The organism is Aeromonas fluvialis, assembly GCF_000819885.1.
Classification (GTDB): Bacteria; Pseudomonadota; Gammaproteobacteria; order Enterobacterales; family Aeromonadaceae; genus Aeromonas; species Aeromonas fluvialis.
Genome location: NZ_CDBO01000055.1, coordinates 1 through 55,297 on the forward strand (window position 1 = coordinate 1; position 55,297 = coordinate 55,297).

A 55,297-nucleotide genomic window follows, 5' to 3' on the forward strand; every position below is an offset into this window, starting at 1 on the left:
GGCGGGGCCACTATTGAAACGCTCAAGGCGTATGTGGCCTCGCAGAACACACCAGATTAGCACCCCTTATCTCCCCGCCCGATTGGGCGAGCGTTTACGGGGCATCTGCTAAAGGGTTGCCAGTCGCCCCAACCAACGACTCCGGTGCTGCGGCCTGGCAGCATAAACACCATAACAACAAGAGTCTGTGCACGACCCATCCCCGCGAAGCGGCTCATATGGTCGAGTATTGGACAGGAATGGCTGCGTCACCAGTGAGATAGTAAAGAGAGGATGCACCGGTTGGTGCATCTTTCAGAGCTCGTGAGCGTGAAATCCCTTTCGATAGCGTGCTTCACAGCGTGGGCAGCGTTGCTGGGTCGGGTCTTGCTCCAGCAAATCGATGGTGAGTGGCTCTTCGCAGTCGGAGCAGAGGCCGTAGATGCCGAGATCCATCTGGCAGAGTGCCGCATCGATCCGCTTGAGGCGCATTACGCTCTGTTCAACTTTCGGCAGATCCAATCGGCTGGTGAGCTCCACCAGTTGATCCTGCTCGCAGTGATCTACCTTCTCGGCACATTCGTCACGGCGGCAGGCCTTGAGCTGACCGATCAGATCTTCTCGTACTTGGGCCCAGTCGGACAGCAGGCGATTACGCCATACGGTCAACTGTGCCTGCGTCATTTCACACACATTATCCCCCATAGGACAGACGACAGATGGGGGCAGTATAAGCAACCGATAACACTATCAAGATGATATGCGTCAAGTTAAACGTGGTTAGCCGTGACTTTTGGCCGCTTGCAACAATGCCTCGCGAATAGGCGCAGTCTCTTTCAGCACCCGGATATCACGAAACAACAGATCAGCTTCGGGGTATTCTCGCTTGAGATAGCTGAACCACTGCTTGATGCGACTGGGATAATAGTCGGCCTTCTCGCTCGCCAGATCCTGCTCGGTGTAGCTCACCATCAGTTGCAGCACCTCGGCCCAGCTCATGTGCGGGCAGCCGTTCTTCATCACGTTGGCCAGATTGGGCAGGGAGATGGCGCCGCGCCCCACCATCAGGGCATCACAACCGGAGACCCTGGTGCAGGCAAGGGCATCCTGGTGATCCCAGATTTCGCCGTTGGCGGTGACGGGAATGGGCAGGGCACGGCGGATGGCATCCACATACTCCCAGTGGGCAGGGGCCTTGTAACCTTCGCGTTTGGTGCGGGCATGGACGGCCAGCTCGTTGGCCCCGCCTTGATAGACCGCCTGGGCGTTTTCCAGATAGAGTACCTTGTCTTCGTAACCGAGGCGGATCTTGGCGCTCACCGGCAGATGGGCGGGCACCGCCTCGCGCACCGCCTTGACGATGCGGTAGATGGTCTCGGGCTCTTTGAGCAGCACCGCGCCCCCCTTGCTCTTGTTGACCGTGGGGGCTGGGCAGCCGAAGTTGAGATCGACCCCGGGGGAGCCGAGCTCGATGGCCCGCAGCGCGTTCTCGGCCAACCATTCAGGATGTTGCCCCAGCAGTTGTACCCGCACCGGGGTGCCGGCCCGGGTCTTGCCGCCCTGCAGCAGTTCAGGACAGAGGCGGTAGAACACCTTGGCGGGTAGCAGTTGGTCGACCACCCGGATAAATTCGCTCACACAGAGGTCGTACTGATTGACGGAGGTCAGCACCTCCCGCATCAGGTGATCCAGCACCCCCTGCATGGGGGCCAAAATAACGCGCATAACCGGTTCCGAAGGGCATACAGAGAAAAAGAGCGCAGATTGTAGTGGGGTTGCGGCCCGCTGTCAGCACCCGCTCAAACTCTGTTAGGCTAGAGGGAGATAAATCACCCAAGGAGAAGGAATGCAGCGTTGGTGTCTGATGGCGCTCGGGTGGCTGGCATTTGCCACCGGTATTGTGGGCATTGTGCTGCCGCTCTTGCCGACTACCCCCTTCATGTTGCTGGCGGCGGCGCTGTTTGCCCGCTCATCGCCCCGTTTTCATCGCTGGTTGCTGACCCATCCCTGGTTTGGCCCGCCGATTGTCGATTGGCAGCAGTGTCGCGGCATTCGTCGCCAGGCCAGACGGCGCGCCATTATCTTCATTTTGCTCACCTTTTCGGTGTCGCTGGTGGTGGTGCCACTGCTGTGGGTCAAGGGGCTGCTGGTTGTCATAATGGTGATCCTGCTCACCTGGTTAATGCGTCTGCCAGTGCTGGAGCCGGTTGCAATGGAGAAGTGAAGTCCATAAGCTATTGCAGCAATAATGCTATGGAGTCGGCCTGTCACTTTTGCGTGACGGGCTTTTTATTTCCCGCAGAAGGGAATTGAGAAAAATGGCCACCCCTGGGTCAAAAAAATAAGCGGTCAACACATGAATCCGGAAACCCTGAAATTTATCGAAGCGAGCATCAAGACCATTCCCGACTATCCGAAGCCGGGCATTCTGTTTCGTGACATCACCAGCCTGATCGAGAATGCAGAGGCCTTCAAGGCCACCATCGATTTGCTGGCAGCGCATTATCGTGATCAAGGGATCACCAAAATTGTTGGCACCGAGGCCCGTGGCTTCATTTTCGGTGCGCCGGTCGCCTTTGCCATGGGCCTGGGCTTTGTGCCGGTACGCAAGCCGGGCAAGCTGCCGCGCGAAGTGATCGAGGAGTCCTATGCCCTCGAATACGGCACCGATACCCTGCAACTCCACACCGATGCCATCGTGCCCGGTGACAAGGTGCTGGTAGTGGACGATCTGCTGGCGACCGGCGGTACCGTCGATGCCACTGTCAAGCTGATCCGCCGTGCTGGCGGCACTGTGGCCGATGCCGCCTTCATCATCTCCCTGCCGTCTCTGGGTGGTGATGCCCGCCTGACCGCTGCTGGCGTCAAGGTGGTCTCTCTGGTCGAGCTGGCTGGTGAGTAATGCCTCTTCGGCCCGATCCTCAGCATCGGGCCTGCGTTGAACCGGTGCCCTTGCGGGCATCGGTTTGAAAATCAAGCGATCCCTCCCGCTCCAACCGATCGCCGATACAGCCGCTCCGCCATTTGTGTTAGCATCCGGCCTCAATGCCCTGTCTTCCCTGCATGATGGATTTATGAGCTATCAGGTTCTGGCGCGTAAATGGCGCCCCCATACGTTTGAACAAGTGGTAGGCCAGCAACATGTGCTGACCGCCCTGACCAACGCCCTGGATCAGGGACGGCTGCATCACGCCTATCTGCTGAGCGGTACCCGCGGGGTCGGCAAGACCACCATCGCCCGTATTCTGGCCAAGAGCCTCAACTGCGAGCAGGGGATCAGCAGCCACCCGTGTGGCGTCTGCGACACCTGCCGCGAGATCGATCAGGGCAACTTTGTCGACCTGCTGGAGATTGACGCGGCATCCCGTACCAAGGTGGAAGATACCCGCGAGCTGCTCGACAACGTGCAGTACCGCCCGGCCCGTGGCCGCTTCAAGGTCTACCTCATCGATGAAGTGCACATGTTGTCGCGCCACAGCTTCAACGCGTTGCTGAAAACCCTGGAAGAGCCCCCTCCCTATGTGAAGTTTCTGCTGGCAACCACGGATCCGCAGAAGCTGCCCATTACTATTCTTTCGCGCTGCCTGCAGTTTCATCTGAAGAGTCTGGATCAGACCCAGATCGCCAAGCAGCTCGAATGGGTGCTGGATCAGGAGGGGCAGCCCTTCGAGCCACGCGCCCTGCTGGCCCTGGCCAAAGCCGCCGACGGCAGTATGCGCGATGCCTTGAGCCTGACCGATCAGGCACTGGCCCACGGTAACGGCAGCGTGCGCCTCGACAGCGTTCTGGCGATGCTGGGCACGCTCGATCACCGCCATCTGCACCAGCTGCTGGAAGCCATTTTGCGGCAAGATGCCCCCGCGACCATGGCCAAGATCACCGAGATCGCCACCCTGGGCCCCGATTTTGATCAGCTCCACGCAGAGCTGGAAGGCTTGCTCCATCGCATCGCTATGGCGCAGCTGCTGCCTGCCAGCGTGCAGGAGCAGGGGGCAGATGCCGATTCCTTGCTGCAACTGGCCAAGGCGATGAGCCCGGAAGAGGTGCAGCTCTGCTACCAGATCGTGCTGGGTGGTCGGAAAGATCTGCCCTGGGCCCCCGATGGCCGCACCGCGCTGGAGATGACCTGCCTGCGGATGCTCGCCTTCTCCCCAAGGCGCGATGCCCTGCATCCGGCCAGTCTCACCGCGCTGCCCCCGTTAATGACGAGCAGTGTGGCGAGCAGCGCCACGCCGGTTGGCACCTTGCCGGGAAAGCGCCCGGCCGCTGAATCGGCCGCAGTGGCACCGATCAGCGGCGCCGTGCCTGCACCGCTAGCCAGCCCTGTTGCCAGCACGCCTGTTGCTACCAGTGCAGTGCCCGCGGTTGATGTCTCCCTGCCTGCGATGGTGGATGACATCGGCAACCCCGCAGATAGCGAGGAGGAGGCGCAAGCCGCCGAGCTGTTCAGCCAGCAGGATGAGCTGTTGCGCGAAGCTGTGGGCATGGGGTATCAACCCGAGCCTGCGTTGCTACATGCGCAGCCCGATGTGCCAGCGCACTCAGCCGTACAACCCGCTGATGCTGATCGAGCGCCTGCCGCAGCCGATGCTGACTATTCCCGTGGCGAGTCGCTGACCGCCACCTTTGAGCCTGCAGCTGGGCCCGCGCTCGAAGCGACAGCAACGTCTGTCGCCGCTGCTGAACCGGTATCAGCGGTATCGAGCATGCAGAGCCTGCTTGGCAAGCGAAATATGCTGCGCAGCCGCCAGCGGGGTCAGGATGCTCCGGCGGCGCCCGCGCCTCGCGCAGTGCCGGTTGCACCCGCTCGCCCTGTCGCGCCCGCTGCTGCTCCTGTCGTCACCCAACAGCCAGCTCCGGTCGGCCAACCGGCCGGGCAGGGGATGGCGACGATGGGTCACTATGATGATCTGCCGCCAGTGGATCTCTATGGCGACGGTTACGAGCCGCAGGGTGACAATGGGGAATACGAAGAGTACCTCAATCAGGGCTTTGCCGAGCAAACTCCGGTGATGAGCCAGGCCCCCGTCACGGCACCGGCCCAGCCAACCGATCTGCCACCCTGGGATCTCGACGGGCAGCCGAGCTATCGACCCGGCGAGCGCAGCGCTACGGTGCCTGCGGTGACGCCAGCCCCAGCGATCCAGCCAGTCGCGCCCGTTGCGACTACGGCGGTGGCTGTGGCCCCTGTGGTGCAGAGCGAACCCCCTCAGCCGGTGATGGAGACCATCGACTGGGATGAACTCGAGAGCGACAGCGAGCCGCAAGAGGGAGAGGCGACCCGCCTTATCCCCTCGTCACTGCTCAATGGTTGCGGCGACCCTTGGGCCGAGTTGATCGCCCACACTCAGGTGGGTGGGCGGCTGCGCCAGCTGGCCATCAACTCGGTGATGACGCGGGAAGGGGACAAGGTACTGCTAACCCTCAAGCCCGAGCAGCGCCATCTGGTCAGCGACAAGGCGCGCGCCGATCTGGCCGAGATCATTGGGCCAGCGCTGGGGCAACCGGTGCAGGTCGAGGTGACGCTTGGTGTGGTGCCTGACAAGGAGACCCCCCTCGAGATCGAGCACCGCCTCTATCTCGGGGTGCGCGAGCAGGTGACCCGGGATCTGGATCAGGATCCTAACGTACAGTTTTTAGTTCAGCGGTTTGGTGCCGTGCTTCATCACGAGAGCATCGAGCCCCTCAACCGCTAAATTCCGTGGCCGGGAGTTCGCTTCCGGTTGAAAAGCAGTTTGGCTGTCCCCATCTAGGACAGACAAGCCCACAGCCCGGCGCTGGGTGCCGGATTTCAAGACGAGAGACGACATATGTTTGGTAAAGGTGGAATGGGGAACCTGATGAAACAGGCCCAACAGATGCAAGAGCGTATGCAGAAGGCGCAAGAGCAGCTGGCTCAGATGGAAGTGACCGGTGAGGCCGGTGCTGGCATGGTCAAGGTCACCATGACAGGTAGCCACAGCGTCCGTCGCATCGAGATCGACCCCTCCCTGATGGAAGATGACAAGGAGCTGCTGGAAGATCTGGTCGCCGCCGCTTGCAACGATGCCGTGCGCCGTGTGGAAGAGCAGAACAAGGCCAAGATGGGCGAACTGACCGGTGGCATGCAACTGCCGCCAGGCTTCAAGATGCCCTTCTAAGTCGACTCTCCCCGCGCATTCTTGCTCCCTTGTCGCTGGCCATTTGGGCCACGGCAAGGGGGGCGGCCGAGAGACCCAAAGACGCAGCCGTTATCGCCTAGGCGATACGCTGCGTTTTTTTGTGGGCGCCATGCTGGCGCGGACGGGATGGATCTGCACGCTTGCGGGTCGCAGTCGCGACAGGGCGGGCAAATAGCGCCATGAATCTCTGTACCTCGGGGAAGCTCGCCCCTATTTGTCGATACCCGCTATCGGATATCCCGGTTTGGCGTGGCCGGGCGGGACCGGCATAATGGCGGCTTGCCGTATTGAGGAGATTGTATGAAATATATCGGAGCCCACGTCAGTGCGGCCGGCGGGGTAGAGAATACCATCGCCCGCGCCCAGGCCATCGGGGCCAACGCGTTTGCCCTCTTTACCAAGAATCAGCGTCAGTGGCAGGCAGCCCCTTTGTCGGATGCCACCATCCGCGCCTTCAAGGCGGCCTGTGCCAAGGCTGGTTTTCTGCCAGAGCAGATCCTGCCCCACGACAGCTATCTCATCAATCTGGGCCACCCTGACCCTGATGGTCTGGCCAAATCCCGTGACGCGTTTCTCGACGAGATGAAGCGCTGCGAGCAGTTGGGGCTTTGCTATCTCAATTTCCACCCCGGCAGCCATCTCAAGCAAATTCCTGAAGCGGCCAGCCTCAAGCGGGTGAGTGAGTCCATCAACTGGGCGCTGGAGCGCTGTGAAGGGGTGACGGCGGTGATCGAGAACACCGCCGGGCAGGGGTCCAACCTCGGCTGGTCCTTCGAGCACCTCGCCACCATCATCGAGGGGGTGGAGGACAAGAGCCGGGTCGGAGTCTGTTTCGATACCTGCCACGCCTTTGCCGCTGGCTACGATCTGCGTACCGCAGAGAGTTGCGCCGCCGTCTTTGCCGAGTTCGACCGCACGGTGGGTTTTCACTATCTCAAGGGGATGCATATCAACGGCGCCAAGTGCACCTTTGGTAGCCGGGTCGATCGCCACCACAGCCTGCGGGAGGGCAATCTGGGGGAGGCGGTGTTCCATCACATCATGAATGATGATCGCTTCGATCGCATTCCGCTGATCCTGGAAACCATCGACGAATCCATCTGGGGCGAGGAGATCAACTGGTTGCGCAGTCTGACGCAGTGATCCTCAGCGAGCAAATAACAGAGAGGGAGCCGCGGCTCCCTCTCTGCTTTTCCGTCATTGGTGTGCTGGTTTGCCAGCGGTGCTCTGCGCGGGCGTTACTCTGCGCTGACCACCTCGGCATCGTTCACCTGAGCCCGGCAGAAGTGGATAAAGTGGCGCAGAGAGGCGGAGTGGTACTTCTGCTTGTGCCAGATCAGGGATAGCTGGCGCGGGAAGCGACGGGCGAGGGGCAGGGCGACCAGTCGACCATCTTTGAGTCGATCGGAGACGGCCAGTCGGGAGATAAAGGAGATGCCCAGCCCCTTCTCCACCGCCAGCATCACCGCCTCCAGGGTGTTGAGTTCAAGCCCGGCCTGCCAGTGGGGCAACTCGGGCTGGATCTGTTGGATAAACTGCTCGTGGCTGCCCGATTGTGCTTCACGCAGTACCCAGATCTCGCCTCCCAGTCGGGGGAGGGAGAGATCCACCTTATCGGCAAGCGGGTGGCCGGGTGGGGCCACCACCAGCATCTCGTCCTGCAGCCAGGGTTCGGCGAGCAGGTCGGGGTGGTGATTCTCCCCCTCGATCAGTGCCAGATCCAGCTCGAAATTGGCCAACGCGTGGCAGAGCAGGTGGGTGTTGTTGATGGTGACCTTGGGGGGCAGCCCCAGCTCCTGCTTGCTGCTGGCGAGCAGGGTCGGGAGCAGGTAGTTGCCGATGGTCTGGCTGGCGCCAAGGCGCAGTTGGCCGCTCGGCTCGGCATCGGGGCTGAACAGGTTCTCGATATCCTGCATCCGGGTCAGCAGCTCCTCGGCGGCCGGTTGCAGCAGGCGCCCCTCGTTGTTGAGCTGCAATCTGGGGTGAATGCGGTCAAACAGCGGGGTGGAGAGCTGGCGCTCCAGCTCCTGCAGTGACTGGGAGACGGCCCCCTTGCTCAGGCAGAGCTCGTTGGCGGCGAGCCCCAGGTTGCCGTAACGGGCAATGGTGGCGAAGACCTTGAGTTGTTGCAGGGTCAGCTTCATGGTGTTTGGTTTTCCTGAACATATAATTCAATTCATTTGGATATCCTAAACGACATGCGGCCATTATCCTATCGCCATAGTCTGATAGAGAAAGGTGTCATCATGTTCGCAAGAACCCGTAAATCCTTAGGCAAAGCGCCGACTCCCATGGCGGGTTTGGCGTTGGGCATTGCCAGCCTTGGTTGGTGTTGGGAAAATGCCGGTCCCTTCGATGGCCGGATGCAACTGCTGGGGGCCGCCGTTGCGGCCGTGCTGCTGGTGATCCTGACCTTCAAGTTTCTGCTTCACCCCCGCCTGTTGTTACAGGATCTCGCTCACCCTGTGGTGGGTAGCGTGGTACCGACCTATGCCATGGGTACCATGGTGGTCTCCAAGGCGCTCGGCATGCTGGTTCCACAAGCCGGGGAAGCCCTCTGGCTGTTTGCCGTGGCGGTTCACCTGCTGTTCCTCGCTACCTTTGTCTGGCACCGCGCCAAAGAGTTTGAAATCCACCACATGGTGCCGAGCTGGTTCGTGCCGCCGGTGGGGATCATCGTGGCTGACGTGGCCTTCCCGGGCGGTCAGTTTGCACCGCTGGCCAACGGTCTGCTCTGGTTCGGGATCATCTGCTACGGCCTGATGCTGCCGCTGATGCTCTATCGTCTCATCTTCAGCCATGAAGTGCCGGATGCCGCCAAACCGACCATCGCCATTCTGGCGGCCCCTGCCAGCCTCTCTCTGGCCGGTTACCTGACCGTCAGCCAGGCGCCGTCGCTGCTGCTGGTGGCCGTGCTGCTGGGGATCGCCATCCTGATGACCGGCATCATCTATCTGGCCTTCATCAAACTGCTGCGTCTGCCTTTCTCGCCGGGTTACGCCGCCTTCACCTTCCCGCTGGTGATCGGTGCTACCGCCCTGTTCAAATTGGCCCATCTGGTTGAAGGTTTTGCGCAAGGGAGTCACTATGTCGAGCAGCTCCGCGTGCTGGCCCATTTCGAGCTGGGGGTTGCAACCGTGATCGTCGGGTATGTGGCACTGCGTTACCTGATGTTCTTTCTGCCGCTGCGGATGCCCGCTGTCGAGGGGCACCCCTCGCATCGTTAACACCGTTTGATGCTCTTGTGCCCCTGATGAACACGTCGTCAAAATGACCCCGCCAAGCGGGGCATTTTGTTATTTTTTCGCAGATTAATGAATTGACCGTACTTTTATTGGTTTGTCTGGAAATTCACTGGTATTACCTGTCAGGCCAACTACAATGCCTCACCATTTTTCGCTTGACTCTAATCGATGACCATCCAAGAAGACCCCATATTTCACGCCACTTTCAAACCGCGTTTGTTGCATCCCCGTTACTGGTTGAGCTGGCTGGCGCTGGCGGTCTTGATGGTGCTGGCCTTTGTGCCGGTGCGATTGCGCGATCGTTTGGCCGACCTATTGGCACCGCTGGTGTTTCGTATCTCTAAAAAACAGATCTATATCGCCAGAACCAATCTGGCGATCTGCTTCCCGCAAAAGAGCCCGGCAGAGCGCGATGCCATTGCACTCACCTCGATCCGGGTTGGCCTCAAGAGCATGCTGGGATTCGGCGAGTTCACCATGCGCAGCCAGCGTTATCTGATGAACAGGATGCAGGTGAGTGGTTGGGAGCATATCGAGGCGGAGCGGGCTGCCGGTCGTCCGGTGATCCTGGTGGTGCCTCACACCTGGCCGGTGGATGCCGCCGGTTACTGCTTCACCCAGCGCGGGGTGCCCATGTGCACCATGATGAAACGGGCGCGCAATCCGGTGTTTGACTGGCACCTCAACCGTGCACGGGCCAAGAACGGTTGCCGCGTCTATGAGCGCAGCGCCGGGATCAAAGCGGTGATCAGAACCATCAGGAGCGGTCGCAGCTTCTTCTACCTGCCGGATCAGGATCATGGTCGCAAGAAGAGCCTCTTTGTTCCCTTCTTTGGCTATCCCAAAGCGACCCTGCCTGCCTTGCCCCGTCTGGTACAGGTCAGCGGTGTCAAGGCGGTGCCGCTGCTGGCCTGCTATGACGAAGCGAACCACTGCTACCGACTGGAGATTGAGGCACCGTTCGACAATTATCCCACCGAGGATGGGATGGCCGATACCTGTCGGATGAACGACATGGTGCAGCAGCAGTTGACCCGTCACCCTGGTCAGTACATGTGGTTCCTCAAGATCTTCGATACCCGTCAGGATCAGGAGGGGAGGAACGGCCTCTATGAAGAGGGGATCCGCCGGATCCGCAAGGGGTTGCCGCCCCACGGCTGACCCTGAGTTTGCATCTATTGAAATGGCCCCAGGTGGGCCATTTTTTATGATTACGGGTCTGATCTGCGGCTTGCCGATCGGCGGCCACGCTTCCCAGGGTAGAAAAAAATGTCAGGATAACTACAATAACCGTTTGTTTTTGATGACTTGATAGCCGCTATGTCCCCGTTAGATCCGGTATTTGATACCTCATTTCATGTTCGCCTGCTGCATCCCAAATGGTGGGGCAGCTGGTGCGCGCTGGGCCTGCTCTCACTGCTGGCATTTACCCCCGCGAGGCTGCGGGATCGCTTTGCCGATCTGATCTCACCGACCCTGCTGCGCGTCTCGAAAAAGCAGGCCTATATTGCCGATACCAACCTCAAAATCTGCTTTCCCGAGCTGGATGCCGCCGGGCGCCGGGCTTTGCTGCTCAAGTCGATTAGAGTCGGTCTCAAGACCTTCATGGGCTTTGGCGAGCTGACCTGGCGCAGCCGTACCAGGTTGACCCGCCGCATCAAGGTCACCGGCTGGGAGCATGTGCAAGCGGAGCAGGCCGCGGGCCGCCCGGTGATCCTGGTGGTGCCTCACACTTGGGCGGTCGACATGATTGGCCGCTACTTTTCCCTGATGGGCATCGAGATGTGCACCATGATGAAGAGCCCGAAAGATCAGGTATTCGACTGGTACATCAACCGCGAGCGGGCCAAAGGGGGCAAGGTGTATGAGCGCAGTGCCGGTATCAAACCGGCGATCAAATCGATCCGCGCTGGCGCCAGCTTTTTCTATCTGCCGGATCAGGATCACGGCCGCGAGGCGAGCGTGTTCGTTCCCTTCTTCGGTCACGCCAAGGCGACCCTGCCGGCCCTGCCCAAACTGGTGAAACTGACTGGCGCCAAAGCGGTGCCCATCTTCGCCAGTTATGACGAGGATGAGGGGTGCTATCTGCTGGAGATCGAGCCGCCTTTTGACCCTTATCCCACCGCCGATCTGCTGGCAGACGTCAATGCGATGAACCGGGTGGTGGAGCGGCAGGTAGCCCGCCATCCCGAGCAGTACATGTGGTTTCTCAAGATCTTCGAAACCCAAGAACACCAAGAAGGGCGCAACGGGCTTTACCAGGCAGGGATCCGGCGTATTCGCCAGGGTTTGCCGCCCGAACCTTGAAAATGGGCCAGCTTGCGGGCCATTTTTGCTGACACAGGCACCTCGCGTCTGGCCTGTTACAGGTGGCTTTTAAGGCGGACAGGTGGACAAAAACAGCGCAAACAGGGGATAACAGGGTTTCATATGAAAGGGAGAGGCGGGTGAGCGTGCACGGAGCTATCTTCGAGGGCGTAAATAGGGTAAAAGGGCGACCATGAAAATTCCAAATCGAATCCAACCTCTGGTTGATGACGGCCTGGTCGATGAGGTCGTCAGCCGGTTGATGAGCGGCAAAGAGGCCGACGTCTATGTGGTGCGCTGCGGCGACGAGATCCGCTGCGCCAAGGTCTATAAAGAGGCGTCCAAGCGCAGCTTCAAGCAGGCTGTGGTCTATCAGGAGGGGCGCAAGGTGCGTAACAGCCGCAGCGCCCGCGCCATGGAGAAGGGCTCCAAGTACGGCCGCAAGCAGCATGAAGAGGTGTGGCAGAACACCGAGGTCGACGCCCTGTTCAAGCTGGCGGCGGCCGGGGTGCGGGTACCACAGCCCTATGTCTGCCTTGATGGCGTTCTCTTGATGGAACTTATCACCGACGAGGATGGCCATGTCGCGCCGCGCCTCAATGACGTGGCCCTCACCCCCGAGCAGGCGGTGATCGATCACCACAAGGTGATCCGTTATGTGGTGCGGATGCTCTGCGCCGGCCTTATTCACGGCGATCTGTCGGAGTTCAACGTGCTGGTGGATGAACATGGCCCCGTTATCATCGATCTGCCCCAGGTGGTGGATGCCGCAGCCAACAACCAGGCCAAGGCGATGCTGGCGCGCGACGTCAACAACATGCGCAACTACTACGGCATGTATGCCCCCGAGCTGCTCAAGACCCGCTATGCCCAAGAGATGTGGGCGCTGTTTGAAGATGGCAAGCTCACTCCCGAAAGCGAGTTGACCGGCCACTTTGAAGAGTGCCGCGCCGCCATCGATCTCGATGCGGTACTGCACGAGATCGAGAGCGCTGAAGAGGAGGCCTATGCCCGTCAGGCCTGGCTGAAGGCAGAGCAGGAAGACAGCTACTAATGGTGTCGTCACTGTCTCAACAAGAGTGCCTGCGGGGCTAATGCAAGTCAGTTGAGGGATGTTGAGTCCCAACCTGTGGGGGATCAGTGCGACAGAGTGAGGGAGGCATGATGCTTCCCTCTTTTTATTGCATGCCTGTCAGACCAAGGGTTACAGCCAAGTTGACTCTTTCATCATGGTGTCGCGAGCAATGCCGCCGTTTTGGCGGTAGAGTGCCCCCCTGCCAGGATTTGTGTTAATCGCCGGTGACAGTGGGCAAGCGCATTACGGTGGCTTCCCGCCCAAGATGGGTTAGCAGACGGCGTACATCGTCGAGACGGATGATCAGGGTGGCGGTGTTGATCAGCGGGTGACACTGCACCTGCTCGGCCTGCCAGATGGCCTCGTCCACCACCAGCTCTACCGCGTTTTCCCTATCGCGCACCATGGCCAGCAGGGTCACCGAGCCCGGGGTGAGGCCGAGTACCGCATCGAGCCGTTCGGGGGAGCCAAAGCTCAGCCGTTTGACGCCAAGGGTGCTCGCCAGCGTCTTGAGATCGACTCGGCTCTCTTCAGGTGTTACCACCAGAAACAGCCGCTCACTTTTCGGGTCACGCAGAAAGAGATTCTTGGTCTTGGCGGCGGGCAGGTCTGGTAGCAGCCTGCTCGCCTCCACACAGGTGAAAACGGGGGGGTGATCGAAACGCTGGTAGGGGATGGTTAGCTGATCCAGCAGGGAATAGATTGCCACAGAGACTCCTTTTGTCGGCGAAGAGTGGTCATAACGGGATGGGCGGGAATAACGACCGGATCGAGCTTACCAGTTTGACTCCAGCCTCGCAGCCAGTGTGACGATTGCGAGCAGGCACTGTATGAACGTACAATGGTCCCATTCTCTGACAGCCCCTTTACGCTTCATGACTGCAACCCAGCCCACCGTACCCGCCACCCCGCCGCGCGACGGTTTTATCCTGACCCGTTATGGTCGGGACGTGCGCGGCCGCAACGGGCAGGCTGCCACCACCGAAATCGTGATGTGGCTCTGGAGCGCCCAGGGGCCGGTGCGGGTGGTGGTGCCGGGGCAGGAGCCGGTGTTCTTTTTGCCACAGAGCCATATGGCAGAAGCCGCCGAGCTGTTCAAGGGGGCCGGGGTGAGCGGGCGATTTCGTCGCCTGCCGATGCACACCTTCGATGGTCGCCCTGTGGTGGGCTGCTATTTTGCTACCCTGAGCGCCTTTCATCGTGCCATCGAGCTGTTGCTGATCCGCGGGCTGGAGCACTTCGAGGCGGATATCCGGCTGCCAGAGCGGTTTCTGATGGAGCGCTTTATCACCGCCGGTGTGCGCTTCGATGGCCGGACGGTAAAAAAGGGGGGCAAGCCGGGCTACTGGGAGGTCAACGAGGCACGCTGCGCGCCGCAGGCGGTGACGCCCACCCTCTCCTGGGTGTCGCTGGACGTGGAGTGCGCCATGGACGGGGCCCTCTTCTCGGTTGGTCTTTACAGCGAACAGGACGCGCGGGTCATCATGATTGGCACCCCGGAAGCGGATGCCGAGAGCTGGGGCACCCAGGTCCAGTGGGTGGCGGACGAGAGCGCCCTGCTGAGTGCGCTGGAGAGCTGGTTCAGTCTGCATGACCCCGACTTGGTGATTGGCTGGAACGTGGTCAACTTCGACTTTCGCCTGCTGCTGCGCCGCGCCGAGCTTAACAAGCGGCGGCTGCGGCTGGGGCGCGGGCGCGAGCTCTGCTTCTGGCGCTCGTCCCGAAGCGATCCCCAGACCGGCAACGTCATCATCCCGGGGCGCATGGTGCTCGATGGGATTGACACCCTGAAAAGCGCCACCTGGCAGTTTGCCAGTTACAGCCTGGATGCGGTGGCGAGCGAACTGCTCGGCCGTGGCAAGGATATCGAGGATGTGGCCAATCGGGGGGAGAAGATCACCGAACTGTTCCACTCCGACAAGGAGGCGCTCGCCCGCTACAACCTGGAAGATTGCAAGCTGGTGTGGGAGATCTTCGACTACTGCCACCTCATCCCCTTTGCTATCGAGCGTGCCTCCCTTACCGGCCTGGAGCTGGACAGGGTAGGGGGCTCGGTGGCGGCCTTTACCAACCTTTATCTGCCGCGGCTGCATCGCGGCGGCTATGTGGCCCCCAATCTGCCTGCCGATGGGGGGCTCGCGAGCCCCGGCGGCTATGTGATGGACTCCAAACCCGGTCTCTATCGCCATGTGCTGGTGCTCGATTTCAAGAGCCTCTATCCCAGCATCATCCGCACCTTCTGCATCGACCCCATGGGGTTGGTGGAGGGGCTGCAACACCCAGACCACGCCATACCGGGCTTTCGCGGCGCCCTCTTCTCCCGCGAGCGGCACTTCTTGCCGGATCTCATCGCCATCCTGTGGGCGGCGCGGGATCGGGCCAAGGCGGCCAGCAACAAGGCACTCTCCCAGGCCATCAAGATCATCATGAACTCCTTCTACGGCGTGCTGGGTTCGGGGGGCTGCCGCTTCTACGACCCCAGGCTCGCGTCATCGATCACCCTGCGCGGCCACAGCATCATGCAGCAGACCCGCGAGTGGATTGAGGCGAAGGGGTTCGAGGTGATTTATGGCGACACCGACTCCACCTTTGTCCATCTGGGGCGCGAGACCAGCCCCGATGAGGCGGACGAGATCGGCCAGCGACTGGCCCAAATGATCAACGATAACTGGGCTGCACTGATCAAGCGCGAATTCGATCTGCCGAGTTATCTCGAAATCCAGTACGAGACCCACTACCGCCGCTTTTTGATGCCCACCATCCGCGGCTTGGAGAAGGGGAGCAAGAAGCGCTATGCGGGGCTGGTTGGCAAGGCCAGTGAGGGGAGTGAACAGCTGGTGTTCAAGGGGCTCGAATCGGTGCGCACCGACTGGACCATGCTGGCCAAGCAATTCCAGACCCGCCTCTATGAGCTGGTGTTTCACGATGAAGATCCCAGCGGCTATGTGCGCACCATGGTGGATGAGACCCGCGCCGGCCGCCACGACGATCTGCTCATCTATCGCAAACGGCTGCGTCAGAAGCTCGAAGAGTATCAGAAGAATGTGCCGCCCCATGTGCGGGCGGCGCGGCTGGCCGATGAGGAGAACCTGCGCCGCGGTCTGCCCCAGCGCTATCAGCATCGGGGCGCCATCGCCTATCTGATGACCCTCAATGGCCCAGAGCCGCTGGAGTACCGGCGCAGCGCCATCGATTACGAGCACTATATCGACAAGCAGTTGCGGCCCATCGCCGATGCCATCCTGCCCTTTATCGGCGAGTCGTTCGACCGGATCTGTGGTCAGCAGCTGGATCTTTTCTGATTGGTGCAAGTTGGCACTTTACTTCCCATGGATACTGGATAAAAATACAGTTATAAATCATGGAGAAGTTTCCTATGCGTCTTGAAATCATCATCGACAGAAAACATCAGATCCCGACCTCGACCATGGAGGCGCTGCGTCAGGAGCTGCTCAAGCAGCTTGGCGAAAAATTCCCAGACATCCATGTGCGGGTCGCGCCGGGCAGTGCCATGGCCCTGACCGTCAGCCGTGCCAGCAAGGAAGACAAAGAGCTGGCCGAAGCCATGGTGCAGGAGGTATGGGAGAACGCCGACAGCTGGATGCCGGAAGATAACGTCGCCTCCTGAGCCCTCACGGTCAGCGGATAACTCGGGGCGTTGGATACATGGGCGGTGGATAAACGGGCATGCCTGCTAACGCACCGCTGATACCCGGACAACAAAAAACGCAGCCAAGTGGCTGCGTTTTTTGTGGGTGGTGAGAGGCTCGCGTTGGCTTGTCTGGCTCTGGGTTGAGCCATGTCCGTTACAACCCCGCCCAGCTTTTCAGGCTCTGTTGCTGCACCCGGCGATTGGCTTCGCGGATCTCCCCTTTGGCGCGCAGATCGGCCAGTGCGATAGGCAGTGCGGCGCGGATCTCGTCACTGCTCATCCCGGCTTTGAGGGCCGGGTGATAGGCCATCTTGAGCAGCACATAGTCCAGCCCGGTCAAAAAGCTGTCGATGCTGTTGTCATTGAAGATGGAGGGAAACACCTTGTCCGAATCGTTGGGCAGCCCCATCACCTGGGTGAACTCCTCCACCACGCAGCCGAGAAAGCGCCCCTTGGCCCGGCTGTAGTCTACCGGAATGATGATGGTGGCACGGCTGATCTCGTGTTTCGGATTGGTTGCGAAGTTGGCAAGGCAGAGCCCCTCCTTGAGCGCCATCTTGACCGATGGATCGCCCCCCATGGTGCGGTTGGCCCAGCTCTTCATCTTGCTGTAGTCGGTCATGATCAGGGTCAGGTTGGGCTTTGCGGTCACCATGCTGATGGGGTGGCCGGTGATGCGGGCCAGATGGGCCGCCTGTACCTTCACCACGTCGGCCTGCAGCGGCTTGTCACCCGACTCGTTGATAAGTTGCAGCCGGATCGGCTGCTGCCAGCGGGCAAAACGGGTCTGCCTGACTTCGCCATACTCCCGCTCCATGGCGATGGCCATAAAGCTCTTGGTGAGATAGCTGTCGCTCTGCCAGCGCTGATCGGCACGGGCGCTGTGGCCCGCGAGCAGAAGCAGCAGCGCCAGCAGCCCGCGTGAAGTGAAGCGGGGATAGTCAGCGCGGCCCAAGTCGGCCATTACCAAAGTGGCAATAAAGCGGGTGGCGGCAAATGGCATGTTTCCTCCCTGAAACGGTTATCAGCCTAGCGGTTGGCCTTGTCGATATCGCGCCAGGTGAGCCAGAGCCTGAGATCAAACTCCAGTTGATGATAGTCCGGCTCCATGTGTTGGCAGAGCTGATAGAAGCTCTTGTTGTGATCCTTCTCTTTGATATGGGCCAGCTCGTGCACCACGATCATTTTCAGGAACGGGGGCGGTGCCTCCTTGAACAGGGCGGCGATACGGATCTCGTTCTTGGCCTTGAGCTTGCTGCCCTGCACCCGGCTGACGTAGGTGTGCAGGCCGAGGGCATCTTTGATCACGTTGATTTTGCCATCGAACACCACCTTTGACAGGGGCGCCGAGCTCTTGAGGTAGCGGTTCTTCAGCTCCATGGTGTAGGCGAGCAGCGCCTTGTCGCTCTGGACCTGGTGGCTATCCGGGTAGCGTTTGGCCAGCATCTCCCCCAGCTTGCCCGCTGCAATCAGCTGCTGTACCTGTGCCTTGAGGGGGTCGGGATAGCCGCCCAGATAAGTCAGTTCCGCCATGGTGTCACTCGTCACATCAAAAAGAGCGTCATTGTAGTTATCTCGGACGGGCTTGCCTACTGTGGGCCGCCGCTGCAAGGGGCTCTGGCGCAAGAAAAAGGGCGGCCATTGCAACAATGGCCGCCCTGCGGGGCGTATTGACGATCAGCGTCGGCGATAGAGACCCGGATCCACCTCTTCATAGTGGCTGGTCAGGTATTGATAGAAGGCAAGATGGAAAGGAGAGCTGGGTTTTTTCAGCTCCTCGCTCACCCGATCCGGCTTGGCGATGATGAACTTCGGATTCTGGCGCTGGATATCGGCCAGCACTCGCTCGCGCACGTCATAGGGCGGATTGACGTTGGCAAAGAAGAGGTAGGCGGAGGCTGGCTGGCGATCGGTCCAGAGATAATATTGCGGCTGGATGCCATCGACCCAGATCTTGTCGCTCGGGACTGTCTCGGCCTTGATGCGATCAACCCGTACCTGCGCGGCCGGATTGAAAGGGCGACCCTTGAGGGTGCCTTCCCAGGCGTTGTTGATCATCAGCAGGAGCATGGCCAGCGTCGCCAGCCAAGGGGTGGCACTGCGCACATCCCAGGCGCGCCAGAGGGGGATGAGGATCAGCACCGGCAGCGCCCACAGCAGGCTGGTGCCGAGCACTTCGTTAACCCGTTCGAGGGACCACTCCTTGGTGCTCCAGCCAAAGACCAACTGCTGGGCCAGCAGCCAGCTGGCGGTGAGCACCACTAGCGAGATGCAGAGCAGGCCGACACCGTCTGCCTGCTGTTCGCTGCGATCCAGCAATACCGCCAGCGGCAGCAGCGCCAGTTGCAGATAGAGCACGTCGTAGTGATCGAACACATGGCCGGAGACCGAGTTGGCGATCAGGGTAAAGAGCACGCCAAACAGGGTCGCCAGCAGGGCGGGCAGATACCACTCCTGACGGCGGCTCAGCATCAGAATGATGAAGGCGGGCAGCAGCATGATAAGGCCGGTGCGCAGCAGGCCGACGGCGCCCACCATGGGGGAGAAGCCATTGCCATAGCTCCCCTCGAAGAAGATGTCGAAGGCGTAGTATTTGAAGGCCGCCAGCAGATCATGCTGCTGGAAGTAGGCGTAAAGGGGGCCGCCAATCAGCGCCAGCCCCAGCAGGCTGGAGATAAGTAGCAAGATGGCATCGCGCCACTTCTCATGTAGACACCAGTGGCAGAACAGCACCAGATACCAGGCGCCCCAGAAGGCACCGTTGTTGGTACGCATCCAGGCAACGATGGCGAAGGTGAGGGCCGCCACCAGTGCGGGCCACCAGCGAAATCCCTTGTCCAGCAGCAGGGTAATGAAGGCCCACTGGGCGATAAGGGCGAGATGGAAGGTCCAGTCCTCGGTCATGTTGCCGTAGTAGTAACGGGTGCCGTAGAGAGCCAGCACCGCCAGCATGGCGCCGAGGCGCGCCTTGAACGAGAGTCCGAGCTGGGCAAAGGCCTGCCAGCTGGCCAGCAGTCCGAGCCAGCAGAACCCCCACTCCAGCGCCCAGATCCCGACAAATCCCCCCAGACCGTAGCCCAGCGCATCGAGGGCGAAGATCATCGGCCCCTTGATGTCGATCATGTCGCGATAGAGCACGCCCCCTTCGCTCCACATCTTGCCCATCACAGCGAACAGCGAGGCATCAAATCCCGGCGCCATGGCATGGAAGAGCGGATTGCGCAGACAGAAGAGCAGCGCCAGCAGGGCGGTCAGCAACACGATGGCTGGCTTGATGCCCGGGTTGACGCGAGGAGGGGTGAAACGGATGGAGTGATTCATGAAGTCGCCTGTTCCTGCAGCTGGTCTTGAAAGCGGGCCTATCTTGCCGAGCTAGTGAGTGCGATGCAATGGGGCTGGCCCGTGTGGGGCAAATATTGTCGCAAAAGCCCGGTTCCTGGAGGGAACCGGGCGATGGTTGCGGCCATATTGGCCGTCAGGCAGCATGGGGCAACAGCCATCACCCCGACATCAACGGATGTACTCAAGCAGGGGGGGCTGCGCTTCCAGCGAGGGCAGATGGCGGGCCCAGCGGATAAAGGCGTCGGCCAGGGTGATGCCGAGCTCCTGATTGTGCTGGGTCAGGGTGCGCGCCAGTGCGGTGTAGCCCTCCTTGCCGGAGGCGGTATAGGCGCTGGATACCCCGCGATAGATCTCATTGGCATTGACCGCTTGCCACTGGCCGGGGGCGGCTTCCCACTCCAGTCGGGTGATGCGCTGGCCCTTGGGTAGATTGGCCTGATAGGTGAATCGCACCCCGGCAGTGTAGGGGAAGCTGCCGTTGCCATTGCCGACCACGCCGTTGTTGGTGGCGTTGTCGATGGCATTTTCCAGTGCTTCCGCCAACTCGTGACCGTGCACCCGATAGAGGGTGAGGGGAATGGCAAACGGCAGCAGGCGCCCGGCAATATCCGCCTCACTCAGCGGGCCCGGCTCCAGCGAGCAGCGCACGCCACCGGCGTTGTGCAGGGCAAAGTCCACTTCACCCACCTGCTCTCGCGCCGCGGTCAGCATGGCGCTGGCCACCAGCGGTGCCAGCATGCTGCCATGGGGCATCTTGCTGTCGGGCAGCCGTTGATGGGGCAGGGGAGTGTCGAGCCGGGTGACGATGCGCTGGCTCATGGTCTCGATCTCCGGCCGATAGCGTTTGGCCAGATGTTGTTCAAGCTGTGGATCCGGCTCGCAGAAGGTGAGCCCGGCGGGCGGGGTGGAGGCAAACGGCCAGGGCTGCCAGGGGAGCCACTCCAGCTGTCCCTCACTTTGTACGACACGGCCCGCCTCATCGAAGGTGAGTTCGCATACGCCGAGGCAGAGGGCGCTGTGACCGGCGTGCAGAATGGCCACCCCGTTGTTCATCAGCGGATAGGTGCCTTCGCTTGGCAGGCCGAGGGGGGCGAGATCCCCCAGCAGGCTGTGGGTGTGGCCGCCGATGATGAGGCTGAGCTCAGGGAAGCGCTCGGCCAGCAGCTTGTCTTGATCCAGCCCGAGGTGGCTCAGCAGCACGATATGCTGGATCCCTTCGCGCTTTATCTCCCGCAGCACTTTAGTGAGGGTGTCGGTGACGGCGTGGAAACGGGTATGAGGATCCGGGTTGGCGATGGCAGCCATCTGGGGCAGGGTGATCCCCAGCAAGGCAAAGGAAACCCCGTCGATCACTCGGCGATGCCAGGGCTGATGGGCGTCGTAGAGGTGGGGGATATCCCACAGCCCCAGCGGCGTGTCGGCAGGCTCCTGACTGTTGTCCAGATTGGCGGCCAGCACCGGAACATCGAGCTGACGCAAGAACTCCACCAGCGGGCCGTTACCCAGATCGAATTCGTGGTTGCCGAGCACCATGGCGTCGGGGGCCAGCATGGCGAGCAGGTCGGCGTTGGCGCGCCCTTTGAAGCGGTTGAAATAGAGCGAGCCCTGAAAGGTATCGCCACCATGCAAGAAGAGACAGGCATGGCCTTGGCTGGCGGCCTTGACACGCAATTGGGTGAGTCGGGTCAGGATCCGGGCATAACCGCCGCATTGGGTGCGCCACTGGTCTTCAGAGACGGGAGAGAAGCTCATCGGTGCGCCATCGAAATGGGAGTGGCAATCACTGAAATGGGCAAGTTGAACCGTAATACTCATCTCGGTCCTCCTTAGGGGGGAAATGAGCGCCGAGTCTACTGCAAAGGGGGGGGAGGATACCAGCCCGGCAGGGTGCCGGGCTGGTCAGCGATCAGGCGGGCACCATGATCTGGGTGGCGACGATCACCACCAGCAGGCCGACGGCGACCGGCATACTGGTGCGCTTGACCACCTCGAACGGCGAGAGCTTGCCCATCCCCGCACAGGCGACCACCACGCCAGAGACCGGCGAGATGGTGCGGCCCAGGTTGGATGCCTGCAGCATGGGGATCACCAGATACGCCGGATTGATACCCAGGCTGCTGGCCAGGTTGGGGATCAGCTCCACGAAGGCGTAGAAGGGGGCATTGCCCGAGCCGGTGGTGAAAGCAGCTAGGGTGGTGATCACCACCAGTGACAGCATCATGATCATGCCGCCGGAGCCGAGATCCTGAGCGTGGGTCAGCAGGGTGTCGATAAAGCCGATGGTCATCAAACCCTGGGCGAAGACACCGGCGCCGACCAGCAGCATGACCACGCCAGCAAAGGCGTCAGCCATGTTGCGCCAGCACACCTGCAGGCCGTCCAGCAGTTCCTTGCCATTGCGGATACGGACGAGTTCCAGCAGGCTGGCCAGCACCATGCACATGACGATGATGGTGACGATATCCAGCTGCGGGCCCCATTTGCCGTCAAATATCAGCACCCCGATGATGGGGGTGAACGGCAGGATGGCGTAGAAAGCGGGGGCGGTCGTCACCAGATCACCCGGTGCGACCGGCTCGTTGTGTTCACCGGATTTCTGGTCAAGATAACGCTGCCAGAAGAAGTGGGTCACCGCCATACAGGCGATCGCCACCAGCGAGATGGGCAGGGTCAGCTTGAAGGCAAAGTCCAGCAGCGGCATGTTGGCGGCCTGGGCGGCCATCACCACGTCCCCTGAGGTCGGTGACAGAATGATGGCGGCTGGTGAGGCGCACACGGCTGCTGCCGCGCCACGGGAGATCCCCATGTTGACCATCAGCGGGAACAGGGTAGCCATCAGCAGCACACCGAGGCCGGTGGCAGAGCTCACCGCCAGCGACATGGCGCAGGCCACCAGATAGGCAGCCACCAGCAGGATATAGGGGGACTTGATGATGCCGAGTGGTTTGCTGGCCAGCTTGACCAGAATGGTGTTGGCGCCGATATGGCTCATGTAGCCTGCGAAGCCGCACAGCACCATGATCAGCATCCCCAGTCCACCGCCCCGCTCATTGAGCAGGAAGCGGACGTATTCGAAGATATCGGTCGCGATATAACCGGTGCTGACCACCTTGCTCGGCAACACCGGCTTGCCCATCATGGCGGTGATGACCAGCAGCAGCAAGCCGCCGCTCAGCAGCACTCCGGTCGCGGAGTATCCTTTGAAAATGGCACGGCCCACCACCAGGGTGACCAGGGTGCCAACGATGAGTTCCAGCATATGTTGCCTTCTGATTGGATGAGAGTGGCGTGAGTCTATTCCGATAGAGGTAGGCTGGCGACTGGAAACCGGATGTTGTGTGAGCTAAATCAACGTTTACCCCCGTGAACAGAATTAAAGAAAGGTAAAGGTACTTTACCCAGCGGGTTTGGCTACCTACACTTGCCAGCCTTGGTTGTCTTTTGAGGCTTTTATATGGCGATTGGTGATTTTTCAGGCATTAAACGCTCTATTTTCCTGCTCGCGATGCTATTTTCACCTACTTGCGTGTTTGCGGTAACCAATGACGGTTTTCATCAAACCGGTCCTCATCAGGCGGTCGCCATGCGGCGTCTCATGGCTCCTCACTCTTACGGCGTACTGGTGGTCGCCGAGGGGAACAGACCCCGTTTTGCCGCGCTGGCATCCAAAACCACGGAAGCAAACTGCCTGGCCCGTCATGCCATCCGGGTAGATGGGGTCGCGCTGCTGATCACCCCGAGATTCTATGCCAGAGAGGGAAAACGGGGACTGTGCGAGCTGTGGCTCAATGAGGGGGCAGATCAGGACTTTTTTGCCAATCGTCTTAAAAATGATCATTTTATTCAGATAGATGGTCATGATATCAATGTGAAAAACTATCACCTCGACTGGCAGCGCATCAGCCGTCATGCTCAATAAAAATACAGTTTTAGCCTTGTGCCATACTCTGCTCACGTAACCTGTGAGCCTGCTCTGATTTCTGGGCTCATCATGGTATTGCGCCGCCTCGTCGTCACACATAGGCTATAGCCGTCATCTGTGTGGCGGTGGGGTTCACCAAGGTTGGTACTCCGCCCGTGCAATCAAGGAAGGTAGTCTGGCATGGTCAGCAAGGTTTATGGAGTAGTGGGGGTCGGGTTGTTGCTGTTGCCCCTGATGAGTCAGGCTCAGCCGAGCCGGCCGCCAGTGGTGCCAGAGTCCCGCATCAATGTCCGTTTTTATGAGGTCAATGCAACCAGTCCGGAGCAGCTTGCCCGGGCGATTGCCCAGAGTGCTCCCAAAGTGAATGGCAAGCCCGTGCTCGGCAAGGCGAGTTATCAGGTGGACTGGCAGCTGGATACCGAGCAGTTGCCGGGTCGCTGCCAGCTCAACCGGGTGACGGTGACCACCAACGCCACCGTGTTGCTGCCCCGCTGGCGTCAGAGTGCGAATAGTAACGATCCTGCCCGCCAGCGCTGGGGGCAGCTGCTCTCCAGCATGTTTGACTACGAATCCCGCTTCAAGGAGATGGTGCTGCAAGGGGCTAATCAGATTGGGGGCGTGATCGCATCCCTGCCCGAACATGCCGATTGTCAGGCGCTGCGCTATGCCGCCTGGGCGGCAGGCAGCGGCGAGTTGAACAAGATCAAGGGACGGCTCGACGGATTCCAGCGTCAGACGGGTTACGGCGAACAGCTCGGGGTGCTCTGGCCCAAGTGAGCGCTATCTCAAGACGCAATATCCAGCATCGCACGATTGACAAATAGAATGGCCGCCCGATGGGCGGCCATTCTATTTGCTTGCAGAGTCCGGTTCAGACCAGCGCTTTGCCCTTGAGCAGCTTGCGTACCCAGTAACGGGCTGGGTGGAGCGCTTCCAGCAGATCGGCGGCCAGCGGCAGGGGATCGCCGCAGATCTCGCTGGCGAGCAGCTCGCCACAGAGCGGCGCCGAGCAGAGACCCCGCGAACCGAGCGCTCCCAGCACATAAAGGCCGGGGTGAAGGGGGAGCGGCTGGGCGTTGTGCTGATCATGCTGCAGCTGCGCATAGTGATCCGCCAGACCTTGCAGTCTGGCCACCGGCCCCACCACCGGCAGGTGATCCCGGCTGGCACAGCGCACCCCTACACGCGCGTCGTTACCACTTACATCCACCTCAACGGGCCAACACTGATCCGGCAGACAGGTTTGCAATCGCTGCTGATTCTGGGCCTGCTCCTCGGCGCGAAATTCGAGGCTGCTCTGGTTGCGGCCATAACTGGCGCCGATGCAGTGCTGCTCGTTGTGCATTGGTGTGAAGTAGCCATCGTAGCAGAGCACGGTCTTGAGCTGACGCAAGGTCGCTGTGGTCGGTACATGGCTCACCTGACCGCGCACCGGGTAGAGCGGCAGCTCGGCGAAGGGGATAAGTGCAGGCAATTGATGACCGGCGGCAACCACCAGGTTGGGGATCTGCCACTGGCGGCCATCCTGACTCTTCACTCGCCAGCCATCAGCCAGCTCGGCAATGGTGTGCACCCGGGTGTGGTACTCCACCTGCAGCAGGCCGCTGGCCTGCGCCTCTGCAATGGCGGCGCGGGTGAGGTCTGCCGGACAGAGCCAGCCCCCCAGCGGATAGCTGACCCCCTCGTGTCCACCGGGCAGGCCTGCGATCGTGGCGGCTTCTGCCGCGGTCAGGGGCTGCATCAATGCGGGCGGGAAGGCGCCCTGAGCCATCTTGGTCAGTTTGGCGCGGGATTTGTCGTCAAAACCGAGTTGCACCACACCGCATAAATCAAAGGCTACGGGATGACGTGCAGCCAGCGCCAACAGCCGTTGCCGGGCATAGCCAAAGGCCTGCGAATAGAAGCGCGATAGCGCATCGTGTTCGCCATTGAGCAGGGGATAGAGCGCGCCCTGGCGATTGCCGGAGGCGCCGGTGGCCGCTTCGCCTGCGTCGCACAACAGCGTCACCTTGCGGCCTCGCTCGGTCAGTGAGAGGGCGGTCATGGCCGAGGCGATGCCACCGCCGATGATCACCACCTCGCCATCCCGGCCAGCCGGGCGTGCATAGTGGTTGGTGATGGTCTGCGCCGGGGCCTTGGCACTGCGCTCACCGATCAACATGGCCCACTTGGTGCCGTGGCCCTTGGTCTTCTTTGTGGCAAAACCGGCATCAATCAGACCACGGCGGACAAAACCGGCGCTGGTAAAGGTGGAGATGGTCGCATTCCCGCGCGCGAGACGGGCCAGACTGTCAAACAGTTCAGGTGTCCACATCTCGGGGTTCTTGGCCGGCGCAAAACCATCCAGGTACCATACGTCGACCAGACCCTCTGTCCCGTGGGGGACCTGCGGCAACATATCCTGGATGTCGCCAAACCAGAGATCGAGACGAATGCGGCCACCGGCAAAGTGCAGACGATGGCAGCCGGAGAGCGGGAGCGGCCACTGTGCGATGAGATCCTGGCTCAAGGAGGCCAGCTCGGGCCAGGCGGCCAGTGCTTTGTGCAGATCCGTTTGGGTTAGTGGGTATTTCTCGAAACTGATGAAGTGCAGACGGGAGCCGTTGCCGGATTGGGGCGCCTGTGCCAGGAAGGCTTGCATTGTCGCCAGAAAGTTAAGGCCTGTGCCGAAACCTGTTTCACCGATCACGAAACTGTCTCTATCGTGGTGCGAAAATCGCGCAGGCAATCGGTTTTGCTGCAAAAAGACGTAGCGGGTTTCACTTAGACCGTTATCATTGGAAAAGTACACATCCCCGAAGTCACTGGAGACCGGAGTTCCCGCTTCACTCCAGTCCAATCGGGCATGTTGTAAGGATGTTTGACTCACGTTTTCCTCGGCTCGCGTCACAAAATCGCGGGCATTCTACGTGAAAGCAGACCAGTTTGGCAGCCGAAAGCGGGTAGACTTGGCGCCAGTTTTTCCAGACGAGATGAATTAATGAGAAGAGCAGTGATCACCGGTATCGGCGTCATCTCCAGTATCGGCAACAACAAGGAAGAAGTGCTGGCCTCCCTGAAAGCAGGTAAATCCGGCATCACCTATTCCGAGCAGTTCGAACAGCACAACCTGCGTAGCCGTGTCTGGGGTAACATCAAACTCGATCCGTCTGAACTAATCGACCGTAAAGTCATGCGTTTCATGGGTGACGCCGCGGCTTACGCCTATCTCTCCATGCAGCAGGCCATTGAAGATGCCGGTCTGCCTGAAGATCAGGTCTCCAACGAGCGTACCGGCCTGGTGGTCGGTTCGGGTGGTGCCTCCGGCAAGAATACCTCGGAGTCTGTGGACATCGCCCGTGAGAAAGGGGTCAAGCGTGTGGGCCCTTACATGGTGCCGCGTACCATGTCCTCCACCACCTCTGCCTGCCTCGCGACCCCGTTCCAGATCAAGGGGGTCAACTACTCCATCAGCTCCGCCTGCGCCACCTCTGCCCACTGCATCGGTCACGCGCTTGAGCTGATCCAGCTTGGCAAACAGGATGTGGTCTTCGCCGGCGGCGGTGAAGAGCTGGACTGGTCCTCTACCATCCAGTTTGACGCCATGGGTGCCCTCTCCACCAAGTACAACGACACGCCGGAAAAAGCGTCCCGTACCTATGATGCGAACCGCGACGGTTTCGTTATCTCCGGTGGCGGCGGCATTCTGGTGATCGAAGAGCTGGAACATGCGCTGGCCCGTGGTGCTCACATCTATGCTGAGCTGACCGGTTATGGTGCCACCTCCGATGGCTATGACATGGTCGCCCCGAGCGGTGAAGGCGCGGTGCGTTGCATGAAGATGGCGATGCAGGGTGTGGGCAAGGTTGATTACATCAACACTCACGGCACCTCCACCCCGGTGGGTGATACCAAAGAGCTGGAAGCTATCCAGACTCTGTTTGGCGCCAACGGTCCCAAGATCTCTGCCACCAAGGCGATGACCGGCCATGCGCTGGGTGCTGCGGGCGTGCACGAGGCTGTCTACTCCCTGTTGATGATGGAACACGGTTTTATCGCCCCCAGTATCAACATCGAGACCCTGGACGAGAAGGCTGAAGGTCTGCCCATCGTGCGCGAGTACGAAGCGGCCGAGCTCAATACCGTCATGTCCAACAGCTTCGGTTTTGGTGGCACCAACGCCTCACTGGTATTCAGCAAATTCAAAGGCTAAATCCGGTTGATAGGGAAAAAAGCGCCTCAGGGCGCTTTTTTTGTGTCCGGGATTTGCCAAATCCTTGCAGAGCAGAGCATCCGCCATCGTGGGGTAGGGTGTATAGTTGTGGTAGTTTTCAGCGCAGATGGCGGGTGTCAGGTGACGTCACATCAATGAGCCAACTCCGCATCCCGTTAGCAAGTTAGCAAGGCAGATAGCACGAAGGGAGCCCGAGGCTCCCTTCTTTGTTAGTGGTAATTTGATGGCCGTTGGCTAGAACCAGAAACCGATGATAAAGGAGCCCGCCAGCGTCAGCATCACGTTGGCCACCGCATAGGTACCGGCGTAACCGAGCGCCGGAATGGAGCTGTTGGCGGCCTCGTTGACCACATCCATCGCCGGGGCACAGGTACGGGCACCGGTGATGGCCCCGAGTAGCAGGGCCGGGTTCATCTTCAGTACCCAGACCCCGAACAGATAACCCACCAGCACTGGCAAGGTGGTCACTAGCATGCCGGAGAAGAGCACCACGGCGCCCACTTCACTGAGGTGATCGAGGATGCCGCCACCCGCCTTGAGGCCGGTGCTCACCATAAAGACCGCGAGACCGAGATCCTTGGCCAGCCGCAGGGCGCCGGGGGGCACATAGCCCACGGTAGGGTGGTTGGCCCGCAGATACCCCATCAGAATGCCCGCCAGCAGTAGGCCGACGGCGTTGCCGAGGCCAAATTCGATCTGGCCGAACACCAGTGAGACGGAGCCGATCAGCAGGCCCAGCACGAAGAAGGTGGTGAAGGCCACCAGATCCGTGGTCTGGCTGTGGATGCTGATAAAGCCGATCTTGTTGGCCAGCAGTTTGACCCGCTGTTTCTCGCCGCTGATCTGCAGTACGTCGCCTTTTTGCAGCATGATGTTGCGATCGAACGGCATCTCGATCTGGGAGCGTACCACCCGGTTGAGGAAGCACCCTTTCTCGGTGAGGTTGAGCTCCACCAGATGGCGGCCTACCACGGCGTCATTCTTTACCACTATCTCTTCGGTGACGATCTGCAGGTCGAGCAGGTTGCGATCAAATACCTCTTTACCGTTGCGGTAGTTTACATCCAGCTTCTCGTGGCTCTCGGGATAGCCCACCAGGGCGATCTCATCCCCTTCCTGAATGACGGCATCGCCATCGGGACTGGCCAGAATGCCGTTGCGGCGGATCCGCTCCACATAGCAACCGGTATGGGGATAGATGCCGGTCTCTCGCAGGGTACGACCACCTATCCATGCCGCCAGCTCGGGGCCGACCCGATAGGCGCGGATGATGGGCAGATAGGTCTTGCGACTCTCGCTGTCGGAGAGACCCCGCTCACGGGCGATTTTTTGTGCCTCGGTATTGAGGTCGAGGCGAGCCAGCGAGGGGAGGTAGCGCACTACCAGCATCAGGCCCACCAGACCCACCAGATAGGTCAGGGCGTAGCCGATGCCCATACTGTCTAGCACCGCCTGCATATCGGTTTGATGGGGCAGGTTGAGCAGACCGCTGCGCAAGGCATCCTGGGCACCCACCAGCGCCGGGGTCGAGGTGAGGGAACCCGCCAGGATCCCCGCCGCCATGCCCGGTCCCAAATTGAAGAACTTGGCCAGCCCCACCGTCAGCAGCAGGGCGGTCAGCAAGATCACCAGGGTCAGGGTGATGTAGTGGATGCCGTCGCGCAGGAAGACGCTGAAGAAGTGAGGGCCCGCCTCGATCCCCACACAGAAGATGAACAGCATAAAGCCGACGTTTTCAGTGGTGGCGGCAAATTCGAAGCCCATCTGGCCGAACAGCAGGGCGGTAAACAGCACACCTATGGTGTTGCCAATCTGAAAGTTGCCAATTCGCACCTTGCCAAGCAGCAGGCCGAAGGCCAATACCACGAACAGCAGCAGGGAGTCGCTTTGATGTAGCAGTGTCACAAAATCTATGGTCATGCCCGGAAAAACCGAGGAAAAAAGGTGGGGCCGATATTGTGCCGGATCTATCCCCAATAAAGAAGCGCAAGGGAGCGATTAATCGGACGTTATCGGACGCTATTTAATTAGTAGGTGGCAGGATAAGAAGGCTTCAGGAGGAAAGCAGGTGATTATGGCTCTTCTTCCCGCTGTCAATTAGTGAAACATGCTGCTGACTGCCGGGCTGGCGTCGTTATGGAAGCGAATTTAGATTCTGCTGCATAGCCCCTCGCCACAGATCGGTTTCAGCAGATTCAACCGGAGGTTCTCTTGGCGGAGAAAGAGTCAAATGACGAGAGAGGCTTTCCATTTGCCCATGGTGAAAAGGGCTGGCAAAAAGATGTCTCTGAAAGGTGTCAATAGAACCTGTCACTCAGCTGTTACGGAGGGCGGGGCAAAACAGCATAAAATCAGGTTAGCCTGCAAAAAGGTCCCCCGTCGCTGGGGATAACAGGCAATCCCGCGTCCTGACAGGGCTTGCTGCACTTACCCACAGAATCTGTGGATAACCCTGTTTATGAAACTTGTTCATCGCCCTGAAAGCCGCGCCAGCACTGGGATGCAAGGGCTGTTCAAAAAATACCGGAAGAAAAATGTTTGTATAAAAATCAGATAGTTAGATGCGACAGGAGAAAACTCTGTCGGGCCGGAACGGGTAACAAAAGGGAGCGTCAGCAGCAAGAAGGATCTTGTGCATTAAAATTTGCAGGAGAGGGCACTAAAGTGGATAACTTGCACCGAGATGGTGAGGAATTGGCTCCCCCGACTGGACTTGAACCAGTGACATACGGATTAACAGTCCGCCGTTCTACCGACTGAACTACGGGGGAACATCAGGCAAGGAGGAGCATCATACAGAAGGTGTCCGAGGTGGTCAAGCCATTCGCGGGATGATGGCGCGGGTGTACCGCTGCCAAACCCTCGGTTACACTGCGCACCTGCTGTTTTGTGTCGGGAGTGTTCATGAGCAAATTGTTCAAGTTAGCCAGCCAGTTTCAACCCGCCGGGGATCAGCCTGCGGCGATTGCCCAACTGCTGGATGGCATCGAGTCGGGCCTTGCCCACCAGACCCTGCTCGGGGTGACGGGTTCAGGCAAGACCTTCACCATGGCCAACGTGATTGCAACCCTGAACCGCCCGACCATGATCTTGGCGCCCAACAAAACCCTGGCGGCCCAGCTCTATGGCGAGATGAAGGAGTTCTTTCCCGACAATGCGGTGGAGTATTTCGTCTCCTACTACGACTACTACCAGCCGGAAGCCTATGTGCCGACCACCGACACCTTTATCGAGAAGGATGCCTCCATCAACGATCACATCGAACAGATGCGATTGTCAGCCACCAAGGCGCTGCTGGAGCGGCGTGATGTCGTGATTGTTGCCTCGGTATCGGCCATCTATGGTCTGGGGGATCCCCAGGCCTACCTCAGCATGATGTTGCACCTGAAGGTTGGCGATGTGATCAACCAGCGGGATATCCTGCGCCGCCTCGCCGAGTTGCAGTACACCCGCAACGACATGGCGTTTCAGCGTGGCACCTTTCGGGTGCGCGGCGAAGTGATCGACATCTATCCTGCCGAATCGGACAAGCTGGCACTGCGGGTGGAGCTGTTTGACGAGGAGGTGGAGCGGCTCTCCCAATTCGATCCCCTTACCGGTGCCATCGAGCAGACGGTGGTGCGTTACACCATCTACCCCAAGACCCATTACGCCACCCCGCGCGAGACCATCCTCGGTGCCATCGAGCATATCAAAGAGGAGCTGCGAGGCCGCCGCGAGCAGCTGTTGTCACTGAACAAGCTGGTGGAGGAGCAGCGCATCAGCCAGCGCACCCAGTTCGACATGGAGATGATGCAGGAGCTGGGCTACTGCTCCGGCATCGAGAACTACAGCCGCTATCTCTCCGGCCGGGCGCCGGGGGAGCCGCCACCCACCCTGTTTGACTACCTGCCGGGGGATGGCCTGCTGATCATCGACGAGTCCCACGTCACGGTGCCGCAGATCGGCGCCATGTTCAAAGGGGACAGATCCCGCAAGGAGACCTTGGTGGAGTACGGTTTCCGGCTCCCCTCGGCGCTTGACAACCGGCCGCTCAAGTTTGACGAATTCGAGGCGCTGATGCCGCAGACGGTGTTTGTTTCGGCGACCCCGGGTCCTTACGAGCTGGAGAAATCTGGCGGCGATGTGGTGCAGCAGGTGGTGCGTCCCACCGGCCTGCTGGATCCCCGGATCGAGGTGCGTCCGGTCACCACCCAGGTGGACGATCTGCTCTCCGAGATCCGCAAGCGGGTCGTCGTGGCGGAGCGGGTGCTGGTGACCACGCTGACCAAACGGATGGCGGAAGACTTGACCGAATATCTGGCGGAGCACGACGTCAAGGTCCGCTACCTCCACTCCGATATCGATACCGTGGAGCGGGTGGAGATCATCCGCGACCTGCGCCTCGGCAAATTCGATGTGCTGGTGGGGATCAACCTGCTGCGGGAAGGGCTCGACATGCCGGAGGTGTCGCAGGTGGCCATTCTGGATGCGGATAAGGAGGGTTTCCTGCGCTCTACCCGTTCGCTGATCCAGACCATAGGCCGCGCTGCACGCAACCTCAACGGCCAGGTCATTCTCTACGGCGATACCATCACCAACTCGATGAAGGTGGCAATCGAGGAGACCGAACGGCGCCGCGCCTTGCAGCATGCCCACAACCTCAAGCACGGCATCACCCCCACAGGGCTCAACAAGTCGGTGGGGGATATGATGGACATGGGGGGCAGCCGCAGCGCAGGCAAAGCGGGTAAGGGGAGTCGCAAGGCCGCCGAGCCGCAAGGGGAGTACCATGCCCGATCTGCCAGCGAGATCACCAAAGAGATCAAACGGATGGAGGAGCAGATGTTCCAGCATGCCCGGGATCTGGAGTTCGAACAGGCGGCGGCGCTGCGGGATCAGATCCAGCAGCTGCGCGGCGAGTTGATCGCGTCATGAGCCCCAAGCGCTGGTTGATCTGGCAGCGACTGCGCCGCCTTTATCAGGGCTTTCGCCACCCCGCCACCCCCTGGTGGGCGAGGGGGCTGGTGATCCTCATTCTGCTCTATGGCATCAGTCCGGTGGATCTCATCCCCGATGTGGTGCCGCTGCTGGGCTGGTTCGATGACGTGACTCTGCTGCTGGCCCTGATATGGGGCTGGGAGCGCTGCCTGCCCCCCTCAGTGCGCAGCGACCTGGAGGGGGCTCCCTAATCAGCCAGGGCTGACCCACTTTTTCCCTGCGCACAGAGGTCGCGTGTGACGGAGAGGTAAGAAAAACGGCTTCATTTGAGGGCTGCCTCGGTGAGGTGAATAAGAGAGAAATCCGGTGATTGTGGCCCGGAGATCATTGGCGTAGACTCCACGCCGTTCACTTCACTGGTATAGAAAAATGGATCTGCTCCTCTTTGCAATCGACTTTATCTTGCACGTTGACGTGCATTTGAAAGAGCTGTTCGAGCACTACGGCGTGTGGGTATATGCCATCCTGTTTCTGATCATCTTCTGTGAAACAGGGCTGGTGGTGACGCCCTTCCTGCCGGGTGACTCCCTGCTGTTTGCCGCCGGTGCGCTTACCGTGGGCAGCGTGCTGGATGTGCACACCCTGGCGGTCGTGCTGATCATTGCCGCCGTGCTGGGCAACGTGGTCAACTACACCATAGGCCACTTCTTTGGCGAGCAGCTGTTTCGCAATCCCGATTCCAGAATATTTCGTCGCGACTATCTGGAGAAGACCCACGCTTTCTATGCCAGACATGGTGGCAAGACCATTATCATTACCCGTTTCCTGCCTATCGTGCGCACCTTCGCCCCCTTTGTCGCCGGCATGGGGGCCATGACCTATCCACGTTTTCTGGTGTTCAATCTGGTCGGCGGTCTGTTCTGGGTCTTGTCGTTCGTCTATGCGGGCCACTTTTTCGGCAACCTGCCGGTGGTGCGACACAACTTTACCCTGCTGATTTTCGGCATCATCGCTATGTCGCTGTTGCCCATGGTGATTGGTGCGGCCAGAGCCCGGATGAGCACCGCCAAGGCGGCTTGAGCATGGCGCTTCTGCGGCGATAGCCTGTTGACGACGAACAGGGTAGTCACAGCTAGACAAAGTAAAGGGGAGCCTTGATGGCTCCCCTTCTGCTTATCCGCTTCACTCACATCAGCCATGTGGCTTAGTTGCAGCAGCGTCCTTTTACCAGATTGCCGATGGCCACCACTGCAAATACCAGCAAGTAGGCCGCAAAGATGATCACCAGCCATTGCGGCATGGAGAGGGTCATGAATTGCCAAGTCACTTCGGCACAATCCCCTTGTGGCATAAACAACCAGGGGATCCACTGATCGAGCGGGGCCCAGGCTGGAAAATCCGCATACGGGCTGCACACATTAAAGGGGGAGGGATTGACCTGATAGTCCACGTGCTGCAGCGCCAGTTGCAGGCCACGAAACGCGCTATAACCCCATAGCAGCAGGGCACTCCAGCGAACATACCACTTCTGCGGTGCCACCATGCCGAGCAGACCTGCCATCAGTACACCCAGGGTGGCAAGACGCTCGTAAACGCACATTACGCAGGGGGAGAGTCCCAATACATGCTGGAAGAAGAGGGCGCAGAGCTCAAGAAACAGGGCTGATGCGGCCAGCAGACCCCATGCCAGCCGATGGGCGGCTACACGGCGGAGAAATTCGATCATCTCATTGATCTCTCAGAACAAACAGTGGCTGAATTAGAGCAGAGCGGGACAGAAAAGAAAAGGGCCCATATGGGCCCTTTGGCTGTGACGGATCAATGGAGGGCGGGCTGTACCGCGGGCAGTGCACTCTCCATCACCAGCCATCCGTGCTGATAGAACCAGTCGGTGGCCGGGCCGAGCAGCAGCTCAACCGCGAAGAAACCGACCACTCCGAGCACTAGCGTATAAGGGAGTGCCATCCAGACCATGCGGCCATAGGAGAGGCGCAGCAGCGGCGCCAGTGCCGAGGTGAGCATGAACAGGAAGGCGGCCTGACCGTTGGGGGTGGCGACCGACGGCAGGTTGGTGCCGGTGTTGATGGCGACCGCCAGCAGGTCAAATTGCTGGCGATTGATCGCGCCATTGAGGAGGGCGGTTTTGACCTCGTTGATATAGACGGTACCGACGAAGACGTTGTCACTGACCATGGAGAGGACGCCGTTGGCAAAATAGAAGAGGGCCAGCTGATCGTCCGGATCGGCATCGAGTACCAACTGGATCACCGGCTTGAACAGATGCTGATCGATAATCACAGCCACCACGCAGAAGAAGACCGCCAGCAGAGCGGTAAAGGGTAGTGCCTCCTGGAAGGCTTTGCCCAGCGAGTGCTCCTCGGTGATCCCGGTCAGGGAGGTCGCCAGCACGATGACGGAGAGGCCGATCAGGCCAACGGCCGCCAGGTGCATGGCCAGCCCGACGATCAGCCAGACCGCAATCAATGCCTGAACGATCAGCTTGGCTTTGTCCTGCTGGGAGCGTTTGGCATTTTCATGCAGGTTGTACTCCTCCATGATGGCGCGCACCGACTCCGGCAATTTGGCACCATAACCGAACCATCCCATCTTCTCGACCAGTACACAGGTAAGCAAACCGCAGATAAAGACGGGGAGCGAGACGGGGGCCATGCGAATGGCAAACTCGCCAAAGTGCCAGCCAGCCTGCTCGCCGATGATGAGGTTTTGCGGCTCGCCCACCAGGGTGCAGACACCGCCCAGAGCGGTACCAATTGCGGCATGCATCATCAGGCTACGGAGAAAAGCACGAAATTGCTCAAGAGCCTGACGATGATCTTCTTTCACCTCCTGATCATGGGTGTGATCATGTTCGTGACCAAATCCCTTTCCTGATGACACCTTGTGATATATGGCATAGAAGCCGGTGGCGACGCTGATCACCACGGCAATCACGGTCAGGGCATCGAGAAAGGCCGACAGGAAGGCGGAGACCAGACAGAACGAGAGGGAGAGCAGGATCTTGGAACGTACCCCGATCAGCAGCTTGGTAAAGACATAAAGCAGCAGCTGCTTCATGAAATAGATGCCTGCCACCATGAAGACCAGCAGCAGCACCTCGATATTGGCCACCAGTTCATGTTTGACCTGCTCGGCTGAGGTCATGCCGATGAGCACGGCTTCGATCGCGAGCAGACCACCTGGTTGCAGGGGGTAGCACTTGAGGGCCATGGCCAGCGTGAAGATAAACTCAACGACCAGTAACCAGCCCGCAATGAAAGGATCAAGGTGGAAGGCGATCGGATTTATCACCAGAAATAGCAAGATAGCGTTCTTGTACCATTGTGGTGCATTGCCCAAGAAGTTCTTGGCGAATGCCTGCCCTAGGCTTATTGGCATGATGATGGGTCTCAACTTTGTTGTTAGGGTCTGCTTCTATGCAGTTAGGGATAGCTCGACCTGTGCGTCTGGATGGTGACCTTTATCTATCTGATTCCTCGTGATTTTAATCAAAAATTATGTCGATGATAAACACTAGCCGATGATTATCTGCCCATTTGCTTGTTTTGTAACCACCCGTTTGGGGTTGGCTGACTCCCTTATGGCGATTCAATACATAATGCCAACACTATATTTGCCATATGTGAGCGGAGGACAGACCTTATGCTTGCCAGCCATCATCGCTTTGATATCATTCGTCAGCCTTTTTACGCATTACAACAGAGTCAATTCATGGTTATAAAAGCGCAGAGCCCAGCAGGGTTTGCCGAGGAATACATTATCGAGTCCATCTGGAACAATCGCTTTCCTCCCGGATCTATTCTGCCCGCCGAGCGTGAATTATCCGAGTTGATCGGGGTGACGCGGACGACCTTGCGCGAAGTGTTGCAGCGACTGGCCCGTGATGGCTGGTTGACAATACAGCATGGCAAGCCGACCAAGGTGAACAATTTTTGGGAAACCTCCGGCCTCAACATTCTGGAGACCCTTGCCCGTCTGGATCAGGACAAGGTACCGGATCTGGTCGCCCAACTGCTCTCCGCCCGTACCCATATCTGCACCATCTTTATCCGGGGGGCGATCCGTCATAATCCGGAGCAGGCCGCCGAGATCCTGCGGGGAGCCGATGCAGTCGAGAACAATGCACAAGCCTATGCCGAGTTCGATTATCGCCTGCACCATCAGCTGGCGTTTGCTTCCGGCAATCCGATCTACGCCCTGATCCTGAACGGTTTTAAAGGGTTATACAGCCGGGTTGGCAGCTACTACTTCTCCGATAAGCAGGCCCGCGAGACCGCAGATGCCTACTACAAGACTCTGCTCAATCTGGCCGAGACCAAGAATCACGAAGCTGTGTTCATAACCGTTCGTCAATACGGTATCGAGTCCGGTAAGTTGTGGACTCGCCTGCGTCAGGACATGCCAAGCGACCTGTGCGACAACTGATCCCTTGTCTGTTTCGAACAAAAAACGCGCCAATCGGCGCGTTTTTTGTTCGTGGCAGGTTGTTAATGGCCCTGGTCGCTGGTGGTAATTGCTTGAACTACATGGGTATTTAACCAAAAAATTGATCTGGCGCAAACAAGTCCTGCATTTATCACTTTGGTGGCATAGGACCCAGCCGTCGATTAAGGTCAAATGGTGGCATCAAGCGCGGAAGCAATATCCGCCAGAAGGAACACACCTTTCACCGGATGAAGGATACAACAATGAGTCTGCTTGAACACACTATCTGGACTGTATTGGGGTATGGGGTTATGCCTTTTATCTTCCTGAGTGGGTTTGTAGCCGTGGCAGTCACCTGCTGTGTGCTGCTCAACGCGTTCGGGGTACAGTCCGCCGAGAAGTGAGTCGCTTCTCCATGCCGCCAAATGCCAGTCTTCGGACTGGCATTTGTTTTTTGTGTCTTATAAAGCACTTATCCCGGCAGGGAAGGGGAATCTTTGGCCTGGATGGTCGAACCTGGCGCTGATTTTGATTACACTGGCGCCCGTATTTCCCACTCCCCCCTCTCTTATCAAGGTGTTCAAGGTTTTCTATGGCTCTCAAGGCAACCGTATTCAAGGCCCAGATCAGTTTGTCTGATATGGATCGCAATCTCTATCAGGACTTCTCCCTCACGCTGGCCCGCCACCCTTCCGAAACCGATGAACGGATGATGATCCGGCTGGCGGCTTTTGCCTGGCATGCCGCCGAGCGACTGGAGTTCACCAAGGGGCTGAGCGCCGATGACGAGCCCGAGCTCTGGTGCAAGAACTACTCGGACGAGATCGAACTCTGGATCGAGCTGGGCCAGCCCGATGAAAAGCGGCTGAAAAAGGCCTCTAACCGTGCCCGTCAGGTGGTGCTCTATCTTTACGGTGGGCGTGGCACCAGCGTCTGGTGGAAGCAGAACCAGGGCAAACTGAGCCAGCACGACAACCTCAGCATCATCGAGCTTTCCGACAGCCAGACCCTGCCGCTTACCGCCATGGTCGAGCGCACCATGCAGCTGACCTGCACCATCTCCGATGGCCAGCTCTGGATCAGCAATGGCTCGCAGGAGGTGACGCTGGATCCTGTGGTGCTGATGGGCAAATCGGCCCGCGAACTGTAACGGATAACGCCCATGTTCAGCGCCATGCTCAATATCGTCATGCCGGTGTTCGGGGTTATCGGGCTCGGCGCTCTCTATGGGCGGTTGAGACCGGGGGCGGCGCTCGGTTATGTCAATCGGGCCAATATTGAACTGTTTACCCCGGCGCTGGTCTTCTCCGCGCTGGTCAAGTATCCGCTGGCGCTAGCTGAGCATCTGCCGCTGATTGCGGCCGGGGCGCTGGTTATTTTGCTACCCGGTCTGCTGCTTGCCCTGCTTCGGCTTAAAGGGATTGAGCGGGCTGCGCTGATCTTGCCCGCTATGTTCAGAAATACCGGCAATCTTGGTATCCCCTTGATGGTGCTGGCGTTTGGCGAGCAGCAACTGGGGGCCATCGTGATCCTCTTTGTGCTCTCCAATCTGCTACACTTTTCGGTCGGCATGTTTATCCTCTCCGCCAATACCTCCCGCTGGCTGTGGCTGCGCAGCCCTGTGCTGTGGGCCGCGCTGGCCGGTTTGCTGGTGGCCAACCTGCATATCGCGCTGCCGGAATATGTGGTGACCACGGCCTCGCTGCTCGGTCAGATCTCGGTGCCCCTGATGCTCTTTGCGTTGGGCATTCGTCTGATGGAAGGAGATCTCGATCATCTTGGGTTAGCGCTCAAGTGCAACCTGCTCTATCTGCTGGCGGGGGGATTGTCACTGCTGTTGGCGATCTGGCTGCTGCCTCTCAAGGGAGAGTGGATCCCTCTGTTGATGTTGTCTGTCTCGCTGCCCCCAGCAGTCTTGAATTACATGCTCTGCGAGCAGTATCACTGTCAGCCGGACAAGGTGGCCAGTATTGTGCTCGGCGGCAATGCCCTCTCGGTGCTGGTGATCCCGCTGGCGGTCTGGTTGGCGATCCATCTGCCGGGTTAGTGCGCAATACGCTCTATGGTTCTGTTTTTACTGGTTTTTATTCATAAATCTGACCCTGCAAAGGATGCGGATGACTTTCCCTTTTCGTGATCCCTCCCGAAGTAGTTCCGCCAGAGATCCCTTAGTATCTGGCCGGCATGGCTCCCTTTAGGGGGAGGATAACAAGAACAAAAGGAATGATGAATGAGATCCGTGAGCAACCAGTGTCTGTTGATGCAGATCCAGCCAACCATCTTGCGTTTTGCCAAGATGCTGGCGAGTGTGCTGCAGCTTGAGGTCGAGATTGTGGATGCCGATATGGTGCGGGTGGCTGGCACCGGGCCCTATGGCAAGTTCTTCGGACGGCAGCTGGAGGGGGATTCCCGCCTGCTGCGCTATGTGATTGATAACCAGCGGGAGAAGATCGTTACCCACACCAGCGATGATCCCGTGTGTGACGGCTGTACCTGCAAGGAGAGCTGCCGTGAGCGTGCCTTCCTCGGGGTGCCCATCATGGTGGACGAGCGCTGTATCGGGGTGATCAGTCTGGTGGCCTTCAGCGACGAGCAGCAGGCGCGCCTCAACAACAATCTGCAGGATGTGTCTGATTATGTGCGCCACATCTCCACCATCTTTGTGGCCAAATTGCTCGATTCGCGCGGGCTGTCGGATGGGGTCAACAAGGTGTTCCTCAATCTGATGACCAACATGGATCAGGGCTGCTTGCTGCTCGATGACAAGAGTCAGCTGCTCTACGCCAACGAGGCGGCGCTCCATCATCTGGGTTGCCAACAGGAGCAACTGCAGGGGCGTGAGGTGGGGATCCGCCCGCTTACCTTCTCCCAGCAGGGACTCAGCGGCCATCTCCAGCACATCATTACCTTTGAAGGCCGTCAGGAGCTGATCATTGGCCAGCTGCATCATGTGCAGGGGCAGCAGCTCTTTCTGATGGCTTTTCACCAATCCCACTCTGGTCTGCTCCAGGAGCCGGATCCGGATGTGCGGATCGATCAGCTTATCGGTGAGAGCAAGCCGATGCGCACCCTCAAGCGACTGCTGCACCGCATCGCCCAGAGCCCTTCCAGCGTGCTGATTTGCGGCGAGAGCGGTACCGGTAAAGAGGTGGTCGCCCGCGCGGTCCATCGCCTGAGTCCCCGTCAGGACAAACCTTTCATCGCCATCAACTGCGCCGCCATACCCGAGCAACTGCTGGAGAGCGAGCTGTTTGGCTATGTGAAGGGATCGTTTACCGGTGCCTCCAGCGGTGGCAAGCAGGGCCTTATTCAGGCGGCCCATCAGGGCACCCTGTTCCTTGACGAGATTGGCGACATGCCGCTCACCATGCAGGCCAAGCTGCTGCGGGTGCTGGAGCTGCGGGAGGTGACCCCCATCGGTGCCAGCCGACCGGTGCCGGTGGATATTCGCATCATCGCCGCCACTCATCAGCATCTCGATCAATACATTGCGGAAGGGAAGTTTCGCGAGGATCTCTTCTATCGCATCAACGTGATTCCCCTCAACTTGCCACCCTTGCGGGAGCGGGCAGGGGATGTGGAGCTGCTCACCCACTACTTCCTCAACCTTCACACCAGCCGCATCGGCATCGTCTATCCCGGTCTGGCGCCCGAGGTGATGGCGCTGCTCAAGGGGTATCGCTGGCCGGGCAACGTGCGCGAGCTCAGCAACCTCATCGAATATCTGGTCAACGTCAGCCAGGCGGGTGAGGTGATCGATGCCAGCCTGTTGCCCCCCAACATCATCTGTAATCAGGAACCCCATCGCGTCACCGCCAAGTCGATCCAGGTGACCCATCTGGATGCGGCGTTCAATGTGCCTGCCGCCGCCCCGCTCGCCGCCACGCCGGAGAAGCTGCCTGAGCCTGTTCCGGGTGAGAGCGGCCTTGAGAGCATGGAGAAACAGATGATTGAAGAGACCCTGCAGCGGCTTGGCAACAAGAAGCTGGCTGCACAGGCGCTGGGGATCGGGATTGCTACCCTCTATCGCAAGATAAAGAAGTACGAGATTGCCGTGCAGCTTTGAGGCGTTTGCGTCGTCTAACTGGCCCGTGTCGTTTATCGGATGACACGGGCTTTTATGGGGACAAGGCTCTGTGCCATAGCCCGATCTGTGCTGAACGGATTGGCGGGGCAGGGGCATGGCTGCCCGGTAGAATGAAAAAAGCCCGCTCGATGAGCGGGCTTTTATAATTTGGTGCGTCCTAGTGGATTCGAACCACCGACCCCCACCATGTCAAGGTGATGCTCTAACCAGCTGAGCTAAGGACGCAGGGTGCGCAATGCGACTTTTATTTCTTTATGCAAAAGTGGTGGGTTTAATTGGATTCGAACCAACGACCCCTACCATGTCAAGGTAGTGCTCTAACCAACTGAGCTATAAACCCACATCTGTGTTCAACTGGATTCGAACCAACGACACCGCATATGCCATGTCAAAGTAGTGTTCTGACCAATTGAGCAATAAATCCACATCTGCATTTCTTTCAAACTGAATGGTGCGTCCTAGTGGATTCGAACCACCGACCCCCACCATGTCAAGGTGATGCTCTAACCAGCTGAGCTAAGGACGCATAATCAGTGTTCTGTAATGGTGCGTCCTAGTGGACTCGAACCACCGACCCCCACCATGTCAAGGTGGTGCTCTAACCAGCTGAGCTAAGGACGCATCACAGAAAAGTGGTGGGTTTAATTGGATTCGAACCAACGACCCCTACCATGTCAAGGTAGTGCTCTAACCAACTGAGCTATAAACCCACTTTCTCTTACTTCTGCTACGCCAGCGCTGCTGACGTGGTCGGCATACTACCCATGCCCCCTGAGGCTGTCAACAGGCCATATGCACAAAGGAGACTGTTTGCCCAGTTCTTGCGCAGCCTGTTGATTTTGCAGGCGAGTTGCCGCTTACCAAGCCCTGCTACTGGGCCCGCGACAAGGTGGTGCAGGCCTCTGGAGTAGCAAAACGGCCATAGATGTAGCGCAATCTCGCTCCCAGCATCAGGGCAGCACTGGTGAGGCCGACGATAAAGCCGATCCAGAAGCCCTGCGGCCCCATCCGCGGTACCAGCCAGTCGGTCAGGCCCAGGATCATGCCGCTGGGCAACCCCAGTCCCCAGTAGGCGATGAGGGTAATGTAGAAGATCGCCTGGGTATCCTTGTAACCGCGCAGTGCAGCGGCCGCGACCACCTGCACAGAGTCGGAGATTTGATAGATGGCGGCGAAGAACAGCAAAATCGCCGCCAGGACGATAACCTGCTGATCATCGGTATAGATGGCGGCGATCTGCTCGCGCAGTAGTACCGTCAGGGCCGCGGTGCCGGCTGCGATGGCCATCCCCAGTATCAGGCCGGTGCGGGCAGCCACCCGGGCGTGATGGGGTTGCCCTTCACCTATGCTGTGACCTACCCGGATGGTGACACCCACCCCGATGGAGAGGGGCAGCATAAAGACCAGGCTGGAGAAGTTGAGGGCAATCTGGTGGCTTGCCACCGTTTCGGCGCCGAAGGGAGCCAGCATTAGCGCCACCACGGTAAATAGGGTCACCTCGCAGAAGATGGCCATGGCAATGGGGAACCCCAGGCGGAACAAGCGCCAGATCCGGCTGCCGTTGGGGCGTGCCAGCTGGGAGAAGAGTCGGATCTCGGTGAAGTGACGGGAGATCTTCACATAGAGGATCATCGCCAGCAGCATGGCCCACAGCACGATGGCGGTGGCCACGCCACAACCCACCCCACCAAGGGCGGGCATACCGAAGTGGCCGTGAATGAAGATGTAGTTGGCGGGAATATTGACCGCCAGTCCGACAAAGCCGATCACCATGGTCGGCATGGTGTGGGAGAGTCCCTCGCTGAAGTTGCGTAGCACCTGGAACAGCACGAAGGCGGGCAGCCCCCACAGAATGGCGTGCAGATAACCCGTGGTCTTGGCGGCCATCACAGGATCCACATCCATGAACTGCAGCGCCAACGGACTGTAATAGAGCGCGATCATCGCCAGCGGGGTGACGATCAGCGCCAGCCAGAAACCCTGATGCACGGCCGGGCGCACCGCGTCCCGTTTGCGGGCCCCGTTGAGTTGGGAGACGATGGGGGTCAGCGCCATGATGATCCCCTGCACCAGCAGGATCACCGGTAGCCAGAAGCTGGAGGCCACCGACACGGCCGCCAGATCGACGGCACTCACCTGTCCTGCCATCACGGTATCGACAAAGTTCATGGCAATTTGGGCCACCTGGGCGACCAGAATGGGGCTGGCTAAACGAACGAGCTGCCTCGCCTCGGACCAATAACGTTGCACTGACACCTCCGAGTGGTTCAGATAAGCGTAAAAAGAGCGGAAATCGGGAAGGTCCTTTGCACTTTCGGACGAAAGTGCAAAGGGTGGGGGAGGCATTCTAGCCTGAAATTCAAACTGGCCGAAACCGTTGTCGCCCCGGGGGGACAGGATCAGGCGTCTTGGTGATCGCTGATCAGCAGGTTGGCAGCGGCATAAGCCGCCTGTTCGCGCAGTTCGCTGGGAACCCGCTCATCGGCGACGACGGCGTTGAGGGCGCGGATGGTCGCAGCGATGGCGTTTGGCACATAGCCCTGCTCGCCGGAACCAATCTGGTTATAGGCGATGCGGATCGCTTCACAACATTGATATACTTGCATTGTTTTTTTCCTTGTTTACCCGGATGTGAACGGCGTCACTATAGCGATCGGGCGCAAGCTTGTCAGCCTCTCCCCTTGTCTCACCTTCTGCCCGAGGTTAACCTGCCGTTTTGCCGTAGCAGGAGGAGACGAGAGATGTTCACTGGCATAGTGCAGGGGACCGCCGAACTGGTGGCCATCGAGGAGCAACCCAACTTCCGTATCCATGTGATCCGCATGCCAAGCCTCCCGTGGGGGGAAGGGCTGGCCCTCGGCGCCTCGGTTGCCCACAACGGCTGCTGTTTGACTGTCACCCGGGTCGAGGGGGACCTGGTCAGCTTCGATCTGATGCAGGAGACCCTGCGCCTGACCAACCTTGGGCAACTACAGGTGGGGGACAGGGTCAATGTGGAGCGTGCCGCCCGTGTTGGCGACGAGATCGGCGGCCACGCCATGTCCGGTCATATCATCGGAATGGCAGAGGTCACCTCGGTGATCGACACCCCCAACAACCGTCAGGTGTGGTATCGCCTCGCCCCCGAGCTGACGAAATATGTGCTGACCAAGGGGTACATCGGCATCGACGGCATCAGCCTGACCATCGGTGAGGTGCGAGAGCGAGAGTTTTGCGTTCACCTGATCCCCGAGACCCTGGCCCGTACCAATCTGGGGTGGGTCAAGGCTGGCTGGCAGACCAATATCGAGATCGATCCCCAGACCCAGGTCATCGTCGATACCGTGGAACGGGTGCTGGCGGCACGCGGGGGTAACTGAAAGGAAACGGCTCGGTTTCAATCGCCTCATAAGCAAGGGCCTGCGGTGTGCAGGCCCTTGTTATTCACGTGGTGAAAATAATCACTCGACTGTCTATGACTCGCAATCAAAACAGCTGCTCGGCCTTTTGTGACTCGCAATCAAAACAGTTGCTCGTCGTCGGCATCCACAAAGAGTTGCAGTCGGTCGCGCTCCTCATCCCGGTGCAGCCGCAGGTGGATTGGATTGCAGCAGGCCATGCAATCTTCGTAAAACTCCTGATCACCCTGGCTGGCATCCAGCTCGACCCGGGTATGGTGGCCACAGTGGGGGCAGACGATGCGCTTGCTGGTGTACTCGATCATGATAACCTCCTCGGGCCTTGGGGCCGCTTATCAACCCTGATTCTAGTCGGGCTGAAGTGGGTTATCCGCGAGTAAACGCACGTTTATGACAAAGATCAAGCCAGCGCGATGGCAAGGTGCAACCGGTTGGGCGGGGTGTGTGTGAGAGGGGTCATCTGGTTGCAAATGACCGGTGAAAAGAGGGGGGATTGCCAACGGTTGTTTGGCAATAACAGGGGGCTGGATGCCCCCTGTGAGTAGAAGAAAGCGTGTGCAACGAGGCGCCGGGAGGCGTTACTTGATCCAGCTGGCCAGCATGTCGGCATTGAGTTCGGCTAGCGAGCTCAGCTGGTAGTTGGCGATGGCCAGGCGGGGGTCTCCTACTAAAGCGGGATCCGGCACGATCAGCGCAGTCATGGAGGCCGCCTTGGCCGCCAGCAGGCCGGTAAAGCTGTCTTCGATGGCCAGACAATGAACCGGCTCTACCCCCAACTTCTCGGCGGCGTGGATATAGACATCCGGGTGAGGTTTGCCGAAACGCTCGATTTCAGCGGAGTGAACCGCCATAAAGCGATCGCGAATGCCGAGTTTGCCGAGCACCGCTTCTACCATCGCAAAGGGTGAGGAGGTAGCCAGACCCACTTTCAGCCCGCGGGCCTCGATAAGGTCAAGCGCTTCCAGCACGCCCGCCTTGGCCTGACCTTCGCTCAGGATCAGGGCGTTGACCCGATCCAGAATACGCTGCACCACCTCTTCCTGCGTCGGGCCGCTCCACGGGCGAAGGCGATACCAGTGGGCAACCAGCTGATCGATGCGCACGCCGATGGTCGATTCACAATCCTCGACGGTGTGGGGGTGACCTAGTTCGGAGAACACGGCGATCTGGGCCCGTTGCCAAAAGGGTTCCGAGTCGATCAGAACACCATCCATATCGAAGATCACGGCAGCTAACATCTTGTACTCCTGACAAAGTTGAAGAGGGGATTATAAGCCTGACGGTCAAATGCAAAAGGGGCATTGCCATGCCCCTTGCGCCCGATCACATCGGCAAACGTTTGTTTTTCAGTGGTAAAAAATGCCCTTAGAACATTACCTCGACCTTGGCGGCCACGGCGTTGGCTTTTTCCACCGCATCCTGGCAATCCTCTGCGCGGGCCAGCGCTACGCCGAGACGGCGGCGACCGGCGATCTCCGGCTTGCCAAACAGCCGCAGCTGGGCGCCCGGCACCAGCGCCAATGCCTCGCCAATCCCCTGATAGCGGATATCCTGGCTGTGCCCTTCGCGCAGTACCACGGCGGAGGCGCTCGGTCCGTACTGGGTGATGGTACCGATCGGCAGCCCCAGAATGGCGCGCACGTGCAGGGCGAACTCGGAGAGATCTTGCGAGATCAGAGTCACCATGCCGGTATCGTGGGGGCGGGGGGAGACTTCGCTGAACCACACCTCGTCGCCTTTGATAAAGAGCTCGACCCCGAACAGGCCGTAGCCACCCAGCGCCTCGACCACCTTGGCGGCCACCTCTCTGGAGCGGGCTAGTGCCAGTTCGCTCATCACCTGCGGCTGCCAGGATTCGCGATAGTCGCCATCTTCCTGACGGTGGCCGATCGGCGCGCAGAAGTGAATGCCATCGATGGCGCGTATCGTGAGCAGGGTGATTTCGTACTCGAAGGGGACGAAGCCCTCAACGATCACCTTGCCCCGCCCGGCGCGTCCGCCTTCCTGGGCGTAGGTCCAGCTCTCATCCAGCTTGGTGAGACTGCGCAGCACGCTCTGCCCCTTGCCGGACGAGCTCATCACCGGTTTCACCACGCAGGGCAGGCCGATGGCTTCAACGGCGGCGACAAACTCCTCCTTGCTCTGGGCAAAACGGTAGGGGGAGGTGGGCAGACCCAGGGTCTCGGCGGCGAGGCGACGGATCCCTTCCCGGTTCATGGTGAGCTGGGTGGCGCGGGCGTTGGGCACTACCTTGACGCCCTCTTGTTCCAGGGCCGCCAGGGTATCGGTGGCGATGGCTTCAATCTCGGGGATGATGAGGTCGGGTTCGACCTCGGCAACCAGGGCACGCAGGGCGGCGCCATCGAGCATGTCTAGCACGTGGGCGTTGTGCGCCACCTGCATGGCGGGGGCATTGGGGTAGCGGTCGGCGGCGATCACTTCGATCCCGAACCGTTGCAACTCGATGGCGACCTCCTTGCCCAGTTCGCCGGAGCCCAGCAGCAGGGCACGGGTGGCGCCGGGGCGGGTTGCGGTTCCAAACATACGATCTCTCCTGATGTCGATGGTCACTGTTGATGGCCGCTATTGCACACTTGATTGCGGGAATAACGGGCAAAAAAAGAGGTACGCATGGCGTACCTCAGGAAACGGGTTTGTGAGCGCGCTGCTCCAGATGGGTGAGCAACGTAATGGCGCCAATGATGATGGCGGCGCCAAGCCACAGACGGCCGGGGGGCGCCCAGCCAAACACCAGCCAGCCTGCCAGCACGTTCATCGGCAGCTTTGCGAAATCAAAGGGTTGGATAAACGATGCCTCCGCCACGCTGTAGGCGCGGGCGATAGACATCTGGGCCAGTGCCGACAGCACGCCGGAGGCAGCCACCAGCAGCCATTGGGTTTCGCTCGGCCACTGCCACTGTGGCAGTGCCAGCATGGCATTGAACGGGGTGCTGAAGATGAGCAAGTAGACGACTATGGTGTGGGATGATTCACTCGCCGCCTGATAGCGTACCAGCAGGGAATAACCGGCCCAGAACAGTGCCGCTGCAACCGGCAGCAGGGAGGCCCAGCTGAACTCATCAGTCCAGGGCGCGAGTATCACCATGGCACCAACAAAGCCCGCCAGGGTTGCCATGATGCGGACGCGGCTCACCCGCTCTTTGAGAAAGAGCGCCGCCCCCAGGGTGGCAAACAGCGGCGAGGTCATCAACAGGGCTATCCCCTGCCAGATGGGCACTGGTACCGCCAGTGCCCATAACCAGAACTGGATGCCGACCACCGCCAGGGCGACCCGCAGCAGATGCAGTCGCGGCTGGTTGGTCATCATGGATTGACGCAAGCCATGACGAACCAGCCAAGGCAGCAGGCAAATCAGGGCGATCAGGTACTGGTGAAAGGCAACCTGGGTCGAGGCAAGGCCCAGCTTGAAGCTGACATACTGGCTCAGGCTGTTGACGGCGGCGAAGCAGAGGCCTGCCACCATCATCCAGACTGCACCGGCCAGAGGAGAGTGGCTGCGTGAGGGGGCCATGGGATCCGGAACACTGAAAAAAGTGCGGCGGATCATAACGGCAATCGTTTGTTCTGCCAAGGGTTGAAGCGTCGCCTCGGGGCTGGCTGGCGAGGAAGTGGTCTTTCATCAAAAATATTGAATAAGTTGAGCATCTATTTTTGCTATCAGCAAAGAAGCGCAATGTTTAGAGTGACCTCCATCGACAGCGATGCTGTTCAATCGACAACCAAATGGAGTTTCACCATGGCCAACATCCTCGTACTCAAATCCAGCATCCTGGGTCAATATTCCCAATCCAACGCCCTGATCGACGGCTTCCTCGCCCAGCATCAGAGCGACATCGTCACAGTGCGGGATCTGGCCGCCCTCAACCTGCCGGTGCTGGATGGCGAGCTGGCCTCCGGTCTGCGCGGGGGTGACAACCTCAATGAGCGTCAACTGGCGGTGATCGCCCAGTCCGACGAGCTGATCGCCGAATTGAAAGCAAGCGATCTGGTGGTGATTGCCGCTCCCATGTACAACTTCAACATCCCGACCCAGCTGAAAAACTGGATCGATCTGGTGGCTCGTGCCGGCGTCACCTTCCGCTACACCGAGACCGGTCCGGTTGGCCTGATGGAGAACACCCGCGCGCTGGTGATCAGTCCCCGTGGCGGCATGCATGTCGGCTGCACCACCGATCTGGTGACCCCCTACATGCGCACCGTGCTCGGTTTCATCGGTATCAAGGAGGTGGATTTCATCTACGCTGAAGGGATGGGGATGGGCCCGGATGCCCAGAGCAAGGGGATGGAAGCGGCCAAAGCGCAGCTGGAGTCTCTGGCTATCTAAAGGCTCTTTACCCCATCAGGGGCTATCTCTTCAAGGGGGCCCCGCCAGATACCACAACGCAGCCATCAGGCTGCGTTTGTTTTTTGGCTTGTGTGATTGCGACAGACGTTGCTGCTACAAAGAGTATCGCGGCAAGCGAGATCGTCTAAAAGAGGTTGGCGGAGTCACTACTCCATCATAAAACGGCGACAACCGCGCACCAGCAGCAATGCCACCGCGACCAACAGGCCAATCAACAGGGTCGTCAGCCACTGTTCGCTACTTTGCGGCAATTGGGGGGTAAAGAGGCTGATCATCAACAGGGTGCAGAGTGTGATCAACAGGCTCTGTCGGGTCATCAATAGCATGGGGCCATCCTTGGGTTGCTCACCTGAAACGATTTTAATGCTCTATTGTGACAGGGTGATGTATCCGTGCATCACCCTGTTGGGGCTGTTCAGACCATATCAGGTTTTTACCGCAGAGCCAGCGCCATCACTGGTGCTGTGATCCCGATCCCGCAACCTACCCTTATCGGAACTGTTTCTGCGCTGGCTGGTAGTGAAAATCGCCGCTGGCAAGCCGCGCTTCCAGTGCGGACTGATCGATCTGCTGCGCCTTGCAGAGATCCTCCAGATCGTCATAGCGATCACGCAGCTGCATATTGACGACGCTCAACAGCATGTTGATGTCCATGGTGGCGAATGTTTTCAAATCCACGATTACTTCTTCCTATCAAGCGATTGCAGCTGGCCGATGGCGGCGCTGACGCTGTGCAGATGCTGGCGGATCGCCTCGCGGGATTCGCTCGGCAGATAGTCGGTCAGGGTATGCTGCCAGCTGCCCGCTTCGCTCTTGAGCTGCTGGAAGAGGGCCTGACCGGCGTTGGTGAGGGAGACCAGGCTGATGCGTTTGTCCTGCTCGCAGCTCTCGGTGAAGATGATCCCTTTTTCGACCAGACGGCGGATCTCGCGGGAGATGCGCACCTTGTCCATGCCACTCGCCTCGACCAGCTCTTTCTGGCTGATGGGGAAATTGGGGCCGAGCACCATCATCAGGCGCCACTGCGGAACGGTCAGCTGGTAACGCTGTTCATAAAATTGTTCGAAGGTATCCCGTAGCATCTCGGCGGCATGTACCAACTGATAGGGCGGGTAGTGAGCGAGTAACGCAATGATTTTTGACATATTACACCCTGCTGTGACGGCTGCATCAGATGCAGTTTCTTTTGATACTTTGACATTGATGATACGAAACTCAAGCTGATTTGTCTGACCCAGTTGCGATGAAATGTGCGGCGGCGCACGCCCTCAAGGAAAAACCGGATCTGACCGACGGGATTTTAAGCCAACGCGGTTCAGCCTTTACGCAACCAGATAAGGGCGTTCTGCTTGAGCCACGCCTTGCGGGTATGCAGGGCGTAGAGGGCGGCCTCGTCGCGGCTGCCCGCTCGCCAGCTTTGTGGCTCCTGTTTGGGCAGCTTGCGCTGACCCAGCAGGCAGGCCGGAATGTGCGGGTTGGCCTCGATGGCGACCAGCAGATGGGGCTTGGCCGCCTCGGCACCCTCGCTGGCAAAGACCATCAGCGCCTTGTTGTAGAGCAGCCAGCTGGAGGCTTCATCGAAGCGCATCAGCAGGGCGGCCAGCGCCGGCCAATCCTCTTGTAGAGCATAGAGGGTGGAGAGGTTGTAGCGGCAACCCGGCTCATCGGCCACGCAGATCGTCAGCAGATCCAGATACTCTGCTTTGGCCTCACCCAGTTTGCCAAGGCGCAGCAGGCAGTCGGCGCGACCGGCTCTGGCGGCCAGCAGGGGGCGCAGCTCGGGAGCACTCCAGCTGTGGCAGGCGACTTGCTGCCAGAAGGCTTCGTCAAACAGCGGGGTGGCATCGGCGATGATCTTCTCGAACCAGCCGAGGCGGGCCTGATGATCGCGGCAGCTGTCGGCCAGCTCGAACCAGGCCTGCCACTGCTGGGCCTGTTCACCATTGGGTGCCACATTGACGCTGGGGGCGGCCTGGTACTGGTCGAGGTTGAGCAGCTGGTTGAGGGCGGTTTTCATGTTCTGGCGCTGGCGTTTGCAGAACTCGACAAAGGGGAGCTCGCTGGCGGCGGCACTATAGAGCATCTGGGCCATCTGCTTGTCGCGAAACAGGCTCAGTTCGGCGGCAAGACTGAAGCGGTACTGGGTAGTCGGGTCGTTCAAATCCTTCGGCTTGGGCCAGGTGGCAAAGCCCTGGCTGAAACCGTAACACCATTGACCTAGGGGATGACTCTGTTCGAACACCTGATCCGGATTGCTGCTGGGCAGGCTGCACTGGCTGGGCAGGGCAAGTTGGGCGTCATGGGCCTGGGTTTCCAGCTCGGCGATGAGGTGGTTGAGCGCCTCTGCACTCTTCTTATCCAGCTCGGCATCCTGCTCAAGCAAACCAGCCAGCGGGCGTTGCCAGTCAGGGCTTGTCGGTCCCACCAGACGGGCACAGAGAAAGCCGTGCAGGGCCGGGTAGGTCATGTCCTGCTGGCTGTGACTCTGAATCCATTGATTAAGATGACGGGTACGAGTGGATGGGTTCATCAACAGTTCCTCAGGATTCGAACAGCCGCGGAGTCTACCTAAAAGTGGGGTCATTTGCAGTAAATGGCCGCCTGTTTGACGATTTAATCACCATAGGCGAGTAAGATAGCGGCGAAAGGGCGGCCTGTGGTGGCTTGGGGACTAGGCCAGATTACCGCTCTTGAGGTAACATGCGCGCCCATAGGGGCCATGATCAGTTGGCCCATCCGGGTAATGAAAAAATAGAGAGCACCATGATACAGATTGGCAAGATGAACACCCTCACCGTTGTTGAACTCGAAGACCGTGGCGCCTGGCTTGCGGCCGATGAGTACGGTGAACTGCTGCTGCCCAAGCGTCAACTGCCGGAAGGGGTGAAAGAGGGGGATAGCGTGCAGGTCTTCCTCTATCTGGATGCCGATTGCGAGCCGGTGATCACCACCGACAAGCCGTTTGCCATGGTGGACGAATTTGCCGGTCTGAAGGTGGTCAATGCCAACAAGATTGGTGCCTTCCTCGACTGGGGGATGAAAAAGGATCTGTTTGTGCCCAGCCGCGAGCAGAACAAGCCGATGCAGGTGGGCCACGTCTATCTGGTGCGTCTGCAACTGGATAACGAAGGGCGCATGGTCGGCACCAGCCGCATCGAACGTTTCCTGACCCCGGCTGGCAGCAACTTCAAGGTCGGTGACGAAGTGACCGCGCTGCCCGGCGAGCACTCGCCCCTTGGCATCAAGGTGATCGTCAACGGCCAGTATCCCGGCATGCTGTTCAAGAATGAAGTATTTGGCCGGGTGATGACCGGTCGGCCGCAAACCGCTTGGGTCAAGCAGGTGCGCGAGGATGGCAAGCTCGATCTGACCCTGCAAAAGCCGGGTCTGGCCCGAGTCGATGATGCCGGTGAGCGCATTCTGAGCCGGATGAAAAAGCAGGGTGGCAGTCTGGCGGTGGGTGACAAGAGCGAACCCGAGCTCATCTACAAGCTGTTCAGCATGAGCAAGGGCACCTTCAAGAAGGCGATCGGCGGCCTCTACAAGCAGGGCAAGATTGTCATCGAAGACAATGCCATCACCCTTACCGAGGCGGGGGCCGCGCAGGCGCAAGCAGGCGAACAGGCGCAGGATAGCGAATAAGATGCCGAGCCCCTGTGTTGGCCTGTGCAAGGCGAAAGATGGGCTTTGCCTTGGCTGTGGCCGCACCCTGACCGAGATCGGCCACTGGTCGGCAATGGAGAGCAAGGCCCAGCTGGGGGTGATGGCCGAGCTGGCTGGCACCAAGAGCACCCACCACTGCCCGGGTTGTGGCGAACCGGCCTATTGCGCCGTCTCTGCCGGTCAGACCATAGCGCAGTGCTGGTGCAGCCAGTTGCCGGTATTGCCGATGCAGGAGGCCAGCGCCTGCTGGTGTCGCCGCTGTCTGGCCAAGGCCATCGCGGCGCAGGATTAGCAAAAAACAGGAATAAAAAGGCGCCGATGGCGCCTTTTTTATGCTTGCTGCTGGCGATGCCAGCGCACATGCACGTGATCTTCAGTGAGCAGACGGGGTAACAGGAAGGTGGCGAAAATCACTTCAAACTCATCCTGATGATCCAGCAAACCGACCCACACTTCGACCCAACGCTCCATATCGACCGGCTCACCCAGTTCAGTCGACCAGTCGGCATTGGGCAGGGTCGCCTCCACGGCGCCACGCTTTTCAAACTCCAGGGTGATGTCGACAATTTGTTCGGGGGCCAGCATGTCGGCGGCCTGCTCAAGAAACTGATCATAGGCCCATTCGACCAGCTGATCCGGGGTACGCTGTTCCATGAAATCACTCCAGATACATCGAGGTTCGCTACTGTAACAATTATTGATGATGGCGGCCAGACCAGTGCGCCGAAGGCGCGGTTATCTTGTCCAAGCCGCTATTGTGGGGGTATGGTTAAGGCGCGAGTGAACAGGCAGGGAGTGAAGGGATGAAACAGCGGGGACGGCGGCAACAGATCAAACGGCGGCGCGAGGCCTGGTGGTGGCACTATCTGCCGCTCCACCGCGAGACGGTAGGTGGCCATTTGGGCCCACCTGAGAAGCCCGATGAGCCCTGAAGCTCAGTCGGCCTGATGCACCCGATTGAGGGTGATCTGGCCCAGTTGCCCCATCTGGCGGCGGATCCAGACCGAGCGCTTCTGCACATAGGGCGAAGGGGGCTTGACCCGATAGCGCCACGGATTGGGCAGGGCGGCGGCCAGCAGGGATGACTCGTAGCGGGTCAAACGGCTGGCCGGTTTGCCAAAGTAGGTGCGGGCGGCAGCTTCGGCGCCATAGATGCCGGGGCCGAACTCCACGATATTGAGATAGACCTCGAGAATGCGGGCCTTGTCCCAACCCAGCTCCATCAGCAGGGTAAACCAGGCCTCCAGCCCCTTGCGCAGGAAGCTGCGATCACTCCACATAAAGAGGTTCTTGGCGGTCTGCTGGCTGAGGGTGCTCGCGCCGCGCACCCGCTCGCTGTGCTGGTTGTGTTTGAGCGCCGCGTTGATGGCATCCATGTCAAAGCCGTTGTGGTCGGCAAAGCGCTGATCCTCGGCGGCGATGACGGCCAGTTGCAGCTCCCTGGAGATGGACTCCAGATCCACCCACTCATGGCGCACCTGGGTGATCTTGGCGGGCGGAAACAGGGCCCGCTCGATACGCCAGCTCCACATGGGGGGATCGATAAAATGCAGCAAGGCGACCGAGCCGACCGAGCAGAGCAGCCCGGCCAGCGCGATCTTGCCTGCCCACCTCAACACCCGGCGCCCAAGCGATGCAGATGTGCGCACGGGGGCCACGGCGTCAGGGTCTGACTCCCACTGATAGTGGCTGGGATCATCGGGATCCGGAATTATTGGGGCAGCCATTCGATGTGGCAGAACTTCTCGTCAACACGGCGGGAGAGCAACATGCGGGCAAACAGGTGCTCATACTCTTGTTCTTCATTGCCAAGACCAACCCAGATCTCGGCATAATCGGTGTCGCTCACGGCAAATCCCACGTCCGCTTCCCAGTCATCGGCCGGGTCGGTTTCGGCCAGCAGGCCGCGGTCATTAAACTCCTGATTGAAACGGGCGATCTCCTGCTCCGGCAGGTTGTCAGAGGCCAGCTCCATAAAGAGTTCGAGGGCGGTATCGAGCAGTTCCTCGACGCTGTGCATTTCGTCATTCATAGACATAAGCGGTCTGTTCCAGAAAAGAGAAAAAGGTGCCTGCGCAGATCACGGCCTGCGGGGCGGCGCTATTCTAGCGGTCGGCAGACCCCTTGGCGAGATGAGGCGAGCCGCTGTGACCTGTTTTTGTGCCAATAAAAAACCGGATCCAGTGACAGGATCCGGTCTTCATTGGGGGAAGGGGGCACGCATAGGGCGTCAGCTCATCCCTTCTTGTCATCGGCGAAGGTGATGTTGAGCTCCAGTACCGACAGCTCATCACTCTTCTGATCCAGTTGGACGGTGATCTTGTCCGGATCGATGTTGACGTATTTGCGGATCACATCGAGGATATCCTGCTTGAGCTGGGGCAGGTAATCCGGCCCCCCTCTGGATGAACGCTCGTGAGCAACGATGATCTGCAACCGCTCTTTGGCCAGTTGTGCGGTGTTCTGTTTCTTGTTGGAACGAAAATAATCCAATAATGACATGTTTAACTCCCGAACAGTCGGC

The 55,297-nt window shown here is 59.4% G+C and carries 55 protein-coding genes and 6 tRNA genes (1 of these 61 cut by a window edge); 27 read left to right on the plus strand and 34 right to left on the minus strand.

Annotation, left to right across the window (positions count from 1 at the left end; all coding sequences use genetic code 11):
• Window positions 1–294: 294 nt before the first annotated feature.
• Both BN1125_RS11930 and dusC read right to left on the minus strand, forming a co-directional pair.
• On the minus strand, window positions 295–663 hold the full coding sequence (locus tag BN1125_RS11930; protein ID WP_042012500.1) for a TraR/DksA family transcriptional regulator: 369 nt from the start codon (window positions 661–663) through the stop codon (window positions 295–297).
• Window positions 664–759: 96 nt separating this feature from the next.
• Window positions 760–1,704: a tRNA dihydrouridine(16) synthase DusC gene (gene dusC, locus BN1125_RS11935; RefSeq protein WP_042012501.1), complete on the minus strand. Its 945-nt coding sequence runs from the start codon at window positions 1,702–1,704 to the stop codon at window positions 760–762.
• A 121-nt stretch (window positions 1,705–1,825) separates the two neighbouring features.
• On the opposite strand from dusC, the gene BN1125_RS11940 reads away from it, so the two are divergent.
• The 5 genes from BN1125_RS11940 (at window position 1,826) to nfo (ending at window position 7,283) form a co-directional block, all read left to right on the plus strand.
• Window positions 1,826–2,203, plus strand: a complete 378-nt coding sequence (locus BN1125_RS11940) for a YbaN family protein (protein WP_042012502.1) — start codon at window positions 1,826–1,828, stop codon at window positions 2,201–2,203.
• A 132-nt stretch (window positions 2,204–2,335) separates the two neighbouring features.
• Window positions 2,336–2,881, plus strand: a complete 546-nt coding sequence (gene apt, locus BN1125_RS11945) for an adenine phosphoribosyltransferase (protein WP_042012503.1) — start codon at window positions 2,336–2,338, stop codon at window positions 2,879–2,881.
• 172 nt (window positions 2,882–3,053) lie between these two features.
• Window positions 3,054–5,675 (plus strand): DNA polymerase III subunit gamma/tau, encoded by a 2,622-nt coding sequence (dnaX, locus tag BN1125_RS11950; RefSeq protein WP_042012504.1) that lies wholly within the window; start codon window positions 3,054–3,056, stop codon window positions 5,673–5,675.
• A 114-nt stretch (window positions 5,676–5,789) separates the two neighbouring features.
• The gene (locus tag BN1125_RS11955) at window positions 5,790–6,119 is read left to right on the plus strand and encodes a YbaB/EbfC family nucleoid-associated protein (RefSeq protein WP_005333445.1); all 330 of its coding nucleotides are present in this window, start codon (window positions 5,790–5,792) and stop codon (window positions 6,117–6,119) included.
• Window positions 6,120–6,440: 321 nt separating this feature from the next.
• Window positions 6,441–7,283: a deoxyribonuclease IV gene (gene nfo, locus BN1125_RS11960; protein WP_042012506.1), complete on the plus strand. Its 843-nt coding sequence runs from the start codon at window positions 6,441–6,443 to the stop codon at window positions 7,281–7,283.
• Window positions 7,284–7,378: 95 nt separating this feature from the next.
• Here the strand turns inward: nfo and BN1125_RS11965 are convergent, their stop codons facing one another.
• Complete coding sequence (locus BN1125_RS11965) at window positions 7,379–8,284, minus strand: LysR substrate-binding domain-containing protein (protein WP_042012507.1); 906 nt, start codon at window positions 8,282–8,284, stop codon at window positions 7,379–7,381.
• Between the two features lie 102 nt (window positions 8,285–8,386).
• Here BN1125_RS11965 and BN1125_RS11970 point away from each other — a divergent pair, with 102 nt between their 5' ends.
• The 4 genes from BN1125_RS11970 (at window position 8,387) to BN1125_RS11985 (ending at window position 12,746) form a co-directional block, all read left to right on the plus strand.
• Window positions 8,387–9,367: a TDT family transporter gene (locus tag BN1125_RS11970; protein WP_042012508.1), complete on the plus strand. Its 981-nt coding sequence runs from the start codon at window positions 8,387–8,389 to the stop codon at window positions 9,365–9,367.
• Window positions 9,368–9,553: 186 nt separating this feature from the next.
• The gene (gene lpxM, locus BN1125_RS11975; RefSeq protein ID WP_042012509.1) at window positions 9,554–10,546 is read left to right on the plus strand and encodes a lauroyl-Kdo(2)-lipid IV(A) myristoyltransferase; all 993 of its coding nucleotides are present in this window, start codon (window positions 9,554–9,556) and stop codon (window positions 10,544–10,546) included.
• Window positions 10,547–10,696: 150 nt separating this feature from the next.
• A complete protein-coding gene (locus tag BN1125_RS11980) occupies window positions 10,697–11,692 on the plus strand; it encodes an LpxL/LpxP family acyltransferase (protein ID WP_042012558.1) in 996 nt (331 codons plus the stop codon).
• Window positions 11,693–11,885: 193 nt separating this feature from the next.
• A complete protein-coding gene (locus tag BN1125_RS11985; RefSeq protein WP_042012510.1) occupies window positions 11,886–12,746 on the plus strand; it encodes a PA4780 family RIO1-like protein kinase in 861 nt (286 codons plus the stop codon).
• Between the two features lie 235 nt (window positions 12,747–12,981).
• Here the strand turns inward: BN1125_RS11985 and BN1125_RS11990 are convergent, their stop codons facing one another.
• A complete protein-coding gene (locus tag BN1125_RS11990; RefSeq protein WP_042012511.1) occupies window positions 12,982–13,476 on the minus strand; it encodes a prolyl-tRNA synthetase associated domain-containing protein in 495 nt (164 codons plus the stop codon).
• 166 nt (window positions 13,477–13,642) lie between these two features.
• Between BN1125_RS11990 and BN1125_RS11995 the strand changes: the two genes are divergently transcribed.
• Entirely contained in the window at window positions 13,643–16,069 is a 2,427-nt protein-coding gene (locus BN1125_RS11995) for a DNA polymerase II (RefSeq protein WP_042012512.1), read from the plus strand.
• A 74-nt stretch (window positions 16,070–16,143) separates the two neighbouring features.
• A complete protein-coding gene (locus tag BN1125_RS12000) occupies window positions 16,144–16,395 on the plus strand; it encodes a DinI family protein (RefSeq protein WP_042012513.1) in 252 nt (83 codons plus the stop codon).
• 178 nt (window positions 16,396–16,573) lie between these two features.
• Here the strand turns inward: BN1125_RS12000 and BN1125_RS12005 are convergent, their stop codons facing one another.
• The 5 genes from BN1125_RS12005 to dcuC all read right to left on the minus strand — a co-directional run bounded on the left by BN1125_RS12005 (window position 16,574) and on the right by dcuC (window position 23,020).
• Window positions 16,574–17,383, minus strand: a complete 810-nt coding sequence (locus tag BN1125_RS12005; protein WP_042012560.1) for a DUF2927 domain-containing protein — start codon at window positions 17,381–17,383, stop codon at window positions 16,574–16,576.
• 65 nt (window positions 17,384–17,448) lie between these two features.
• Window positions 17,449–17,952, minus strand: a complete 504-nt coding sequence (locus tag BN1125_RS12010; RefSeq protein WP_042012514.1) for a M48 family metallopeptidase — start codon at window positions 17,950–17,952, stop codon at window positions 17,449–17,451.
• A gap of 144 nt (window positions 17,953–18,096) precedes the next feature.
• Window positions 18,097–19,740 (minus strand): hypothetical protein, encoded by a 1,644-nt coding sequence (locus tag BN1125_RS12015; RefSeq protein ID WP_042012515.1) that lies wholly within the window; start codon window positions 19,738–19,740, stop codon window positions 18,097–18,099.
• Window positions 19,741–19,929: 189 nt separating this feature from the next.
• Complete coding sequence (locus tag BN1125_RS12020) at window positions 19,930–21,576, minus strand: bifunctional metallophosphatase/5'-nucleotidase (RefSeq protein ID WP_042012516.1); 1,647 nt, start codon at window positions 21,574–21,576, stop codon at window positions 19,930–19,932.
• A gap of 91 nt (window positions 21,577–21,667) precedes the next feature.
• Window positions 21,668–23,020 (minus strand): anaerobic C4-dicarboxylate transporter DcuC, encoded by a 1,353-nt coding sequence (gene dcuC / locus BN1125_RS12025; protein WP_042012517.1) that lies wholly within the window; start codon window positions 23,018–23,020, stop codon window positions 21,668–21,670.
• A 195-nt stretch (window positions 23,021–23,215) separates the two neighbouring features.
• Here dcuC and BN1125_RS12030 point away from each other — a divergent pair, with 195 nt between their 5' ends.
• Both BN1125_RS12030 and BN1125_RS12035 read left to right on the plus strand, forming a co-directional pair.
• The gene (locus tag BN1125_RS12030) at window positions 23,216–23,680 is read left to right on the plus strand and encodes a hypothetical protein (protein ID WP_042012519.1); all 465 of its coding nucleotides are present in this window, start codon (window positions 23,216–23,218) and stop codon (window positions 23,678–23,680) included.
• A gap of 183 nt (window positions 23,681–23,863) precedes the next feature.
• Window positions 23,864–24,460 carry a DUF922 domain-containing protein gene (locus tag BN1125_RS12035; protein WP_042012520.1) on the plus strand — a complete coding sequence of 199 codons (597 nt, stop codon included), beginning with the start codon at window positions 23,864–23,866 and terminating at the stop codon, window positions 24,458–24,460.
• Between the two features lie 94 nt (window positions 24,461–24,554).
• Here the strand turns inward: BN1125_RS12035 and mnmC are convergent, their stop codons facing one another.
• Window positions 24,555–26,573, minus strand: coding sequence for a bifunctional tRNA (5-methylaminomethyl-2-thiouridine)(34)-methyltransferase MnmC2/FAD-dependent 5-carboxymethylaminomethyl-2-thiouridine(34) oxidoreductase MnmC1 (gene mnmC, locus BN1125_RS12040; protein ID WP_208854237.1), 2,019 nt, complete (start codon window positions 26,571–26,573; stop codon window positions 24,555–24,557).
• A 90-nt stretch (window positions 26,574–26,663) separates the two neighbouring features.
• Between mnmC and fabB the strand changes: the two genes are divergently transcribed.
• On the plus strand, window positions 26,664–27,875 hold the full coding sequence (fabB, locus tag BN1125_RS12045; RefSeq protein WP_042012522.1) for a beta-ketoacyl-ACP synthase I: 1,212 nt from the start codon (window positions 26,664–26,666) through the stop codon (window positions 27,873–27,875).
• Between the two features lie 255 nt (window positions 27,876–28,130).
• Here the strand turns inward: fabB and BN1125_RS12050 are convergent, their stop codons facing one another.
• Window positions 28,131–29,816: an aspartate:alanine antiporter gene (locus tag BN1125_RS12050; RefSeq protein WP_042012524.1), complete on the minus strand. Its 1,686-nt coding sequence runs from the start codon at window positions 29,814–29,816 to the stop codon at window positions 28,131–28,133.
• Window positions 29,817–30,591: 775 nt separating this feature from the next.
• A tRNA-Asn gene (locus BN1125_RS12055) sits at window positions 30,592–30,667 on the minus strand.
• Between the two features lie 133 nt (window positions 30,668–30,800).
• Here BN1125_RS12055 and uvrB point away from each other — a divergent pair.
• The 3 genes from uvrB (at window position 30,801) to BN1125_RS12070 (ending at window position 33,896) form a co-directional block, all read left to right on the plus strand.
• Window positions 30,801–32,813, plus strand: coding sequence for an excinuclease ABC subunit UvrB (gene uvrB / locus BN1125_RS12060; protein ID WP_042012525.1), 2,013 nt, complete (start codon window positions 30,801–30,803; stop codon window positions 32,811–32,813).
• The gene (locus BN1125_RS12065) at window positions 32,810–33,067 is read left to right on the plus strand and encodes a YkvA family protein (RefSeq protein WP_042012526.1); all 258 of its coding nucleotides are present in this window, start codon (window positions 32,810–32,812) and stop codon (window positions 33,065–33,067) included. The genes uvrB and BN1125_RS12065 overlap by 4 nt, the downstream gene beginning before the upstream one ends.
• Window positions 33,068–33,245: 178 nt before the next feature.
• Window positions 33,246–33,896 carry a DedA family protein gene (locus BN1125_RS12070; protein ID WP_042012528.1) on the plus strand — a complete coding sequence of 217 codons (651 nt, stop codon included), beginning with the start codon at window positions 33,246–33,248 and terminating at the stop codon, window positions 33,894–33,896.
• A 124-nt stretch (window positions 33,897–34,020) separates the two neighbouring features.
• On the opposite strand, the gene dsbB is transcribed toward BN1125_RS12070, so the two are convergent.
• Both dsbB and nhaB read right to left on the minus strand, forming a co-directional pair.
• A complete protein-coding gene (gene dsbB, locus BN1125_RS12075; RefSeq protein ID WP_042012529.1) occupies window positions 34,021–34,542 on the minus strand; it encodes a disulfide bond formation protein DsbB in 522 nt (173 codons plus the stop codon).
• A gap of 92 nt (window positions 34,543–34,634) precedes the next feature.
• Window positions 34,635–36,212, minus strand: coding sequence for a sodium/proton antiporter NhaB (gene nhaB / locus BN1125_RS12080; RefSeq protein WP_042012530.1), 1,578 nt, complete (start codon window positions 36,210–36,212; stop codon window positions 34,635–34,637).
• Window positions 36,213–36,545: 333 nt separating this feature from the next.
• Between nhaB and fadR the strand changes: the two genes are divergently transcribed.
• The 5 genes from fadR (at window position 36,546) to BN1125_RS12100 (ending at window position 41,325) form a co-directional block, all read left to right on the plus strand.
• Window positions 36,546–37,259: a fatty acid metabolism transcriptional regulator FadR gene (fadR, locus tag BN1125_RS12085; protein ID WP_042012561.1), complete on the plus strand. Its 714-nt coding sequence runs from the start codon at window positions 36,546–36,548 to the stop codon at window positions 37,257–37,259.
• A 263-nt stretch (window positions 37,260–37,522) separates the two neighbouring features.
• Entirely contained in the window at window positions 37,523–37,663 is a 141-nt protein-coding gene (locus tag BN1125_RS18590) for a TIGR02808 family protein (RefSeq protein ID WP_084202302.1), read from the plus strand.
• 188 nt (window positions 37,664–37,851) lie between these two features.
• Window positions 37,852–38,409 (plus strand): YaeQ family protein, encoded by a 558-nt coding sequence (locus tag BN1125_RS12090; protein ID WP_042012531.1) that lies wholly within the window; start codon window positions 37,852–37,854, stop codon window positions 38,407–38,409.
• Window positions 38,410–38,421: 12 nt separating this feature from the next.
• Window positions 38,422–39,306: an AEC family transporter gene (locus tag BN1125_RS12095; RefSeq protein WP_042012532.1), complete on the plus strand. Its 885-nt coding sequence runs from the start codon at window positions 38,422–38,424 to the stop codon at window positions 39,304–39,306.
• 183 nt (window positions 39,307–39,489) lie between these two features.
• Window positions 39,490–41,325, plus strand: a complete 1,836-nt coding sequence (locus BN1125_RS12100; protein ID WP_042012534.1) for a sigma 54-interacting transcriptional regulator — start codon at window positions 39,490–39,492, stop codon at window positions 41,323–41,325.
• 169 nt (window positions 41,326–41,494) lie between these two features.
• Here the strand turns inward: BN1125_RS12100 and BN1125_RS12105 are convergent.
• The 7 genes from BN1125_RS12105 to BN1125_RS12135 form a co-directional block, all read right to left on the minus strand.
• Window positions 41,495–41,571: transfer RNA gene (locus BN1125_RS12105), tRNA-Val, on the minus strand.
• Window positions 41,572–41,609: 38 nt separating this feature from the next.
• A tRNA-Val gene (locus BN1125_RS12110) sits at window positions 41,610–41,686 on the minus strand.
• Between the two features lie 109 nt (window positions 41,687–41,795).
• Window positions 41,796–41,872: transfer RNA gene (locus BN1125_RS12115), tRNA-Val, on the minus strand.
• 18 nt (window positions 41,873–41,890) lie between these two features.
• A tRNA-Val gene (locus BN1125_RS12120) sits at window positions 41,891–41,967 on the minus strand.
• 12 nt (window positions 41,968–41,979) lie between these two features.
• Window positions 41,980–42,056, minus strand: a tRNA-Val gene (locus tag BN1125_RS12125).
• A 160-nt stretch (window positions 42,057–42,216) separates the two neighbouring features.
• Window positions 42,217–43,596 (minus strand): MATE family efflux transporter, encoded by a 1,380-nt coding sequence (locus tag BN1125_RS12130; RefSeq protein ID WP_042012536.1) that lies wholly within the window; start codon window positions 43,594–43,596, stop codon window positions 42,217–42,219.
• Window positions 43,597–43,745: 149 nt separating this feature from the next.
• Window positions 43,746–43,952 carry a YaeP family protein gene (locus BN1125_RS12135; protein WP_042012538.1) on the minus strand — a complete coding sequence of 69 codons (207 nt, stop codon included), beginning with the start codon at window positions 43,950–43,952 and terminating at the stop codon, window positions 43,746–43,748.
• Window positions 43,953–44,087: 135 nt separating this feature from the next.
• Between BN1125_RS12135 and BN1125_RS12140 the strand changes: the two genes are divergently transcribed.
• A complete protein-coding gene (locus tag BN1125_RS12140) occupies window positions 44,088–44,705 on the plus strand; it encodes a riboflavin synthase (protein WP_042012539.1) in 618 nt (205 codons plus the stop codon).
• A 140-nt stretch (window positions 44,706–44,845) separates the two neighbouring features.
• On the opposite strand, the gene BN1125_RS12145 is transcribed toward BN1125_RS12140, so the two are convergent.
• The 4 genes from BN1125_RS12145 to BN1125_RS12160 all read right to left on the minus strand — a co-directional run bounded on the left by BN1125_RS12145 (window position 44,846) and on the right by BN1125_RS12160 (window position 48,276).
• The gene (locus tag BN1125_RS12145; protein ID WP_042012540.1) at window positions 44,846–45,049 is read right to left on the minus strand and encodes a CPXCG motif-containing cysteine-rich protein; all 204 of its coding nucleotides are present in this window, start codon (window positions 45,047–45,049) and stop codon (window positions 44,846–44,848) included.
• Window positions 45,050–45,322: 273 nt separating this feature from the next.
• The gene (gene hxpB / locus BN1125_RS12150; protein ID WP_042012541.1) at window positions 45,323–45,982 is read right to left on the minus strand and encodes a hexitol phosphatase HxpB; all 660 of its coding nucleotides are present in this window, start codon (window positions 45,980–45,982) and stop codon (window positions 45,323–45,325) included.
• A gap of 127 nt (window positions 45,983–46,109) precedes the next feature.
• Window positions 46,110–47,288, minus strand: a complete 1,179-nt coding sequence (purT, locus tag BN1125_RS12155; protein ID WP_042012542.1) for a formate-dependent phosphoribosylglycinamide formyltransferase — start codon at window positions 47,286–47,288, stop codon at window positions 46,110–46,112.
• A 97-nt stretch (window positions 47,289–47,385) separates the two neighbouring features.
• The gene (locus BN1125_RS12160; RefSeq protein ID WP_042012562.1) at window positions 47,386–48,276 is read right to left on the minus strand and encodes a DMT family transporter; all 891 of its coding nucleotides are present in this window, start codon (window positions 48,274–48,276) and stop codon (window positions 47,386–47,388) included.
• Window positions 48,277–48,501: 225 nt separating this feature from the next.
• On the opposite strand from BN1125_RS12160, the gene BN1125_RS12165 reads away from it, so the two are divergent.
• Window positions 48,502–49,089, plus strand: a complete 588-nt coding sequence (locus BN1125_RS12165; protein ID WP_042012543.1) for an FMN-dependent NADH-azoreductase — start codon at window positions 48,502–48,504, stop codon at window positions 49,087–49,089.
• A 167-nt stretch (window positions 49,090–49,256) separates the two neighbouring features.
• On the opposite strand, the gene BN1125_RS12170 is transcribed toward BN1125_RS12165, so the two are convergent.
• The 4 genes from BN1125_RS12170 to BN1125_RS12185 form a co-directional block, all read right to left on the minus strand.
• Window positions 49,257–49,436: a hypothetical protein gene (locus BN1125_RS12170; RefSeq protein ID WP_042012544.1), complete on the minus strand. Its 180-nt coding sequence runs from the start codon at window positions 49,434–49,436 to the stop codon at window positions 49,257–49,259.
• Between the two features lie 163 nt (window positions 49,437–49,599).
• Window positions 49,600–49,788, minus strand: a complete 189-nt coding sequence (locus BN1125_RS12175) for a DUF4250 domain-containing protein (RefSeq protein ID WP_042012545.1) — start codon at window positions 49,786–49,788, stop codon at window positions 49,600–49,602.
• Window positions 49,789–49,790: 2 nt separating this feature from the next.
• Window positions 49,791–50,255: a MarR family winged helix-turn-helix transcriptional regulator gene (locus tag BN1125_RS12180; RefSeq protein ID WP_042012546.1), complete on the minus strand. Its 465-nt coding sequence runs from the start codon at window positions 50,253–50,255 to the stop codon at window positions 49,791–49,793.
• Between the two features lie 170 nt (window positions 50,256–50,425).
• Window positions 50,426–51,640, minus strand: coding sequence for a UPF0149 family protein (locus tag BN1125_RS12185; RefSeq protein ID WP_042012547.1), 1,215 nt, complete (start codon window positions 51,638–51,640; stop codon window positions 50,426–50,428).
• 233 nt (window positions 51,641–51,873) lie between these two features.
• Between BN1125_RS12185 and BN1125_RS12190 the strand changes: the two genes are divergently transcribed.
• Window positions 51,874–52,752 (plus strand): CvfB family protein, encoded by an 879-nt coding sequence (locus BN1125_RS12190; protein WP_042012548.1) that lies wholly within the window; start codon window positions 51,874–51,876, stop codon window positions 52,750–52,752.
• 1 nt (window position 52,753) lies between these two features.
• Entirely contained in the window at window positions 52,754–53,065 is a 312-nt protein-coding gene (locus BN1125_RS12195) for a DUF1289 domain-containing protein (protein WP_042012549.1), read from the plus strand.
• 38 nt (window positions 53,066–53,103) lie between these two features.
• Here the strand turns inward: BN1125_RS12195 and BN1125_RS12200 are convergent, their stop codons facing one another.
• Entirely contained in the window at window positions 53,104–53,427 is a 324-nt protein-coding gene (locus BN1125_RS12200) for an HI1450 family dsDNA-mimic protein (RefSeq protein ID WP_042012550.1), read from the minus strand.
• A gap of 149 nt (window positions 53,428–53,576) precedes the next feature.
• Between BN1125_RS12200 and BN1125_RS19715 the strand changes: the two genes are divergently transcribed.
• Window positions 53,577–53,705 carry a hypothetical protein gene (locus tag BN1125_RS19715; protein WP_019445852.1) on the plus strand — a complete coding sequence of 43 codons (129 nt, stop codon included), beginning with the start codon at window positions 53,577–53,579 and terminating at the stop codon, window positions 53,703–53,705.
• Between the two features lie 3 nt (window positions 53,706–53,708).
• Here the strand turns inward: BN1125_RS19715 and mtgA are convergent, their stop codons facing one another.
• The 4 genes from mtgA to minD all read right to left on the minus strand — a co-directional run.
• Window positions 53,709–54,500: a monofunctional biosynthetic peptidoglycan transglycosylase gene (mtgA, locus tag BN1125_RS12205; protein ID WP_042012551.1), complete on the minus strand. Its 792-nt coding sequence runs from the start codon at window positions 54,498–54,500 to the stop codon at window positions 53,709–53,711.
• Complete coding sequence (locus tag BN1125_RS12210) at window positions 54,485–54,811, minus strand: HI1450 family dsDNA-mimic protein (RefSeq protein ID WP_005352317.1); 327 nt, start codon at window positions 54,809–54,811, stop codon at window positions 54,485–54,487. The genes mtgA and BN1125_RS12210 overlap by 16 nt, the downstream gene beginning before the upstream one ends.
• A 197-nt stretch (window positions 54,812–55,008) precedes the next feature.
• Entirely contained in the window at window positions 55,009–55,275 is a 267-nt protein-coding gene (minE, locus tag BN1125_RS12215) for a cell division topological specificity factor MinE (RefSeq protein WP_042012553.1), read from the minus strand.
• Between the two features lie 2 nt (window positions 55,276–55,277).
• A protein-coding gene (gene minD, locus BN1125_RS12220; RefSeq protein WP_042012554.1) for a septum site-determining protein MinD crosses the window boundary here: on the minus strand, window positions 55,278–55,297 show its 3' portion. It continues 793 nt past the right edge of the window; the window shows 20 of its 813 coding nt (coding positions 794–813); its start codon lies off the right edge, out of view; its stop codon occupies window positions 55,278–55,280.

Coding starts and splice junctions, on each gene's coding strand:
- BN1125_RS12170 (WP_042012544.1), bottom strand. CDS start 49,436: ATGCTATTGATGACCCGACAGAGCCTGTTGATCACACTCTGCACCCTG.
- BN1125_RS12190 (WP_042012548.1), top strand. CDS start 51,874: ATGATACAGATTGGCAAGATGAACACCCTCACCGTTGTTGAACTCGAA.
- BN1125_RS12180 (WP_042012546.1), bottom strand. CDS start 50,255: ATGTCAAAAATCATTGCGTTACTCGCTCACTACCCGCCCTATCAGTTG.
- nfo (WP_042012506.1), top strand. CDS start 6,441: ATGAAATATATCGGAGCCCACGTCAGTGCGGCCGGCGGGGTAGAGAAT.
- BN1125_RS12070 (WP_042012528.1), top strand. CDS start 33,246: ATGGATCTGCTCCTCTTTGCAATCGACTTTATCTTGCACGTTGACGTG.
- BN1125_RS12005 (WP_042012560.1), bottom strand. CDS start 17,383: ATGGCCGACTTGGGCCGCGCTGACTATCCCCGCTTCACTTCACGCGGG.
- BN1125_RS12145 (WP_042012540.1), bottom strand. CDS start 45,049: ATGATCGAGTACACCAGCAAGCGCATCGTCTGCCCCCACTGTGGCCAC.
- BN1125_RS11995 (WP_042012512.1), top strand. CDS start 13,643: ATGACTGCAACCCAGCCCACCGTACCCGCCACCCCGCCGCGCGACGGT.
- dnaX (WP_042012504.1), top strand. CDS start 3,054: ATGAGCTATCAGGTTCTGGCGCGTAAATGGCGCCCCCATACGTTTGAA.
- fabB (WP_042012522.1), top strand. CDS start 26,664: ATGAGAAGAGCAGTGATCACCGGTATCGGCGTCATCTCCAGTATCGGC.
- dusC (WP_042012501.1), bottom strand. CDS start 1,704: ATGCGCGTTATTTTGGCCCCCATGCAGGGGGTGCTGGATCACCTGATG.
- uvrB (WP_042012525.1), top strand. CDS start 30,801: ATGAGCAAATTGTTCAAGTTAGCCAGCCAGTTTCAACCCGCCGGGGAT.
- BN1125_RS12200 (WP_042012550.1), bottom strand. CDS start 53,427: ATGGAACAGCGTACCCCGGATCAGCTGGTCGAATGGGCCTATGATCAG.
- BN1125_RS11985 (WP_042012510.1), top strand. CDS start 11,886: ATGAAAATTCCAAATCGAATCCAACCTCTGGTTGATGACGGCCTGGTC.
- lpxM (WP_042012509.1), top strand. CDS start 9,554: ATGACCATCCAAGAAGACCCCATATTTCACGCCACTTTCAAACCGCGT.
- apt (WP_042012503.1), top strand. CDS start 2,336: ATGAATCCGGAAACCCTGAAATTTATCGAAGCGAGCATCAAGACCATT.
- BN1125_RS12160 (WP_042012562.1), bottom strand. CDS start 48,276: ATGGCCCCCTCACGCAGCCACTCTCCTCTGGCCGGTGCAGTCTGGATG.
- BN1125_RS12035 (WP_042012520.1), top strand. CDS start 23,864: ATGGTCAGCAAGGTTTATGGAGTAGTGGGGGTCGGGTTGTTGCTGTTG.
- BN1125_RS11940 (WP_042012502.1), top strand. CDS start 1,826: ATGCAGCGTTGGTGTCTGATGGCGCTCGGGTGGCTGGCATTTGCCACC.
- BN1125_RS12050 (WP_042012524.1), bottom strand. CDS start 29,816: ATGACCATAGATTTTGTGACACTGCTACATCAAAGCGACTCCCTGCTG.
- BN1125_RS12065 (WP_042012526.1), top strand. CDS start 32,810: ATGAGCCCCAAGCGCTGGTTGATCTGGCAGCGACTGCGCCGCCTTTAT.
- BN1125_RS12095 (WP_042012532.1), top strand. CDS start 38,422: ATGTTCAGCGCCATGCTCAATATCGTCATGCCGGTGTTCGGGGTTATC.
- minE (WP_042012553.1), bottom strand. CDS start 55,275: ATGTCATTATTGGATTATTTTCGTTCCAACAAGAAACAGAACACCGCA.
- BN1125_RS12015 (WP_042012515.1), bottom strand. CDS start 19,740: ATGAATCACTCCATCCGTTTCACCCCTCCTCGCGTCAACCCGGGCATC.
- BN1125_RS12210 (WP_005352317.1), bottom strand. CDS start 54,811: ATGTCTATGAATGACGAAATGCACAGCGTCGAGGAACTGCTCGATACC.
- mtgA (WP_042012551.1), bottom strand. CDS start 54,500: ATGGCTGCCCCAATAATTCCGGATCCCGATGATCCCAGCCACTATCAG.
- BN1125_RS12000 (WP_042012513.1), top strand. CDS start 16,144: ATGCGTCTTGAAATCATCATCGACAGAAAACATCAGATCCCGACCTCG.
- BN1125_RS18590 (WP_084202302.1), top strand. CDS start 37,523: ATGAGTCTGCTTGAACACACTATCTGGACTGTATTGGGGTATGGGGTT.
- BN1125_RS12195 (WP_042012549.1), top strand. CDS start 52,754: ATGCCGAGCCCCTGTGTTGGCCTGTGCAAGGCGAAAGATGGGCTTTGC.
- hxpB (WP_042012541.1), bottom strand. CDS start 45,982: ATGTTAGCTGCCGTGATCTTCGATATGGATGGTGTTCTGATCGACTCG.
- BN1125_RS12165 (WP_042012543.1), top strand. CDS start 48,502: ATGGCCAACATCCTCGTACTCAAATCCAGCATCCTGGGTCAATATTCC.
- BN1125_RS12020 (WP_042012516.1), bottom strand. CDS start 21,576: ATGAGTATTACGGTTCAACTTGCCCATTTCAGTGATTGCCACTCCCAT.
- BN1125_RS11965 (WP_042012507.1), bottom strand. CDS start 8,284: ATGAAGCTGACCCTGCAACAACTCAAGGTCTTCGCCACCATTGCCCGT.
- purT (WP_042012542.1), bottom strand. CDS start 47,288: ATGTTTGGAACCGCAACCCGCCCCGGCGCCACCCGTGCCCTGCTGCTG.
- BN1125_RS12185 (WP_042012547.1), bottom strand. CDS start 51,640: ATGAACCCATCCACTCGTACCCGTCATCTTAATCAATGGATTCAGAGT.
- BN1125_RS11970 (WP_042012508.1), top strand. CDS start 8,387: ATGTTCGCAAGAACCCGTAAATCCTTAGGCAAAGCGCCGACTCCCATG.
- fadR (WP_042012561.1), top strand. CDS start 36,546: ATGGTTATAAAAGCGCAGAGCCCAGCAGGGTTTGCCGAGGAATACATT.
- BN1125_RS12030 (WP_042012519.1), top strand. CDS start 23,216: ATGGCGATTGGTGATTTTTCAGGCATTAAACGCTCTATTTTCCTGCTC.
- BN1125_RS12010 (WP_042012514.1), bottom strand. CDS start 17,952: ATGGCGGAACTGACTTATCTGGGCGGCTATCCCGACCCCCTCAAGGCA.
- BN1125_RS12135 (WP_042012538.1), bottom strand. CDS start 43,952: ATGCAAGTATATCAATGTTGTGAAGCGATCCGCATCGCCTATAACCAG.
- BN1125_RS12100 (WP_042012534.1), top strand. CDS start 39,490: ATGAGATCCGTGAGCAACCAGTGTCTGTTGATGCAGATCCAGCCAACC.
- BN1125_RS11930 (WP_042012500.1), bottom strand. CDS start 663: ATGACGCAGGCACAGTTGACCGTATGGCGTAATCGCCTGCTGTCCGAC.
- BN1125_RS11955 (WP_005333445.1), top strand. CDS start 5,790: ATGTTTGGTAAAGGTGGAATGGGGAACCTGATGAAACAGGCCCAACAG.
- BN1125_RS12090 (WP_042012531.1), top strand. CDS start 37,852: ATGGCTCTCAAGGCAACCGTATTCAAGGCCCAGATCAGTTTGTCTGAT.
- BN1125_RS12140 (WP_042012539.1), top strand. CDS start 44,088: ATGTTCACTGGCATAGTGCAGGGGACCGCCGAACTGGTGGCCATCGAG.
- dcuC (WP_042012517.1), bottom strand. CDS start 23,020: ATGCTGGAACTCATCGTTGGCACCCTGGTCACCCTGGTGGTGGGCCGT.
- dsbB (WP_042012529.1), bottom strand. CDS start 34,542: ATGATCGAATTTCTCCGCCGTGTAGCCGCCCATCGGCTGGCATGGGGT.
- nhaB (WP_042012530.1), bottom strand. CDS start 36,212: ATGCCAATAAGCCTAGGGCAGGCATTCGCCAAGAACTTCTTGGGCAAT.
- BN1125_RS19715 (WP_019445852.1), top strand. CDS start 53,577: ATGAAACAGCGGGGACGGCGGCAACAGATCAAACGGCGGCGCGAGGCC.